The sequence below is a fragment of the Streptomyces sp. NPDC017940 genome (assembly GCF_044328435.1).
GTDB lineage: Bacteria > Actinomycetota > Actinomycetes > Streptomycetales > Streptomycetaceae > Streptomyces.
Genome location: NZ_JBIRHJ010000001.1, coordinates 1,377,921 through 1,434,266, shown reverse-complemented (window position 1 = coordinate 1,434,266; position 56,346 = coordinate 1,377,921). Strand labels below are relative to the sequence as shown.

Here is a 56,346-nt window from a genome sequence, read left to right as displayed (position 1 = left end):
AGCACGTGCCCGGCGTGCACGGAGCGGATGGCGCCGGCGAGGGCGTCGGGGTCCACGTCCTTGTACACATAGCCCGCCGCGCCCGCGCGCAGGGCCGGGACCACCGTGCGCTGCTCGGTGAAGCTGGTGACGATCAGCACGCGCGCGGGGTTCGCCAGCTCGCGCAGCTTGCGCAGGGCCTCGACGCCGTCCATGCCGGGCATCTTGACGTCCATCAGGACGACGTCGGGCTTCAGCTCCTCGGCGGCCACGACGCCCTCGGCGCCGTCCGCGGCCTCACCGACGACCTCGATGTCCTCCTGGACCTCCAGGAACGTACGCAGACCGCGCCGGACCACCTGGTGGTCGTCCACCAGGAGCACTCTGATCGCTGCCTTCGAATTGACCACGGCGTCAGCCACCGGGGACCTCCATCTCGATCGTCGTGCCCTTGCCGGGCTCCGACTCCACGGCCAGCCGTCCGCCGACCCCGCCCGCCCGGTCCCGCATGGAGACCAGCCCCAAGTGCCGTCCCGCGCGCCGCACCGTGCGCGGGTCGAAGCCCCTGCCGTCGTCGGTGATCCGGAGGACCGCGCCGGGTCCGCGCTTGTGCAGGGCGACGCCGACGCTCTGCGCCCTCGCGTGCCGCAGGGCGTTGTGCAGGGCCTCTTGGGCCACGCGCAGCATCGCCTCCTCCTGCGCGGCGGGCAGGGCGCGCACTCCGCTGCTGTCGAACGTGACCGTGGCGGAGTGGGCGCGGTCGAGGACCTGGACGTGCGTGCGCAGGGTCGCGACCAGGCCGTCCTCGTCCAGGGCGGCGGGACGCAGCTCCACGACGGCGGCCCGCAGCTCGTCCGCCGCCTCGGCTGCGAGCGCCGCGACCTGCTGGAGTTCGCCCTTGGCGCGCGTCGGGTCGCGGTCCACCAGGGCGGCCGCGGCCTGTGCGGTCAGGCGCAGCGAGAAGAGTTTCTGGCTGACGGCGTCGTGCAGCTCGTGGGCGAGGCGGGAGCGCTCCTCGGCGATGGTGAGCTCACGGCTGCGCTCGTACAGACGGGCGTTGGTCAGGGCGATCGCGGCGTGCTGGGCGAGGATCGACAGGAGTTCCTCGTCGTCCTCGTCGAAGCCGCAGCCGCCGGCCGGTTTGGCGCACCGCTTGTTGGCGAGGAAGAGGGCGCCGAGGGTCTCCTCGCCGTGCAGGATCGGCAGGCCGAGGAAATCGGACATGTCCGGGTGGGCGGCGGGCCAGCCCTCGAAGCGGGGGTCCTCGCGGACGTCGGCGAGGCGCTCGGGCTCGGCCCTGCGCAGCATCGCGGCGAGGATGCCGTGCTGGCGGGGCAGCGGGCCGATGGCCTTCCACTGCTCGTCACTGACGCCGTCGACGACGAACTGGGCGAAGCCGCCGTGGTCGTCGGGGACACCGAGCGCCGCGTACTCCGCGTCGAGCAGCTCGCGGGCGGAGGCGACGATCGTCTTGAGTACGTCGCGCACCTCCAGCTGGCTGCTCATGGCGAGCAGGGCGGAGCTGACCGCGTACAGCCCCGATCGGGGTCCGTCTTTCATGGCCCAACCGTACCGGCGGGCTGTGACAGCGCGTATCCGTCCTGTGGCGGCAGCTCCCTAGGCCCCCGGCCCTAGGCCCATGGGTCCCCGCACGCGCGCGCCCGCGAGGAGAGCGTCCCGCGGGCACGCGCGCGTGCCCGCGGGGAGGAGGGGCCGGGCGGCCGCTCCGCCTCCGGCAGGACAGCCACAGGAGCGGACCTCATACCTGCGGATGAGTTTGCTCACCGAGAGCATTGCGGCAGCAACTCTCGGTGAGACTGTTACGCCGCCGATGTGAGCCCGCGCATAGGACGCACGTCACGTACGAAGCCGCCTAGTGGACGTGAAGGTCCCGTAAGGGTGGGACGGGGGCGGGGAGGGAAGCCCGGGGCACGCCCCCTGATCCACTAAGCGGGATCGTACGTCACGTCTTTGCCACACAATTTTGCGCCCGCTAAGAATTGCATCCGTCGCTCGGCGCCGCGGTCCTCGCACCGCGGCGTTTCGCCGGAAGCAGTCCGTCCCCCGTCGGCGCAGAGCGGCCTCCCCGATACGAAGAGGTCCATCCCGCATGTCCCAGCACGTCCCCTCTGGTCATAGTCGCTCCACCCTGACCAAGGCCCAGAAGTTCTCGATCGCCGGTGTCGCCACCCTGGGTGCCGCCGCCCTCGCCTTCTCGATCGTGCCGGGCAGCTCCGAAGCACAGGCCGAGGCCCTCGGCACCCACTCGGCGGCCTGGACGACGCCCGCTCACGCCCAGACCGTGCAGGCGAGCGTCAGCAAGCAGCAGGCCAACGCCAGCAAGCAGGCCAAGGACGCCGCAGCGAAGGCCGCCGCCGACAAGAAGGCCGCCGACGAGGCCGCCGCGAAGAAGAGGGCCGAGGACGAGCGCAAGGCCAAGGAGACGGCCAGCCGTGCCGCCGCCCGCAAGCCCGTCTACGCCAACAACCTCGACGGCTGGATCCGCCAGTCCCTCGACATCATGAAGTCCAAGGGCATCCCCGGCTCGTACGACGGGCTGCACCGCAACATCATGCGGGAGTCCACGGGCAACCCGAACGCCAAGAACGGCTGGGACATCAATGCCATCAACGGCACCCCGTCGATCGGTCTGCTCCAGGTGATCCAGCCGACGTTCAGCGCGTACCACGTCGAGGGCACCTCGACGAACATCTACGACCCGGTCGCCAACATCACGGCCGCGGCCAACTACGCCGCCGACCGCTACGGCTCCATCGACAACGTCAACAGCGCCTACTGAGCCGGACGACCCGGACCTCTTCCGAGGCTCACAGATGCCGAAGGGCGGCACCCCGCGCGGGGTGCCGCCCTTCTTCGTGCCGCCGTACGCCCTCGCGCGCGGCGGCACACCGCTACTTGCGCATGACCTCCGGCTCGTGGCGGCGCAGGAAGCGGGCCACGAGGACGCCGCACAGCGCGCCGAGGGCGAGCAGGGCGCCCATGTCCATGACCCAGGACATGACCTCGTGGTCCCAGAGCGGGTCGGTGGCGCCCGGGTCGTCCGGGTTCGGGCTGATCCTGTTGAAGTCCAGGGTCGCGCCGGCGGCGGCGACGGCCCAGCGCGAGGGCATCAGGAACGAGAACTGGTTGACGCCGACCGTGCCGTGCAGGATGAACAGGCAGCCGGTGAAGACGACCTGGATGATCGCGAACATCACCAGGAGCGGCATGGTCTTCTCGGCGGTCTTCACCAGAGCCGAGATGATCAAACCGAACATCATCGAGGTGAAGCCGAGCGCCATGATCGGCAGGGACAGCTCCAGGAGCACCCCGCCGCCGAGGACCAGGCCCTTCTCCGGGATCTCCCGGGTGGAGAAGCCGATGGCGCCGACCAGGGCGCCCTGTAGCACGGTGATGGCGCCGAGGACGATGACCTTGGACATCAGGTACGCGGAACGGGACAGGCCGGTCGCGCGTTCCCGTTCGTAGATCACCCGTTCCTTGATCAGCTCGCGGACCGAGTTGGCGGCGCCCGCGAAGCACGCGCCGACCGCGAGGATCAGGAGCACCGTCGTGGCCGTGCCATTGGGGATGATCTTGCCGGTCCTGGGGTTCACGACCGGCAGCAGGCCCTTGTCCGGGTCGATGAGCAGGCTCACCGCGCCGAGCACCGCGGGCAGGATCAGCATCAGCGCCATGAAGCCCTTGTCGGAGGCGATCACGGACACATAGCGGCGGATCAGGGTGAACAGCTGTGAGCCCCAGCCCTGCGGCTTGGGCGGGCTGATCGCCTGCGGCGGCGGCATGTGTACGGACTGCGCGGCGACGGCGTCGATGTCCGCGGCGTACATCTGGTAGTGCTGCGAGCCCTTCCAGCGGCCCGCCCAGTCGTAGTCGCGGTAGTTCTCGAAGGCGGAGAAGACGTCGGCCCAGGTGCTGTAGCCGAAGAAGTTCAGGGCCTCCTCGGGCGGGCCGAAATACGCCACCGAGCCGCCCGGCGCCATCACGAGCAGTTTGTCGCAGATGGCGAGCTCGGCCACGGAGTGCGTGACGACGAGCACCGTGCGGCCGTCGTCCGCGAGCCCGCGCAGCAGCTGCATGACGTCACGGTCCATGCCCGGGTCCAGGCCCGACGTGGGCTCGTCCAGGAAGATCAGCGACGGCTTGGTGAGCAGCTCAAGGGCCACCGAGACGCGCTTGCGCTGACCGCCGGACAGGGACGTGACCTTCTTGTCCTTGTGGATGTCCAGCTTCAGCTCGCGCAGGACCTCGCCTATGCGCTGCTGGCGCTCCTGCTCGCTGGTGTCGGCGGGGAAGCGGAGCTTGGCCGCGTACTTGAGCGCCTTGTTGACGGTCAGCTCCTTGTGCAGGATGTCGTCCTGCGGGACCAGACCGATGCGCTGGCGCAGCTCGGCGAACTGCTTGTAGAGGTTCCGGTTGTCGTAGAGGACGTCGCCCTGGTTGGCGGGCCGGTAGCCGGTGAGCGCCTTGAGCAGGGTCGACTTTCCGGAGCCCGAGGGGCCGATGACCGCGATCAGCGACTTCTCCGGGACACCGAAGGAGACGTCCTTCAGGATCTGCTTGCCGCCGTCGACCGTGACGGTCAGGTGGCGCGCGGAGAAGGAGACGGCACCGGTGTCGACGAACTCCTCGAGGCGGTCGCCGACCAGGCGGAACGTCGAGTGGCCGACGCCGACGATGTCGTTCGGGCCGATGAGGACCGTGGACGACTTCGCGATCGGCATGCCGTTGACGTACGTACCGTTGTGCGAGCCGAGGTCGCGCAGCTCGAAGCGGCCGTCGGGCGACGCCGTGAACTCCGCGTGCAGCCGCGAGACCTGGAGGTCGGAGACCACCAGCTCGTTCTCCAGGGCGCGGCCGATGCGCATCTTTCGGCCAAGCGCGAACTGGTGGTACGTGGTCGGGCTGCGGTCGCCGTGGACCGGCGGGGCCCCCGCCGCGCCGCCGGATCCCACGCCCGCACCCGGGCCCTGCGGCGCCTGGCCGTGGCCCTGCTGCGGGACCTGCCCCTGCCCCTGCTGCGGCCAGCCCTGCTGCTGCGGCAGCTGCTGCCCGGGCGCCTGGTACTGCGGTGCCTGGTGCTGCGGCGCGAGGTGCTGCGGTGCCTGCTGCGGCTGCTGGGCCTGGGCGGCCCAGCCGGGGGCTTCCTGCTGCCCGCCGACGGCGTGACCCGCTGCCTGGTGCGGCGGCGCGTGCTGTGCCTGCTGCTGCGCGCCCGGCGCGGACATGGCAGCGGCAGCGCCGTGGGCGCCGCCGGAGAGGACCAGTTGCGGGCCGTCGGTCGCGTTGCCCAGATGGACGGCCGACCCGGGGCCGATCTCCCTCTGCTGGATCCGCTGCCCCTGCACGAAGGTGCCGTTGGTGGAGCCGTGGTCCTCGATGACCCAACTGCGCCCGCCCCAGCTGATCGTCGCGTGCCGCCAGGAGACCCTGGCGTCGTCGAGCGCGATGTCGCCCTGTGGATCACGTCCAAGGGTGTACGCCCTGGACGAATCGAGCGTCCAGGTCCTGCCATTCAATTCCAGTACGAGTTCCGGCACTCCATGCCCCACTGAGTTGTCCCCCGAGTTGCCCCACCATGGGGAGTCTAGGGATGTCGAACATCGGGAGGAACTATTTCAGGCGAAGGCCTCTGACCGAAAGTCGGGCCTTGTGAAGACTGCGTACGGGCCACTATGACTGCCCCGTTGACGGGGCGGATACCACCCCGGAAAGTGGTAAGGGCTCTCAGCGAGTACGGATCGCGTACATAAAGTGCATGTCTCTCATGTCAGCGATGCGATGTTCTGTTCGCCATCTCTGCCGTGCCCGGCATGACGGTGCGTCCGCACGAGGAGGGCGACGCGCTGCGAGCTCGGGGGGTCCGATGGAGACCGGCCGGTACAAGGACGTGCGCCGAGGCGTTCCCTGGGGGGACGTCCTGCTCTCCGCGATCGCCGCGGTCAGCTGGGCGCTCATCGGCATGGCGGGCACCGCGGCGCTCGGGCTCCATCTGCTCGGCGCGGACGCGGCGGGCTCCCTCGGGCCGATGACCGCGGCGGCGGTGGCCCTGGGCGTCGGCGGTTCGATCGCCCCTTCCGGTGATGTGTCGGCCTCCGGCCTCGAGGGCGCGCAGGCGGACACCGCCATCGAGGTCACCCCGCTCGGCGTGAGTCTGGTGGGGGCGGTGTTACTCGCCTTCTTCTTCCTGCGTTCCCTGCGCGGCGCGGGAGTGGTGATCTCACCCGGCGAACTCTGCGCCCGCGCGGGCACGGTGATCATCCTTTTCCTCGGCATGCTCGGTGGCCTCGCGTGGGCGGGACACGATGTCATCACGATCGACGGCCAACAGCTCGGTATCGACAAGGGAATCGACAAAGGCGTCGACAAAGGTCTGGACAATCTTCCCGACGGAATCACCGACCGGATTCCCGACGGACTCAAGGACATCGGCGGCATCGGGGACGTCGGCGGGCTGCTGCCCGACCGGCTCGGCGATCTCGCGGAGGCGGAGGCCGCCGTCGGCTTCACCGTCGACACGGGTGCCACGCTGCTCGGCGGCGCCGTCTGGGTGACCGTCGTGCTGGTCATCGCGCTGCTCGCCTCCCGCCGCACCCCGCTGCCGCCCGGCCTCGGTGCCGTGCACCGCCTGGTGCGGCCTGCCGCGTCCGCCCTGGTGACGGTGGTCCTGACGGCCGTGCTCGCCGGGATCGCCGCGGCGGCGTACGCGATGATCGGTGACGCCCATCCGAAGCGGATCGCGGGCGGCGCGCTGCTCGGCACGCCCAACGGGGTGTTCCTCGGGCTGCCCGTCGGCCTCCTCGTCCCCTACGACGGGGAGGCGTCCGGCCCGCTCACCCGCTTCCTGCCCGACCCGGTGGACGATCTGCTGCGCGGCGACACGAACAGGCCACTGACCCTGGACCGGCTCGCGGAACTGGACGGCAGGGTCTGGCTGCTCGCGGTGGCCGCGGTCCTGATGATGCTGTTCGCCGGGGTGCTCACCGCCGTGCGCAGCCCGTCGGCGCGGGACACGGGCGCCGCCGGCTTCGTCGCCCGCTGCGCGCTGTCACTCGGCCTCGTGACGGCGGTCGGCCTGCCCCTGATGACCTGGCTGACCGAGGTCTCCGCGGACGCCTCCCTGTCGGTCCTCGGCTTCGACGCGTTCGGGGCGGGACTCGAACTGCGCGGCCGCCTCGGCGCGGCGGTGCTTCTGGGCGCGGCCTGGGGTCTTGCCGCCGGGGCCGCGGGGGCTCTCCTCGCCCGGGCCACGGGGGCGGCGGGGGGTCGCGCCTCGCCACTGGCGTTCGGGGCGGGCGGGGCTGCGGAGGACTTGGTTCCGGGGGTGTCGTCCCCCGGGGGCGGGGCGTCCCCGAGGTCCGGGGGGTTCCCTGAGCAGGGGGCGCAGTCCTCGGGGTCGGCGTCCGGGCCGTATCGGCAGAGCACGCCCTTCCGGCCGCCGCGGGCGGAGACGAATCCGTACCTTCAGGTGCGGCGGGAGCCGGGGGAACCGCGGGAACCGCGGGGCTGGTCGGGTCAGGGGGAGGGCTCCGGGGGCGGTGCTTCCGGGGGCGGGGGGTACGGAGGTGCTGGGGACGGGGTCGGTTCCGCGGGCGGTAGGTATGCGGGCGGCTCGGCCGGGGGCGGCGGGCCTGCGGGCGATGGGTACGCGGGCGGCGGGCACGCACCCGGGCCCACGGGTGGCAGGCACCCGGACGGCTCGCCTGCGGGCGGCGGGTATGGGGGCGACAGGTACGCGGGTGGTGGACACGCGGACGGATCGCCCCCGGACGGCTCGCCCCCGGGCAGCGGGTACGCGGGCGGCGGGCACGCACCCGGACCCACGGGCGACAGGTACCCGAACGGCTCGCCCCCGGGCGACAGGTACGCGGGCGGCGGGCCTGCGGGCGATGGGTACGCGGGCGGCGGGCCTGGGGGCGACAGGTACGTGGGGGGTGAGTACGCGGGCGGCGGGCCTGGGGGCGATGGCTACGCGGGTGGTGGGCACACACCCGGACCCCCAGGCGACAGGTACCCGGACGGCTCGCCCCCGGGCAGCGGGTCCGCGGACGGCGGGTCTGCGGGCGATGGGTACGCGGGCGGCGGGCACGCACCCGGGCCCACGGGTGGCAGGTACGCGGGCGGCAGCCACACACCCGGACCCCCAGCCGGCAGGCACGGCTCCGGTGCGGGCGGTCCCCGTGGAGTGGGTGGGGGGCGCGACGAGTGGGGGTCGGGGCGTGGTGGAGGGGGGCCTGAGTACGGGCCGCCCGCGCCGCAGGCGCCGCCTCCGGTGAGCGGGGCGCCCACGGTGGCCGGGCCCGTGGTGCCGCCGCCGGGTGACGGCTCACGGCCCGGACGCCGGGGTGAGACGGACTGGCCGCCGCCTCCGCCCCCACCACCCCCGGCGCCTCCCCCACCACCTCGGCGGAAGCCACCGCGGGGGCGCGAGGACTGAGGGCCCGCCGCACCCGCGCGAGGCCCCGGGGAGAGGCCTCCGTGCCCCGGGTTAACAGGTCCCCACTCTCCGGCGGACCCCGGGCAACAGGCGGTCGAGGGGCTGGTGGGCCGGGCGTCCGAGGGCCGGACACGCCCGTCGGCCGTCGCGTGGGGCCAGCTACCGTGGGGATCACCATGAGTGCCTCGACGCCCCCCAAGACCCCTGGCGCGCCCGTACTGGCAGGTTCCCTCGCGCCCGTACCGGCGGACTCCGGCGCGCCCGCGCCGGAGTCCCGTACGCCCGCGCCGCCGACAGGCGCCCACGCCCCCGCCGACCTCCCCACGCTCCTCGTCAAGATCTTCGGCAAGGACCGTCCGGGCATGACCGCCGGGCTCTTCGACACCCTCGCGGCCTACTCCGTCGACGTCATCGACATCGAGCAGGTCGTGACCCGTGGCCGGATAGTGCTGTGCGCCCTCGTCACCGCCCCGCAGCCCGGCCTCGAAGGCGACCTGCGGGCCACCGTGCACAGCTGGGCGGAGTCCCTGAAGCTCCAGGCCGAGATCATCTCGGGCCGGGGCGACAACCGCCCGCGCGGCCTCGGCCGGTCCCTGGTCACCGTCCTCGGACATCCGCTCACCGCCGAGTCGACGGCCGCGATCGCCGCCCGCATCACCGGGACCGGCGGCAACATCGACCGTATCTTCCGCCTCGCCAAGTACCCGGTCACCGCAGTGGAGTTCGCCGTCTCCGGTACGGAGACCGAACCGCTGCGCACCGCACTCGCGACGGAGGCACGCGCCCTCGGAGTGGACGTCGCGGTGGTCGCCGCGGGCCTGCACCGCCGCGCCCAGCGCCTGGTCGTGATGGACGTCGACTCGACCCTCATCCAGGACGAGGTGATCGAGCTCTTCGCCGCGCACGCGGGCTGCGAGGAGGAGGTCGCCGCCGTGACCACGGCGGCCATGCGCGGCGAACTCGACTTCGAGGAGTCGCTGCACGCCCGCGTCGCCCTGCTCGAGGGCCTGGACGTGTCCTCCGTGGACAAGGTCAGGGCCGAGGTACGGCTCACCCCGGGCGCGCGCACCCTCATCCGCACCCTCAAGCGCCTCGGCTACCAGGTCGGTGTCGTCTCCGGCGGCTTCACCCAGGTCACCGACGACCTGAAGGAACGTCTCGGCCTGGACTTCGCCCACGCCAACACGCTGGAGATCGTGGACGGCAAGCTCACCGGCAGGGTGAGCGGCGAGATCGTGGACCGGGCGGGCAAGGCCAGGCTGCTGCGCCGCTTCGCCGCCGAGGCGGGCGTGCCCCTCGAGCAGACGGTGGCGATCGGCGACGGCGCCAACGACCTGGACATGCTGAACGCCGCCGGTCTCGGCGTCGCCTTCAACGCCAAGCCGATGGTCCGTGAGGCCGCCCACACCGCGGTGAACGTCCCCTTCCTGGACACCGTCCTGTACCTCCTCGGCATCACCCGCGAAGAGGTCGAGGCCGCGAACATGCATCTGGACCAGGACTGAGGACCGGTCTGGTCCGGTCCGGACCGGACCAGCGCGGGCCCGGCGAGCAGGACGGCCGGGACCCGCTCGGTATGAGAGCAAGCAGGGCGGGGCCCGGCGTCCTCCGAGACGCCGGGCCCCGCTGTGTGCCGGTGCCGTGCCGCTACTCCGAAGGCGCCCAATAGTCCACGAGAGTGGCCGTGCCCGGCTCCAGGGTCTTCCAGGAGCCGGTGTGCGTCAGGACGGCGAAGGCCGACGTCGGGAAGCCGCGGCGGTTCATGCGCACCCGCGCGTCTCCCTCCGCTTCTCCGGCCAGGACGTCGGCGAGTCCGTGGACGCCCGGGTTGTGGCCGATCAGGATCACGTCCCTGGCGTCGTCCGGGGTTTCGTTGAGCACGGCGATCAGCTCGCCGGGCGAGGCCTCATAGAGCCGGTCCTCGTACACCGTCCGGGGGCGCTGTGGCAGTTCCTGGACGGCGAGCTTCCACGTCTCGCGGGTCCGGACGGCCGTCGAGCAGAGGGCCAGGTCGAAGGCGATGCCGGTCTCGGAGAGCTTGCGGCCGGCGACAGGGGCATCCTTGCGGCCGCGGTCGGCGAGCGGCCGCTCGTGGTCGGACACCTGGGGCCAGTCGGCCTTCGCATGCCGGAAGAGGACAATCCTGCGGAGTTCTTCGACGCTCATACCTCCCAGCTTCGCATGAAACACGCCATGGAGCGCAGGGAGTTGACCCGCTCTGCCGACACGGGTGACGGGGCGTCCACCACGTGACGTACGAGGTCGGGGGCGGTTTCCGAGCCGACCGCGGGCTTTCGGGCGGGCTCGACCGCGATCTTGTGTCCGTCCTGGCGGCGCAGCGGCACGGGAGGGGCGGGCCGGGGTCAGGCGGCGACGTGCAGGAGGGCCCGGAGGCGCTCGAGGAGGTCCGAGACGGCGGGCTCGCTGCTTGCCGCGTGCGCGTCGGCGGGGTTCAGGATGAGCAGGAGCAGGGCCGCGAAGGCGATCGCGGGCAGGGCTATGGCCCACCACGGGAGCTGGATCTCGATGGCGGCCGGCCTCGCCCGGTCCGCCGGGTCGCGCCGGGTGTGCGAACGGGCCGACATGCCGCCTCCATGGTCTTCGAGTGCTCCGTACCGCGTGTTCGCGGCCACATCTCGAAGGTACGGAGTCCGGGTCCCTCGACCCATCCGGTGATCCACCCAGTTGACCCTGACCCTGGCCCCCTAGGGGATGGTGGTGCTAGCCCCACCATGCGTCGGCGCTGGGCACCCGCGGGCCTGCTGAGCCGCCGTCAGGGGGAGGCCACCGAGGCGATGATTCCGATGACGACGGTGATGGCCAGCATCGCTCCGAGCACGATCAGGAGCTTCTTCTGGCCGTTCTGGGGGTTCGGGTCGAGCACGGGCATGGGGCAAGTCTCGCACCCCTCCCCCGCACGGGAGCCGCCGGGGTCGGGCCGGACCCCCGTACAGGAGCCGTCAGAGCCGGGCCCTGGCACCCGTACAGGAGCCGTCGGAGTCGAGCCCGGCACCCGTACACATTCCGCCGGAGTCGGGCGTGGCCCCCGTACAGGAGCCATCGGAGTCGGACCCGGCACCCGTACACAAGCCGCCGAAGGCAGGATCACTCACCCGCGCCGGCCCCCGGAGCCGCAGTCACGCCCCCGGCCGCGCGGCCGCCGCCCTGGCCGCCACCTCGTCCTCGACGGTGCGGTCACGGCCCGCGAGGATGCCGACGGCGATCTGCGGCACCATCAAACCCGCCATGAGCGCGATCGGCAGGCCCCAGCCGCCGCTGTGCTGGTAGAGCACGCCGACGAGCAGCGGTCCCGGGATCGAGATCAGATAGCCGGTGCTCTGCGCGAAGGCGGAGAGCTTGGCGACGCCCGCGCTGCTCCTGGCGCGCATGCCGACCATCGTGAGGGCCAGCGGGAAGGCGCAGTTGGAGATGCCGCACAGCAGCGCCCACGCCCAGGCGCCGCCCGCCGGGGCGAAGTACAGGCCCGCGTACCCGGCGAGACCGCAGGCGCCGAGGACGGCCACCACGGGACCCTGGTGGGGCAGCCGCGTGGCCACGCGCGGGATGACGAAGGCGAGGGGCACACCCATGGCCATGGTGACGGCGAGCAGCACACCGGCCTCGCCCGCGGGCACCCCCGCGTCCCGGAAGATCTGCGGCATCCAGCCCATGGTGATGTACGCGGCGGTGGCCTGGAGGCCGAAGAAGCAGGCGAGGGCCCACGCGGTGCGGCTGTGCGTGATGCGCAGCGCCTCGTCCTGCCGCCGCACGGCGGCGGGCACGCGTTCGGCGCCCGCCTCCCCGGCGGCGCGGTGGCGCGTCAGCGGGATCCACGGCACGACGGCGACGACGGCGATCGTCGCCCACACCGCGAGGCCGGTGCGCCAGCTGCCGCCCAGGGCGTCGGTCAGGGGCACGGTGACGGCGGCCGCGAGCGAGGTGCCGAGCGCGAGGGCCATCGAGTACAGGCCCGTCATCGAACCGACGCGGTCGGGGAACCAGCGCTTGACGATCACCGGCATCAGGACGTTGCTGACGGCGATGCCCATGAGGGCGAGCGCGCTGGCGGCGAGGAAGCCGACCGTGCCGCCGACGAAGGGGCGTATCAGCAGGCCCGCGGCGATGGCCACCATGCCCGCGCACACCACCGCGGGAGGGCCGAAGCGGCGGGCGAGGCGCGGCGCGAGGCTTCCGAAGACCGCGAAGCACAGCGGGGGCACGGAGGTGAGGAGGCCCGCAAGGGTGCCGCTCATGCCGAGTCCGTCGCGCACCTCTTCGAGAAGCGCGCCGAGGCTGGTGATGGCGGGCCGCAGGTTGAGCGCCGCGAGGACGATGCCGACGACGACCAGACGCGTCGCCCACGCGCGCGTGGCGGGCTGTCCGCCCCCGGACGGCCCCGTACCGGAGGACCTGCCGGAGGACCGCACACCGGAGGACAGCCCGCGGGAGGACCGCCCGCGGGAGGACAGCCCGCCGGGCGTCCCGTCCACGGACTCCCGCGCGGCGGACACCCGCCCGGCGGGGTCCGCGGGGGGTGTCTTCGTGCTCGTCGGCGTGCCCGCGCCCGCGGCGGTCGTCGTCTTCGCTTCCTCACTCGCCATGAGGCCATCATAGAATCATGGGATGATTGGCTGTCCAATCGGCTGTCCGATCGGCTGTCCAATCGCCACAGTCCCGCCCGTACCTGTTGAATCGCTGTCGTGTCGTCGCACCGATCGCCCGTGACCGCTCGCCCGAAGGAACGTCATGCCGCTGACCACCCCTCGCCGCTCGGCGCTCTCCGAGCAGGTCATCTCCGAGCTGCGCAATCAGATCTCGTCCGGCGAGTGGCCGGTGGGCTCCCGCATCCCGACCGAGCCCGAGCTGGTGGAGCAGTTGGGTGTGGCGAGGAACACGGTGCGCGAGGCCGTCCGCGCGCTCGCCCACAACGGCCTGCTCGACATCCGGCAGGGCTCGGGCACCTATGTGGTCGCCACCAGTGAGCTCGCGGGCGTGATGCAGCGCAGGTTCGCCGACGCGAGCCCCCGGCACATCGCCGAGCTGCGGGCCACGCTGGAGTCGAGCGCGGCGAAGCTCGCCGCTGAGCGGCGCACCGAACGGGACCTGCGGCAGCTCGACTCGCTCCTCGCCCGGCGCGAGGAGGCCTGGGCGTCGGGCGACGCCGAGGCGTTCGTGACGGCCGACTCGACCCTGCACCTGGCGGTGGTGGCCGCGTCCCACAACGACGTCATGACGGCGATGTACGCGGATCTCGGCGAGGTCCTGCGGGACTGGCTGCGCGAGGACATCGGCCGCGAGCTGACGCCCGCCGCGTACATGGACCACAGCCGTCTGGTGGAGGCGATCCGGGCGCAGGACGCGGAGGCCGCCGCCGCGGAGGCGGCGAGCTATCCGTACCTGTGCCGTCCCGAGCGCCTCGCGGCCGACGCCTGACGGGCCGCCCGGCAGCCGGCGGTCCGCTTAGGACCGGTCGCGGTCAGATCACCGCTGGTGGCTGACCCACACCGCGCGGATCTCCTTCCAGCACCGTCCGGTGAGCCGCACGGTGGTGGCGGGTCCGGCCGTGACCGGGCGGCTGTCGCTGTCCACGTCCCACCAGCGGTCGCACTCGATGTGCAGCCGGACCCGGTCGCTCTCGGGGTAGGGGTTGTGGCAGTAGGCGACAGCCGTCGACCCCTGGACGCTGCTGCGGCACTCCGCGCCGAAGGGCCGGTCCTCGCGGCCGTCCCGTGCGGCGTCCTCGGGTTCCTCGCCGACGGCGGTACGGGTCTCCGACACTCCCCCGACGGGCACGCGGGACTCCGGCACCCCGTCGGCCGACGTACGGGTCTCCGTCCCTCCTCCCCCGCTGCCGTGCGACACGGCGTCGTGGGGGAAGCCCGCGTAGGGAAGGTCGTAGGGAAGGGAGACGAGGAGGGCGAGGGCGGTGGCGAGCACCGCACCGGGTGACCAGCGCACACTCCAGGGTGCGCGGCACGGGCCCGCCCGCGCCCGGTCAGGAGGCCGAACGGGCGACGCCCCGCCTGCCCGCGGCGTGCGGGAGGGCGGGGCGTCGGCGCACCCGTGCGGGGATCAGGCACCCATCATGTGCACGCCGCCGTCGACGTGGATGATCTCGCCGGTGGTCTTCGGGAAGAAGTCCGAGAGCAGCGCGACGATGCCGCGGCCCGCGGGCTCGGGGTCGGCCATGTCCCACTCGAGCGGGGAGCGGGTGTTCCAGACGTCCGCGAGGTCGGCGAAGCCCGGGATGGACTTGGCCGCCATGGAGCCGATCGGGCCCGCGGAGATCAGGTTGCAGCGGACGTCCTCCTTGCCCAGGTCGCGGGCGAGGTAGCGGCTCGTGGCCTCAAGGGCGGCCTTGGCGGGGCCCATCCAGTCGTACTTCGGCCACGCGTACTGCGCGTCGAAGGTGAGACCGACGACCGAGGCGCCGTTCTCGAACAGCGGCCGGCAGGCCATGGTGAGCGACTTCAGGGAGTACGCCGACACGTGCATGGCCGTGGAGACGTCCTCGAAGGTCGCCTCGAGGAAGTTGAAGGCCCCCTGCGGCGCGAAGCCGATGGAGTGCACGACGCCGTCGAGGCCGCCGAGCTCGTCCTTCACGATGCCCGCGAGGCGGTCCAGGTGCTCCTGGTTCGTCACGTCGAGCTCGATGACCTTGGCGGGCTCGGGCAGCTTCTTGGCGATGCGCTCGGTGAGCGTGGGCCGCGGGAAGGCGGTCAGGATGACCTCGGCACCCTGCTCCTGCGCGACCTTGGCCGCGTGGAAGGCGATGGACGACTCCATCAGCACACCCGTGATCAGGATCCGCTTGCCGTCGAGAATTCCGCTCATGTGATCAGTGACCCATGCCCAATCCGCCGTCAACAGGGATGACGGCTCCAGTGATGTACGAGGCGTCGTCCGAGGCGAGGAACTTCACCGTGGCGGCGATCTCCTCGGGCCGCGCGTAACGGCCGAGCGGCACCTGCGAGACGATGTTCGCCCGCTGCTCGTCCGTCAGGACCTTGGTCATGTCCGTGTCGACAAAACCGGGCGCGACGACGTTGAAGGTGAGATTGCGCGACCCCAGCTCCCGGGCGAGCGAGCGCGCGAAACCGACAAGACCCGCCTTGGAGGCGGCGTAGTTGGCCTGCCCGGGGCCGCCGTACAGGCCCACCACGGAGGAGATGAGGACGACGCGGCCCTTCCTGGCGCGCAGCATGCCGCGGTTGGCCCGCTTCACGACCCGGAAGGTGCCGGTGAGGTTGGTGTCGAGGACGGACGTGAAGTCCTCCTCGGACATGCGCATCAGGAGCTGGTCCTTGGTGATGCCCGCGTTGGCGACGAGCACCTCGACCGCGCCGTGCTTCTCCTCGACGTCCTTGTAGGCCTGCTCCACCTGCTCGGGGTCGGTGATGTCGCACTTGACGGCGAGGACGCCGGCCGCGGTGAGGTCCTTGGGCGGCTCACCCGAGCGGTAGGTGATCGCGACCTGGTCGCCGGCGTCGGCGAACGCGCGGGCGATGGCGAGGCCGATGCCCCGGTTTCCTCCAGTGACGAGAACCGAGCGGCTCAACGGATCACCCTTTCCTTGGCTGTGTGGTCACCGGGAAACCTATCGGTCCCGTGCTCGATACGGGGAATCGTGACCGACAGTGGCTCGGAAGACTCCCTGTGGGGTCCCTACAGAAGGTCGCGCGCGGGCGGCGGACAAAGGTGTGGCCCGGCGGGCGGTCCGCGCGCGATGATCGGTCGTGACCGGTGCCGGGACGCGGCCGTGGGCCGGGGCCGGAGACGGTCGCTCACCAGGGCCGACGCCGACAGGGCGGCGCCACCGCAGAGGGCACCGGTGCCCACCACAGGTGCCAGCAGGGAGACATTCCGTGCCTCATTCGATCGATTCCGCCTTCACGGCGCTGCCGCTGAGGGCCCTCGCCGACGCCGCGCTCGCCCGCGCGCGTGCGCTGGGCGCCGAGCACGCGGACTTCCGCCTGGAGCGGGTGCGCAGCGCGGCCTGGCGGCTGCGGGACGCCCGCCCCGCCGCGTCCTCCGACACCACGGACCTGGGGTACGCGGTGCGGGTGGTGCACGGCGGGGCCTGGGGCTTCGCCTCCGGTGTGGACCTGACGATGGACGCCGCGGCGCGGGTCGCGTCCCAGGCGGTGGCGATGGCCAAGCTGTCGGCGAAGGTCATCGAGGCCGCCGGGTCCGCGGAGCGGGTGGAGCTCGCGGCGGAGCCGGTGCACGCGGACAGGACGTGGGTGTCCTCGTACGAGATCGACCCGTTCTCCGTGCCGGACGAGGAGAAGACGGGGCTGCTCGCGGAGTGGAGCGGGCGCCTCCTCGCCGCCGACGGGGTCGCGCACGTCGACGCCTCGCTGCTCACCGTGCACGAGAACAAGTTCTACGCGGACACGGCGGGCACGGTGACCACGCAGCAGCGGGTGCGGCTGCATCCGCAGCTGACGGCGGTCGCCGTCGACGAGTCCAGTGGCGAATTCGACTCCCTGCGGACCCTGGCGCCACCGGTCGGCCGGGGCTGGGAATACCTCACGGGGACCACCTGGGACTGGCAGGGCGAACTGGAGCGCATGCCGGAGCAGTTGGCTGAAAAGATGCGGGCGCCGAGCGTCGAGGCGGGCCGCTACGACCTGGTGGTCGACCCCTCGAACCTGTGGCTGACCATCCACGAGTCCATCGGCCACGCCACGGAGCTCGACCGCGCCCTCGGCTACGAGGCGGCGTACGCGGGCACCTCCTTCGCGACCTTCGACCAGCTCGGCAAGCTCGCGTACGGCTCGTCGCTGATGAACGTGACGGGCGACCGCACGGCCGAGCACGGCCTCGCCACCATCGGGTACGACGACGAGGGCGTGGCCGCGCAGTCCTGGGACCTGGTCAAGGACGGCACGCTCGTCGGCTATCAGCTGGACCGCCGCATCGCGAGGCTCACCGGCTTCGAGCGGTCCAACGGCTGCGCGTACGCGGACTCCCCCGGGCACGTCCCCGTGCAGCGGATGGCGAACGTCTCGCTGCGGCCGGACCCCGCGGGGCTCTCCACCGAGGACCTGATCAGCGGCGTGGACCGCGGCATCTACGTGGTCGGCGACCGGTCGTGGTCGATCGACATGCAGCGCTACAACTTCCAGTTCACCGGCCAGCGCTTCTACAGGATCGAGAACGGGCGGCTCACGGGCCAGCTCCGCGATGTCGCGTACCAGGCCACGACCACCGACTTCTGGGGCTCGATGACGGCGGTCGGCGGGCCCGGGACCTATGTGCTCGGCGGCGCCTTCAACTGCGGCAAGGCCCAGCCCGGCCAGGTCGCGTCCGTGTCCCACGGCTGCCCCTCCGCGCTTTTCACCAGCGTCAACATCCTCAACACCACGCAGGAGGCCGGGCGATGAGCTCCCGTACGAACGGCAGGAACGGCACGGGCGGGACCTCGCGGCCCCACGAGATCGTCGAGCGTGCCCTGGAGCTCTCCACCGCGGACGGCTGCGTGGTGATCGCCGACGAGCAGTCGACGGCCAATCTGCGCTGGGCGGGCAACGCCCTGACCACCAACGGCGTCACCCGCGGCCGCACCCTCACGGTCGTCGCCACCGTCGACGGCGGACAGGGCACCGCCTCCGGTGTCGTCTCGCGCTCCGCGGTGACCGCGGACGACCTCGAACCGCTCGTGCGGGCCGCAGAGGCGGCTGCCCGCGCGGCCGGGCCCGCGGAGGACGCACAGCCCCTGGTCACCGGCGGCACGCCGTCGTCGGACTTCACGGACGCGCCAGCCGAGACCTCGGCGGCGGTCTTCGCGGACTTCGCACCCGCGCTCGGCGAGGCCTTCGCGCTGGCCCGCGCGGGCGGCCGTGAGCTGTACGGCTTCGCCAACCACGAGCTGACGTCCACCTACGTCGGTACGTCGACGGGGCTTCGGCTGCGCCACGACCAGCCGAACGGCACCCTCGAACTGAACGCGAAGTCGCCGGACCGGACCCGCTCGGCGTGGGCGGGCCGGGCGACCCGGGACTTCGAGGACGTCGACCCCGGCGTCCTCGACGAGGAGCTCGCGCGGCGCCTCGCGTGGGCGGAGCGGCGGGTGGAGCTGCCCGCCGGGCGGTACGAGACGCTGCTCCCGCCGACGGCCGTGGCGGACCTGCTGATCTACCAGCTGTGGTCGTCCTCGGGGCGGGACGCGGCGGAGGGCCGCACGGTGTTCTCCAAGCCGGGGGGCGGCACCCGGGTCGGCGACCGGCTGGCGCGGCTCCCGCTGACGCTGCGCAGCGACCCGTACGAGCCGGGTCTGGAGGCGGCGCCCTTCGTGATCGCGCACGCCTCCGGCGACGACGCGTCGGTGTTCGACAACGGGCTGCCCCTGGAGCCGACCGACTGGATGCGCGAGGGCGATCTCGCCCGGCTGACCACGACCCGGCACAGCGCGAAGCTGACGGGCCTGCCGGTGGCACCGGCGATCGGCAACCTGATCATGGACGGCGGCACGGGCCGCTCCCTGGAGGAGATGGTCGCCGCCACCGGGCGCGGCCTGCTGCTCACCTGCCTCTGGTACATCCGCGAGGTGGACCCGGCGACGCTGCTGCTCACCGGCCTGACCAGGGACGGCGTCTATTTGGTCGAGAACGGCGAGGTGGTCGGCGAGGTCAACAACTTCCGCTTCAACGAGTCGCCGGTGGACCTGCTGTCGCGGGCCTCCGAGGCCGGGCGTACGGAGAAGACGCTGTCGCGCGAGTGGGGCGACTGGTTCACGCGGACGGCGATGCCCGCGCTGCGGGTGCCGGACTTCAACATGAGTTCGGTCAGCCAGGGCGTATAACCTCATAGACCGCACCGAGGTGCACGATCCTCGGACACCGCACCCCCGAGGTGCACGGTTCCAGCACACCCAAGGAGACAAGAGACCCGTGACGGACATCGTCGACGAGCTGAAGTGGCGGGGGCTGTTCTCCCAGTCCACCGACGAAGAAGCACTGCGCAAGGCGCTCGCGGACGGTCCCGTCACGTTCTATTGCGGCTTCGACCCGACCGCGGCGAGCCTGCACGTCGGGCATCTGGTGCAGGTCCTGACCGTGCGCCGCCTCCAGCAGGCGGGCCACCGCCCGCTCGCGCTGGTGGGCGGCGCCACGGGCCAGATCGGTGACCCGCGGCCGACCGCGGAGCGCACCCTGAACGACCCGGAGACGGTCGCGAACTGGGTGTCGCGCCTGCGCACCCAGATCGAGCCCTTCCTCTCCTTCGAGGGCGACAACGCCGCGGTCATGGTCAACAATCTGGACTGGACCGCGGGGATGTCCGCGATCGAGTTCCTGCGTGACATCGGCAAGCACTTCCGGGTGAACAAGATGCTCACCAAGGACTCGGTCGCCCGCCGCCTGGAGTCGCAGGAAGGCATCAGCTACACGGAGTTCAGCTACCAGCTGCTCCAGGGCATGGACTTCCTCGAGCTCTACCGGCGCCACGGCTGCACCCTCCAGCAGGGCGGCAGCGACCAGTGGGGCAACCTCACGGCGGGCATCGACCTGATCCACCGCCTGGAGCCGGACGCGACCGTGCACGCGCTGGCGACGCCCCTGATGACCAAGGCGGACGGCACCAAGTTCGGCAAGACCGAGGGCGGCGCCGTCTGGCTCGACCCCGAGATGACGACGCCGTACGCGTTCTACCAGTTCTGGTTGAACGTGGACGACCGGGACGTCACGACGTACCAGCGCATCCTCAGCTTCAAGTCCCGCGAGGAGCTGGAGGACCTGGAGCGGCAGACGCGGGAGCGTCCGCAGGCGCGGGCGGCGCAGCGCGCACTCGCCGAGGAGCTGACCACCGTCGTGCACGGCGCCGACCAGTGCGCGGCCGTGATCGCCGCGTCGAAGGCGCTGTTCGGCCAGGGCGACCTCGGAGATCTCGACGCGGCGACGCTCGCGGCGGCGCTCTCCGAGCTGCCGCACGTCCAGGTCGCCGAGCCGGGTCCGGTCGTGGACCTGTTCGCCGAGGTCGGTCTGGTGGCGAGCAAGTCGGCCGCGCGCCGCACGGTCAAGGAGGGCGGTGCCTACGTGAACAACGTGAAGGTCGCCGCCGAGGACGCCGTGCCGGCCCGCGACGACCTCCTGCACGGGCGCTGGCTCGTCCTTCGCCGGGGCAAGAAGAACCTCGCCGCGGTCGAGGTCACCGCCTGACGCCGGGCGCCGGGCCCGTGCACGCGGGCGGCGCGCACCCGTACGGGGGTGCCGCTCGCCACGTACGCAGGCGATGAGGGGCCGGTCCGGTGGACCGGCCCCTCGTTCACGGACCCGCGGGTCGTTCGGGGCGGGGTCCGCGGGGTGCGAAGCCTGCCTCCGGTGTCAGGTGCGCTGTCTGTTCCCCTTGACCATCTTGTAGGCGGCGTCCCCGAGTCCCACTACCACCAGTGCTGCGACCAACTGGAGGGCGTGCCGCCCCCAGTCGATGCCTTTGGTCTCGTCGATACCGAAACCGGCAGCCATCCAGTTGCCGAGTACGGCGCCGATGATGCCGAAGATGGTCGTCAGCCACAGTGGACTGTGCTGCCTGCCCGGGAGAATCGCCTTGGCGATGAGGCCAAGCACGAATCCCACGATGATCGCCCACAACCAGCCCATAGCTGCCTCCTCAGACGGCTCGACATGAGCATTACGCTCAGTGTCGGTCCATCCTCCATACGGCGCATGTCGGGCGGTCCATACGTGGCCGGACGCAGTCCGTACCGGGAGGTGATCCGGCCCCCGGTCTACGCGTCTGCGCAGGCGAGGCGTAACGTGGAGGGCGTCCGGGCGGGGAGTGCCCGGCAGAGCTGGCAGGCGGTGGAACGTGATGCGGAACCGGAGCAGCGCCCAGGTCTTCCGGATCACAGGGGCGAGGCAGGGCCTCGCGGACGACGTCCGGGCCCGGCAGCGGCGGTATGTGATCTCCATGTCGGTCCGCACTGTTTCGGTCATTGCCGCCGCGGTGCTCTGGAACGTGGAGCGGCATGTCGCTCTGGTCGCGCTGGTGCTCGGAATCCTCCTGCCGTACGTCGCCGTGGTGATCGCCAACGCCGGCCGGGAGAACGCTCCCTCGCTGCCGTCAACCTTCGTACCGGCACCGTCGCGGCCGATGCTGCCCCCGACGGCACCCCGCGGGCGGGCCCCGGAACCCGCTCCGGAAGACCCGGCCGGAGCCCGGTACGACCAGCGGGACGCACCGCCGCACGAACAGAGCTGACCGTCGACGTTACGCCAAGCTCAAGAAAAGCTCAGATCAATCATGTTGTTCCAGTGCCAGGCGGCCGCTTACCCGTGACATACTTCGTACGCGCTCCGCATCCCCCGTCGGAGCGACAGACCGACGCCGGGCAGCTCCCCCCGTGGCTGCTCGGCGTCGCCTTGTTTGGGATGAGAACGTGAGCGACGAGACACCGATCTGTTCCGCCAAGGGCTGCCGCACCGCCGCGGAGTGGGTGCTCGCCTGGAACAACCCCAAGATCCATACGCCGGACCGGCGCAAGACGTGGCTCGCCTGCGCCGAGCACCGGGAGCATCTGTCCCAATTCCTCGGTGTACGCGGCTTCTTGAAGGACGTCGTGCCGCTCGCCGAGTGGGAGTCGGCCCGCTAGCGGTTCCCGCTCCCCCTGCTAGCCGCCGATCGCGGACATCGGGCGCTCGGGCTGGAGGAACGTCGGGTCGTCGAGGCCGGAGCCTGCCTTCTTGCCCCACATCGCGAGGCGCCAGATGCGGGCGATCTCGGCGTCCGCGTCCGCGTCGGAGCCCTCGGAGGCTTCCCCGGGGGCGGCCCGCAGCGCCGCCCTGAGGTCGGTCTCCTCCCTGGCGAACAGGCAGGTGCGCACCTGGCCGTCGGCGGTGAGCCGGGTGCGGTCGCAGGCGGCGCAGAAGGGGCGGGTGACGGAGGCGATGACGCCGACGCGATGCGGGCCGCCGTCGACGACCCAGCGCTCGGCCGGGGCGGAGCCGCGCCGCTCGGAGCCCTCTTCGGTGAGGTCGAAGCGGGTGCGGAGCGAGGCCAGGATGTCACCGGCGGTCATCATCCCCTCGCGCTTCCAGCCGTGCTGGGCGTCCAGGGGCATCTGCTCGATGAAGCGCAGCTCGTAGGCGTTCTCCACGGCCCAGGCGAGGAGGTCGGGGGCCTCGTCGTCGTTCAGGCCCGGCATCAGGACCGCGTTGACCTTGACGGGGGTGAGGCCTGCGTCGCGGGCGGCTTCGAGGCCTTCGAGGACGTCGCGGTGCCGGTCGCGGCGGGTGAGGGTCTTGAAGACGTCGGGGCGCAGGGTGTCCAGGGAGACGTTGACCCGGTCGAGGCCCGCGGCCTTCAGGGCCTCGGCGGTGCGCTTGAGGCCGATGCCGTTCGTCGTCAGGGACATCCTGGGGCGCGGTTCGAGGGCCGCGCAGCGCTCGACGATGGAGACGAGGCCGGGGCGGAGCAGCGGCTCGCCGCCGGTGAAGCGGACTTCCTCGATGCCGAGCCGGGTCACGGCGATGCGGATGAGGCGGACGATCTCGTCGTCCGTGAGCAGGTCCGGCTTGGCCAGCCACTGCAAGCCTTCTTCCGGCATGCAGTACGTGCACCGCAGATTGCAGCGGTCGGTCAGCGAAACCCGCAGATCGGTGGCCACTCGGCCGTACGTGTCGATGAGCACGTGGGCCCCCTCCCCGGTCCGGATCGGCAGTGCGGCGTCGGTACGCCCTTCACACACCTGAGCCTACGTGACGGCTGTGACATCGAAAGGGCCTGATCCACCAGGAGCGGCCCGGCCGCGTCGTAGAGATCTCCAACGATCTCCACGACGCGGCCGGGCGCGGGCCTCCGGGAAACCGGGTGCGGGACTCCCGGGAGCGGAGTGCGGGGGCTCCCGGGAGCGGGGTTCGGGCGGCCTCCGGAAACTGGGTCAGTGGGCTCCGGTGCCGGTCAGGGACCTGACTTCCAGCTCCGCGTACTTCTCCTTGTCCGGCTCCTCCTTGGAGAGGAGGGTGCCGAGCCAGCCGAGCAGGAAGCCGACCGGGATGGAGATCAGGCCCGGGTTCTCCAGCGGGAACCAGTGGAAGTCGACGCCCTTGAACATGGACGTCTTCTCGTTCCCGGAGACGACGGGCGAGAAGAGGACGAGGACGACGGCGGTGGTGAGGCCGCCGTAGATCGACCACAGGGCGCCCTGGGTGGTGAACCGCTTCCAGAACAGGCTGTAGAGGATCGTCGGCAGGTTCGCGGAGGCGGCGACGGCGAAGGCGAGGGCCACCAGGCCCGCCACGTTCAGGTCGCGGGCGAGGGCGCCGAGGGCGATGGAGACCAGGCCGATGAAGACGGTCGCCCAGCGGGCGGCCTTGATCTCCTCCTTCTCGCTCGCCTTGCCCTTCTTGATGACGTTGGCGTAGATGTCGTGCGCGAACGACGAGGACGAGGCGAGGGTGAGGCCGGCGACGACGGCGAGGATCGTGGCGAACGCGACGGCGGAGATCGTGGCGAGCAGGATCGCGCCCCAGTTGGAGTCCGTTCCCCCCAGATGGAGCGCGAGCAGGGGCGCCGCGGTGTTGCCCGCCGGGTTGGAGTCGGTGATCTCCTTGGGTGAGATCAGGGCGGCGGCGCCGAAGCCGAGGGCGATGGTCATCAGGTAGAAGGCGCCGATGATGCCGATGGCCCAGTTCACGGACTTCCGGGCGGCCTTGGCCGTCGGCACCGTGTAGAAGCGGATGAGGATGTGCGGCAGGCCCGCGGTGCCGAGGACCAGGGCGATGCCGAGCGAGATGAAGTCGAGCTTGGAGGTGTCGGACACGCCGTACTTCAGGCCGGGCTCCAGGAACGGGGCGCCCTTGCCGCTCTGCTCGGCGGCGGTGCCGAGCAGGTCGGAGATGTTGAAGTCGAACTTCAGGAGCACCAGGAAGGTCAGCAGGAGCGCGCCCGCGATCAGCAGGACGGCCTTGACCATCTGCACCCAGGTGGTGCCCTTCATGCCGCCGATGGTCACGTACACGATCATCAGGACGCCGACGAGGGCGACGATGCCGACCTTGCCCGCGTCGCTGGTGATGCCGAGGAGCAGCGAGACGAGGACGCCCGCGCCCGCCATCTGCGCGAGCAGGTAGAAGATCGACACGACGATGGTGGAGGTGCCCGCCGCGGTGCGCACGGGGCGCTGGCGCATGCGGTAGGCGAGGACGTCGCCCATGGTGTAGCGCCCGGAGTTGCGCAGCGGCTCGGCGACGAGGAGCAGGGCCACGAGCCAGGCCACCAGGAAGCCGATGGAGTACAGGAAGCCGTCGTAGCCGAACAGGGCGATGGCGCCCGCGATGCCGAGGAAGGACGCGGCGGACATGTAGTCGCCGGAGACGGCGAGGCCGTTCTGGAAGCCGGTGAACTGGCGCCCGCCCGCGTAGAAGTCCGCGGCGCTCTTGGTCTGCCGGCCCGCCCAGACGGTGATGACGAGGGTGGCGACGACGAAGACGGCGAACAGTGTGATGATCAGCGGCCGGTGCTCGCTGGCCTCGTTGGCTGCCAGGACGGTGCCCTGGGCCGTGTGGACGCTCAGGGTGCTCACGCGCCGCCCTCCATCCGGGACTTGATCGCCTCTGCCTTGGGGTCGAGCTTCGTGGCGGCGTGCCGGGAGTACCACCAGGCGATGAGGAACGTGGTCAGGAACTGGGCGAGACCGAGCACCAGGGCGACGTTGACGTTGCCGACCAGCTTGGTGTCCATGAAGCCGCCCGCGTAGATCGACAGAAGCACGTACAGCAGGTACCAGGTGATGAAGGCGAGGGTGAGCGGGAACGCGAACGAGCGGTGGGCGGTGCGCAGCTCGCCGAACTCCGCGCCCTGCTGCACCTCGACGAACTCCGCCGTGGAGGGGGTGCGGCGTGTGGGTTCGGGTTCGGGGCCGCCCTTCGGTGGTGGCGGTGCGTCGGTGGCCACGGAGTCTCCTCGTGGTGCGGGGGCGGTGGGGACGGAAGCGGTGCGGTCCATGGAGGTCTGCGTTCTCTGCTCTCGAAAGCCGTGCGAGTGACGCGGATCACGTGGCCGCGGTTGGTGATGCTAGGCGCACGGGACGGGATCCGACAGGGGGTTGATGTTGCTTCTGTGCCCTGCTCAACGCGGTGGCGGCACGCCCGAAGCGGCCGAACTCACCCTTTTCCCGCTTTCTTCGGGAACCCATTGCTGGCCTGGGAGTTCGGGGGATAGCTTCGCCCTGCACCACTCGTCATGCACCTGCCCGAGCACCAGCTGTGTTCGGGCAGTTCCGTACCCGGATGATGTGGAGATCCCATGGCTCATCTGCGCTCTTCGCGCACGTCGCGCCCCAGACGCCTGGCACTCACCCTGCCGCTCGGTGTCGTGCTCGCCGCGGCGGTCGGCTTCGCGCCCGGCGCCGCGACCGCCGCCCCGCTCGACTCCCCGGGCTCCGCCACCGCCCGGGCCGGGAACGCCCAAGCCCCCGCGGCCGGCAAGCTCGCGTACGTCGTGAACACCCGCACGGACGCCAGGACCATTGCCGCCGTGCAGCGCGCGATAGCCAAGGCCGAGGGCACGGTCGTCGTCACGTACGCGAAGATAGGCGTGATCGTCGCCCACTCGGCCAACCCCGACTTCGGCAGGCAGCTGCGCGAGGTACGCGGCGTGCAGTCCGCGGGCGCCACCCGCACCACGCCGCTCACCCCGGCCGCCACGACGCAGGAGGGCGCGCCGACCTTCCTGTCGAAGGACAGGGCCAAGGCGCTTCAGCAGCGGGCCGCGGCGGGCAGGGGCGGCGCCCCCGCCCAGGAGCCGCTCGAGGCCGACCAGTGGGATCTGCGCTCCATCGGCGCCGACAAGGCGGCGAAGATCAACCCGGGCAGCAAGAAGGTCACCGTCGGCGTCATCGACACCGGTGTGGACGACACCCACCCCGACCTCGCGCCCAACTTCTCGGCCTCGCAGTCCGCGAGCTGCGTCGGCGGCAAGGCCGACACCTCCGCGGGCGCCTGGCGCCCCACGAAGCCCGAGCACTACCACGGCACGCATGTGGCGGGCGAGATAGCCGCCGCCCGCAACGACGTCGGCGTCGCGGGCGTCGCGCCCGGCGTCAAGGTCGCGGGCATCAAGGTGGCCGACCCGGTCAGCGAGCTGTTCTACCCGGAGAGCGTGGTCTGCGCCTTCGTGTTCGCCGCCGACAAGGGCATCGAGATCACCAACAACAGCTACTACGTGGACCCGTGGCTGTACAACTGCAAGGACGACCCGGACCAGCGGGCCATCCTCGACGCGGTCAACCGCGCCCAGCTGTACGCCCAGCGCAAGGGCACGCTGAACATCGCCTCCGCGGGCAACTCCAACCACGACCTGGACGCCGACGAGATCGTCGACGAGTCGAGCCCCGACGACTCGACGCCGGTCGAGCGCACCATCGACCCGCACGAGTGCCTCGACCTGCCCACCCAGCTCCCGGGCGTCGTCACGGTCAGCGCGACGGGCGTGTACGACGCCAAGTCCTACTACTCCACGTACGGCAACGGCGTCGTCGACGTCGCGGCGCCCGGCGGTGACCGGCGCTACCAGAAGCCGACGGACACGCCCTCCAAGGACGGCGGCATCCTCTCCACGATGCCGGGCGGCCAGTACGCGTGGCTCCAGGGCACGTCCATGGCGTCCCCGCACGCGGCCGGTGTCGCGGCCCTGTTGAAGTCCACGCACCCCAAGGCGGGCCCGGCCACGCTCCAGTGGCTGCTGAAGCGGCAGGCGGACAACCCCGGCTGCCCGACGAAGCCCTACGACCCGGACGGCGACGGCAAGGTCGACGCGGTCTGCGAGGGCGGCAAGAACAGGAACGGCTTCTACGGCCACGGGATCGTCGACGCGCTCGACGCCGTCAAGAAGTGAGGGCTCCGATGACCAGTCACCGCACTCCCCTCGCTCGGCGCGCGCTCGCCCTCCCCCTCGGCGTCGCGGTGGTCTCCGCGCTCGCCTTCCTGCCCGGCACCGCCTCGGCGCAGCCCGACGCTCCCGCGGCTCCGGCGGCCGCGGGCACCGGCGCCGGCGTGCTCGCCGCGGCCGCCGAGGGTTCGTCGATGAGCTACGTCGTCAACCTCCGCACCGGTCACGGCTCCTGGTCCTCGGGACACGTGAAGAAGGCCATCGCCAAGGCCGGCGGCAAGGTCGTGATCTCGTACGACAAGATCGGCGTCATCGTCGTGCACTCGGCGAACCCCGACTTCGCGAAGCAGATCCGCAAGGTCAAGGGCGTGCAGTCGGCCGGTGCCACCCGCACGGCGCCGCTCTCCGCGCAGACCAGCGACGACATCGACGAGGCGCGGCCCCTGTCCGCGCGGGAGGCCAAGGGCGCGAAGGCCGCCGCGGGCAGGGCCGCGGGCACCAAGGACGAGCTGGAGCCGTTGCAGTGGGACCTGCCCGCCATGAAGGCGGACAAGGCTCACGAGGTCTCCCTCGGCAGTCCGAAGGTGACCGTCGGCGTCCTCGACTCCGGCGTCGACGACACCCACCCGGACATCGCGCCGAACTTCGACAAGCGCGCGTCCGCGAGCTGTCTGGGCGGCGTGCCCACGCAGAAGGACAACGCGTGGCGGCCGGTGGCGGGGGAGAGCGACCACGGCATGCACGTGGCGGGCACCATAGCCGCCGCGAAGAACGGCACCGGCATCACCGGTGTCGCGCCGGGCGTGAAGGTCGCGAGCCTCAAGGTGGCCGAGCCCGCGACCGGCCTGTACTACACGGAGGCCGTCGTGTGCGGCTTCATGTGGGCGGCCGACCACGGCGTGGACGTGACGAACAGCAGCTACTACACGGACCCGTGGCTGTTCAACTGCCGTACCGACGCCGACCAGAAGGCGCTGGTCGACGCGGTCGGCCGGGCCTCCAGGTACGCGGAGCGCAAGGGCGCGGTGAATGTCGCCGCGGCCGGCAACGCGGAGACCGACCTCGCCCAGGACGAGATCGTCGACGAGTCGAGCCCGAACGACACCACCCCCGTCAGGCGGACGATCAGGACGGCGGACTGCCTCGACCTGCCGTCGCAGCTCCCCGGCGTGGTCACGGTGTCGTCGACGGGCGCGAAGAACATCAAGTCCTCGTTCTCGAACTACGGCAAGGGCGTCATCGACATCGCGGCCCCCGGCGGCGACTCGACCGCCTTCCAGAAGCCGCAGCCGCCCGCCACCAGCGGACTCATCCTGTCGACGCTTCCGGGCAACAAGTTCGGCTACAAGGCCGGTACGTCGATGGCCTCGCCGCACGCCGCGGGCGTGGCCGCGCTCATCAAGTCGTCGCACCCCAAGGCCTCCGCGGCCCGGGTGAAGGCCCTGCTGTACCGGCAGGCCGACGCGATGCCGTGCACCGACCCGTACGACATCGACGGTGACGGCAAGGTCGACGCGGTGTGCGAGGGCGGCAGGAACAAGAACGGCTTCTACGGCGTGGGCATGGCCGACGCGCTGGACGCCGTACGCAAGTAGCGCATGCGCGGCGGGGTGCCTCCGCGTGCGCAGGACCGGGGCCGGGCGGCGTGCGGACCGCCCGGCCCCTCCGTCTGCCCACCGGCTGTCTGCCCGGACTTGCCCGGAGTGCCACAGCTGTGAACCTCGTGGGGTGAGCTCCATACGACCCTCGGTGGAACGGTCGTGCTCGGCCTGGTGGTGGCGGTGTCGGCGCTGCTCACCGTCGTGCCGCTGCCGATCCGCTGGTGAGGACGGCTCTGGTCAGAAGGGCCTGGGCGGTGATGTAGGTCAGCATCACCCAGAAGTCGGGGCGGGGTGCCTGCGGCCAGCCGGCCACGTCGGTGGCGATGAGGGTGTCCGACAGCAGGAACAGGGCGCCGCCCGCCGCCGCCGTGAGGCCGAGCGCGGTCGCGCCGAACGCCATGGCGGTCAGGAGCAGGCTGTAGCCCGCCACCGGCACGCGCATGTCCGGGGGCAGGTCGGGCCACAGGAGCGCCACCGTGACGACGAGGGCTCCGGTGTACGACGCCGCGACGAAGGCGGTACGGGGGCGGGTGCTCTCGCCGTACCGGCGGAACAGGGTCAAGTAACAGACGTGGCCCGCCCCGAAGGACGCCATGCCGGTGAGGAACGCCGGGTCGGCGTCCGCCAGGAGGAGGGTGTCGCCTCCCCAGCCGAGGAGGAGGGCCGCGGTGAGGAGGCGGGGGCCCCGGCGGAGGATGACGTACGCGGCCAGCAGGGGCATGAGGAGGGGCTTCAGGAGGGTGTGGCCCGCCTCCGACCCGGCCGCGAGGGCGGCCAGGTCGGCGACCGCGGCCACGGCGAACGCCGTGAGGGTCGCCGTGCCGTAGCGGTGCCGATCGGACGTTTGTGTGAGGGTCCCCGGCGGCGGGGGGCTGCCGTTGGGGGGCGGGACCCGCTCTGCGGGACGGTTGCCCACAGCGGGGGCGGGGGCCGGGCCGCTGCCCACAGCCGGAGCGGAGGCGGGGGCCGGGCCGCTGCCCTCGGCGGGGGCCGGGGGCGGGAGTTGCTCGGGGGTCACGCGACCTTCTCCGGAGCCGGTGTCGCGACCGGCGCGGATGACGGGGCCGGTGCCGGAGCCGATGCCGGAGCTGGAGCCGGAGCCGGAGCCGGTGTGGCCGGAGGCTGTTGCGGCTGCCAGCCCGGGCCCCGGAACACCCTGCCCGCCCGTTCGCGCCACGTAGCGGCCTGCCTCACGTCGCGGGCTATCGCCGCGTACTCGTGGGTAGCGACACGCAGGGGGTTGTAGGTGTGGATGTTCTTGGTGAGGCCGTACACCGGGCGGTCCGTCTCCGGTACCCAGGAGCCGAACATCCGGTCCCAGACGATGAGGATGCCGCCGAAGTTGCGGTCCAGGTAGCCGCCCTGGGAGGCGTGGTGCACGCGGTGGTGCGAGGGCGTGTTGAAGACGTACTCGACGGGGCGTGGCAGCTTGCCGATGCGTTCGGTGTGGATCCAGAACTGGTAGACCAGGTTGGCCGAGGAGCAGAAGGCCAGGGCCGCCGGGTGCACGCCGAGGACGATGAGCGGCAGGTAGAACGGCCACACCGTCAGGCTCGTCCAGGGCTGGCGCAGCGCGGTGGTGAAGTTGAACTTCTCGCTGGAGTGGTGCACCACGTGGCAGGCCCACAGGACGCGGATCACGTGGTGGCCGCGGTGCGACCAGTAGTAGAAGAAGTCCTGCGCGAGCAGCATCAGCGGGATCGTCCACCACAGGACGGGCACGCGCAGCGGGGTCAGCGCGTAGACGCCCGAGTAGACCGCGACGATGGGGATCTTCCACAGGAAGTCGAAGACGAGACTGCCGAGCCCCATGGTGACGCTGGTGGCGGCGTCCTTGGTCTCGTACCCGGCGGCGTCCTCGTCGGGGTGGACCCGGTGGCCGATGATCTCGATGACCGTGAGCAGCACGAAAGCGGGGACGGACCACAGCACGACATCGGGCAGGTTCGGGGACATGCGTGCACCGTAGAACGCCCTTCGGCCCGCCGCCAGAGGTTGTTACCGATAAGTATTACCGCGGGTACGCCCTGAATTTTTGGTGGTCCTCGCCAAGGGACCCGCTGTGCTCACCAGACGCGGGCCGAACCCCCCGGGGGCGAAGACCGGGCTCGTGGCGCCGGCGGGCGGCTCCCTCAGGGGCTCGTCCAGTTCCTCGACCGCCGGTCCGACCTCGGCGGCGACCGCGTCCAGGAGGGCGAGGTCGAAGCCGTACACACGCGCGGCGTTGCCGCCGACCATCGCGGCGATCTCCGCGCGCGGCAGGCCCGCGTAGGCGGCGCGGAGGCCTTCGCGGGAGTAGGGGTGGGTGCCCGCGTCGTGCGGGTAGTCGCTGCTCCACATGATCTTGTCGAGGCCGACGCGGTCGCGCAGCGCCGCCTCGTGCGGCCGCATGAAGCTGGCGCCCACGTAGCAGTTGTCCCGCCACACCTCGGACGGCCCCTTGCCCATGGCCGGGTGCGGCACGCCCGCCCGGCGCGTGGTCTCCGTCGCGCGCGCCCTGCGCCGTCAACTGCGCGACCACCCGCACCTCGTCGCGATGGTCCACGAACGCGGCCTGACGGAGCGGATGTTCCTGCCCGCGCAGCGTGCCCTCGCCCGCGAGACGCATGCCGCCGGGCTGCGCGGCGCCCGCGCGGCCGACGCCGTGCGCGCCGTCCAGGTCCATGTCGTCGGCCAGGTCCTGGTGGAGCGCGCCCGCGAGCGCGCGCCGGTACAACGCCCCGACGAGCATCAGCTGTGGGAGGCACGGACGGCGGACGGCGATCCGGTGCTCGCCCGCGCGCTCGCCAAGCCCCTGGACGCCGAACGGCTGTTCACGCTGTCGGTGCGGGCCCTGGTGGCGGGGCTGCTCGGACCCGGCGGCGAGACGGCGGCCGGGACCGGCGGCGGCGCGGCGGAGTCCGGGCGGGACGCGCCGGGTTCCGGCGGCGGGGCGCGCGGGACCGGCGGCGACGCGAACACACCCGGCCCAGGGAACTGACTGTCAGTCGTGGCCCGTATCCTCATGGACCATGCTCGAAGACCGCACGACCGCACCGCCGACGGAGGGGCCGAAGGGGCCTGACGCTCCGCAGGCGCCGCAGGGACCGGCGAGGGGGGAGACGACCGCAGCGACGGCCGTCCCCGGACCCGCCGCGCCCTGGCCCACCGCCTACCCTTCGGGGTACGCGGTCGTGGACGTCGAGACCACCGGTCTTTCCAGAGACGACCGGATCATCTCGGCCGCGGTCTACCGCCTCGACGCCCGCGGCGAGGTCGAGGACCACTGGTACACACTGGTGAACCCGCAGCGCGACCCGGGCCCGGTGTGGATCCACGGCCTGACGAGCGACAAGCTGGCCGGCGCCCCGCTCTTCGCCGACATCGCCGAGGAGTTCGCCGCCCGCCTCGCGGACCGCGTCCTCGTCGCGCACAACGCCGTCTTCGACTGGTCGATGATCGCCCGTGAGTACGCGCGCGCGACGCGCACCGCGCCCGTCCGCCAGCGGCTGTGCACCATCGCGCTCTCCAAGGAGCTCGGCCTGCCGCTGCCCAACCACAAGCTGGAGTCGCTCGCCGCCCACTTCGGCGTCGTCCAGCGCCAGGCCCACCACGCCCTCGACGACGCCCGGGTGCTCGCCGAGGCGTTCCGGCCGAGCCTGCACGCGGCGGCGAGCGGCGGCGTGCGGCTGCCGCTCCTGGAGTGCCGTGCGCTGACCGAGTGGTCCGACGGCGCTGCCCGCATCGGCCCCCAGAGCACCGGCCCCGGCTCCTTCGGCGGCGCGAACCCCTCGTACCGCCCGGGGAGTTGGCGCCCCTCCCGCAAGCGCCCCGCCTGCCCCCACCCGAACCCCGGGCGCTGGCAGGACGGCAAGCCGCTCAAGCAGGGCATGCGGGTCGCGTTCTCCGGGGACACCTCCGTGGAGCGCGAACTCCTCGAGGACCGGGCGTTCGAGGCCGGACTGCACATCGCGACCAGCGTGTCGCGTCTGACGAGCCTGCTGGTCACCAATGACCCGGACTCGGGCACGTCGAAGACGACGAAGGCGCGGGCCTTCGGCACGCCGGTCGTCGACGAGGCCGCCTTCGGCCAGCTGCTCCAGGACGTCGCGCCGGCCGACGGCACGCCGGGCAGCGTGCCCCCGCCCGGCGGACCCGCCCCCTCGGACGGGTGATTGCGGGCGACTCGCCCGGCCGCCGCTCGCCCCGCGCCGCCGCCGGGTCCCACGCTGTGGCGCATGGCACGTTGCGAGGTCTGCGGAAACGAGTACGGCATGTCCTTCGAGGTGCACGCGCAGGGCGCGGTGCACGTCTTCGACTGTTTCGCCTGCGCCATCCACCGCATGGCGCCGATCTGCGAGCACTGCCGGTGCCGCATCATCGGGCAGGGCGTCGAGGTGGAGGGCCACTGGTACTGCGGGGCGCACTGCTCACGCGCGGAGGGGCGGGTGGGGATCGTCGACAAGGTGTAGCCGCGGGGCGGTCCGCCGTCCGCGCGGGGCGACCCACCCCCTGTCGGACACCCCATGGCCGAGTTGTACCGTCATGGGGTGTACCGCTTCCTGTTGACCCGCCAGTGGGTGCTCCTCACCCTCATCGGCCTCGTCCTCATCCCCGTGATGATCGAGCTGGGCTTCTGGCAGCTGCACCGCCACGAGCGGCGCGTGGCGCACAACGCGAAGATCGGCAGGGCGCTCGACGCCGCGCCGGTGCCCGCGGAGCGGCTCACGGCGCCCGGCCGTGACGTGCCGGACGACGCCGTGTACCGCAGGGTCACCGCCCGCGGCACCTACGACCCGGAGCACGAGGTCGTCGTGCGCCGCCGCACCAACGCGGACGACGAGGTCGGCTTCCACGTCCTGACGCCGTTCGTCCTCGGCGACGGCAAGGTGCTGCTCGTCAACCGCGGCTGGGTCCCGGCCGACGGGCCGCAGACCGCCTTCCCCGAGGTCCCCGCCCCGGCCCGCGGCGAAGTCACCGTCACCGGCCGTCTCATGGCCGACGAGACGTCCGCGGCCAGCGGCATCAAGGACGTACGCGGCCTGCCCGACCGGCAGATCATGCTGATCAGCAGCGGCCAGCAGGCGCACGCCCTGGGCAAGCAGGTGCTCGGCGGCTACGTCGAGCAGACCTCGCCGCGCCCGGACGGCGACTCCCCCCAGCTGCTCGGCGAGCCCGACCACAGCGGGATCGGCGCACACATGGCGTACGCCGTGCAGTGGTGGCTGTTCGCCGCCGGGGTGCCCGCGGGCTGGATCGTCCTGGTCCGCCGCGAGGTCAAGGACCGCAGGGCCGCGGCCGCGAAGACGGAGTCCGAGCCGGCGGAGGAAGCCGCTCCGGCCACGGCCTGACCCGCCCGGGAGCCGGTGCCACGGCCCCACCTGCCCGGAGCCGGTGCCTCGGCCTGACCCGCCCGGAGCCGATGCCACGGCCCGGCTGCGAAGACACGTCCGCGTGCCCCCGATTGACGGTCCCGTGTTCCGGGAAGCCGTCACCCGTGCGACGCCCCATAGAGGACTACGCCCTGATCGGCGACCATCAGACCGCCGCCCTTGTCTCCCGGACCGGGTCGGTCGACTGGCTGTGTCTGCCCCGCTTCGACTCGGGAGCCTGCTTCGCCGCGCTCCTCGGCGACGACGAACACGGCCACTGGCGCATCGCCCCGCAGGACGCCGACGTCTGCACCCGCCGCGCCTACCGCGAGAACACCCTCGTCCTGGACACGGAGTGGGACACCCCCGACGGCTCGGTACGGGTGACCGACTTCATGCCGCAGCGCGACCGCGCACCGGACCTCGTCCGGATCGTCGAGGGCCTCACGGGCGAGGTGACGCTGCGCAGCACGCTGCGGCTGCGCTTCGACTACGGCTCGGTCGTGCCGTGGATGCGCCGGTCCGACGGTCACCACGTGGCCGTCGCGGGCCCCGACGCGGTGTGGCTGCGCATCGATCCCGAGATCCCCTGCGAAGGCCGTGACTTCACCACGTACACGGACATCACGGTGGCCGCGGGCGAGCGCGTGACGTTCGTCCTCACCTGGCACCCCTCGCACGAGCCGCGCCCGCGGCTGCTCGACGCCGAGCAGGCGCTGCGCGACAGCGTCGAGGACTGGCGGGCGTGGGCCGCGCGCTGCCGGTACGAGGGCCCGCACCGCGAAGCGGTGGTCCGCTCCCTGATCACGCTCAAGGCCCTCACCTACGCCCCGACGGGCGGCATCGTCGCCGCCCCCACCACGTCCCTGCCCGAGGAGATCGGCGGCGTCCGCAACTGGGACTACCGCTACTGCTGGCTGCGCGACTCCACGCTGACGCTCGGCGCGCTGCTCGCCGCGGGCTATCTGGAGGAGGCGGAGGCGTGGCGCGACTGGCTGCTGCGCGCGGCCGCGGGCAACCCGGGCGACCTACAGATCATGTACGGCCTCGCCGGTGAGCGTCGGCTGCCCGAGTACGAGGTGCCCTGGCTGCCGGGGTACGAGGGTTCGGCGCCGGTGCGCATCGGCAACAAGGCGGTGGAGCAGCGCCAGCTCGACGTGTACGGCGAGGTCGTGGAGACGCTCTCGCTGGCCCGCCGGTCGGGTCTCGCCACCCGCGATCACGGGTGGCGGCTACAGCTCGCGCTCATGGAGTTCCTGCGGGAGAACTGGCACCGCGAGGACGAGGGCCTGTGGGAGGTGCGCGGGCCCCGCAGGCACTTCGTGCACTCCAAGGTGCTCGCGTGGGCGGCCGCCGACCGCACCGTGCGCGCCCTCGACGAGGACCCGGAGCTGCCCGGCGACGTGGACCGCTGGCGGCGGTTGCGGGACGAGATCCACGCCGAGGTGTGCGAGCGCGGCTACGACGCGGAGCGCAACACCTTCACGCAGTCGTACGGCTCGCGCGAGCTGGACGCCGCCCTGCTGCTCATCCCGCGCGTGGGGTTCCTGCCGCCCGACGATCCGCGCGTGGTCGGCACCATCGACGCGATCCGCAAGGAGCTGGGCACGGATGACGGCTTCCTGCGCCGCTACACCACCGCCGACACCGGCGCCGACGACACGACGCCCCGCGACACCACCGTGGACGGTCTGCCCGGTGACGAGGGCGTCTTCGTCGTCTGCTCGTTCTGGCTCGCCGACGCCCTGCACATGACGGGCCGCACCCGGGAGGCCAGGGAGCTGTTCGAGCGGATACTGGCGCTCTGCAACGACGTGGGGCTGCTCTCGGAGGAGTACGACCCGGTGGCGGGGCGCCAGCTCGGCAACTTCCCGCAGGCGTTCTCGCACGTCGGCCTCGCGGGCACCGCCTTCACCCTCTTCGGTCCGGACGCGGGGGAATAGAGCAGGATGGGGCCATGGATCTAGGACTGAACAACCGTGTGTACGTCGTCACCGGTGCCACCCGCGGCCTCGGCAACGCCGCCGCCCGTGAGCTCGTCGCGGACGGCGCGAAGGTGGTCCTCACCGGCCGCGACGAGAAGACGGCCGCCGCCGCGGCCGCGGAGCTCGGCCCGAACGCGGTGGGCGTCGCCGCCGACAACGCCGACGCCGGGGCCCCGGAACGGCTGATCGCGGCCGCCCGCGAGCACTTCGGCAGGTTCGACGGCATCCTTGTCAGCGTCGGCGGGCCGCCGCCGGGCTATGTCGCCGACAACACCGACGAGCAGTGGCAGGCCGGGTTCGAGTCGGTCTTCCTGGGTGCGGTGCGGCTCGCCCGGGCCGCGGCGGCGGAGCTGGGTGCGGGCGGGGTCGTCGCCTTCGTCCTCTCCGCGTCGGTGCACGAGCCGATCCCCGGCCTGACCATCTCCAACGGTCTGCGTCCCGGCCTCGCGGGCTTCGCGAAGTCCCTCGCCGACGAGTTGGGGCCCCGCGGCATCCGTGTGGTCGGCCTCCTGCCCGCCCGCATCGACACCGACCGCGTACGTGAGCTCGACAACCTCTCGGCCGACCCGGAGGCGACCCGCGCGGCCCACGAGTCCCGCATTCCGCTGCGGCGCTACGGCACCCCGCAGGAGTTCGGCCGCACCGCGGCGTTCCTCCTCTCGCCCGCCGCGTCGTACCTCACGGGCGTGATGCTTCCCGTCGACGGCGGGGCGCGGCACGGCTTCTAAGGGTTGTGCGGTTTGGGGCTGCCGGGGTCCGGTGGGCGGTGGGCTGGTGAACCCGTGGCCGGTGGTCCGGTGAACCCGTGGCAGGTGGGCCGGTGGGGACAGCTCCCATCGGCCCACCCGTCACCTGTCACCCCTCACCTGTCACCCCTCGCCTGCCCCCCCCGTCAGCTGACCCGCCTGGCACGGTGCCGCACCGCGCGCAGTCGCACGGTGGCGGGCAGCCGCTCCAACCCCGCGGAGTCCCGTGCGTGCGCGAGTGCTCCCGCACACACGCCGCGCAGCGCGTCGCCGGGCACCGCGTCGGCTCCCAGGTGCAGCCCCACCCGGGCCTCGGGGGCGTTGCGCCGCCCGGTCAGCCGTACCCGGGCGCGCGCGACACCGTCGAGTGCGGCAGCCTCGCTCTCCAGGGCGTTCTCCATGGCCCGCCCCCGCAGCAGCGCACCCTCGCCGTCGCCGGTCTCCACCAGGACCTCCGACAGCCTGCGCCGCCGCAGTTGGGCGGTCAGCCACCACAGGGCGAGCAGCACGACCAGGGCGAGGGCGCCGATGACCGTCGGCCAGAACCAGCCGTCGTCGCGCCATCGCGCCCGGTCGGCGTCGCTGAGCAGCACGTCGTGGCGGCCGTCGTACACCCACCACGACGGCGGGCGGGCGCCGAGCCCCACGGCGAGCATGGAGGCCCCGAACAGGAGGAGTACGAGGCCGAGCAGGCCGAGCAGAACACGGTTCACCGTACGCAGCACGATCCGTTCACCCCTTCCGGCCGGGCCGCGCCACCCGCACCGCGAGCGCGGGCGGCCTGCCGAGCCCGAGGTCACGGATGGTGTCGGCCAGCGTCGCGTCCAGGTCTTCGCGTACGTCGTCGAGGTCACGGAAGTGCGCGACGGCCCGGACGGCCACCTTGGACCTGCTCATGCGCACCCGCACCGACCGCACCCCGGCCACGTCCATGGCCCGGTCGCGCAGCACCGTCGTCGCGGCGCCGCGGTCGAGGCCGGCCCGGACATCGGCGTGCGGGCCCCGCATCGGCAGCAGCCGTCGCAGGCCGGGTGTCACCGCGAGCACGAGAAGCCACAGGCCGAGGGCCGCGGCCACAGCGGCGCCGATGAGCACCGCCGTGCTGTCCAGGGGCCGCTCCGCGAACTCCCGCGCGAGGGTGCGTCGCCACCGCATCGCGGGGTGGTCGGCCCGCACGGCGACGACGTCGTACAGGAGGAGACCGGCCCCGCCGAGGATCACCAGGGCGAGGATCCCCGCGGGGATCCGGCGCGCGGACCAGAAGCGGGGGGCGTGGTCGTCCGCACCGTCGAGGGTGGGCAGCGAGTGGTGGGCGGCGTCCGACGTCGACTGCCCGGGTGGGGGCTTGGAGTCGGGGCCGGGGGCGGAGCTGGGGTGGGAGCCGGAGTCGGGGGCGGAGCCGGAACCAGGGCCAGGGGCGGAGCCGGAGCCAAGGTGGGAGCCGGATCCGGGGGCCGAGCCGGGGCCGGGGTGGGAGCCGGAACCAGGGGCGGGGCCGGGGCCGAAGCCGGAGACAAGGCCGGGGCCGTGGGCGGAGCCGGAGTCGGGGCCGAGGCCGTGGGCGGAACCGGAGTCGGGGCCGAGGGCGGGGCCGGGGCCGTGGGCGGAACCGGAGCCGGGGCCGGGGTCCTGCGCGGTCGCGTTCCCGATGACCGGTAGCGTCACGGTCGGGTCGGCCGGGTCGGTCGCGTCGGTCTGGTGGGGCTCGCTCATCGGGTCCTCCCCTGCGCCGCGGCCCGCGCCTGCGCCGAGTGCAGCCGTTCGACCTGGACCGCCACCTCGGGCACTTCCATGCCCGCCAACGCCTCCACCCGCTCGGCGACTTGGCGACGCACGGCACCGCACTGGCGGCCGATGTCGCTCGGGTAGTCCAGTTCGAGGCTGACGCGCACGTGCGCGCTGTTGTTCCGGACGCCCACCGTGGCATGCGGCGGGGCCGCCTCGGCGGGCAGCGCGGGCAGGGCCTCGCGCGCCGCGCGGGCCGCGATCTTCGCGACGACGCGGTCGGCGATCCGGGTCGCGCCGCGCTCGGCGGGCGCGACCTGTCCCACGACCTCGGCCGCCACCGCTCACCGCCGCCGGTCGCCGCGCGTACGGAAGAAGTCGCCGGGCTCCAGGTCCCCCTCCAGGAACCGCCCGGCCACGAAGCCGATGGCGCCGAGGGCGGCCACCAGCAGGAAGGCCCCGAATCCACCGAAGTACCCGGCGAAGCCGAGGGCCATACCGGCGATCATGCCGATCACGGCATAGCTCATCGTGCGCTCCTTCGTTGCTGCCGTTGCCTGCCCTTGCCGTCTGCGCTGCCCGCCCTTGCCGTACCCGTCACTGAAGCCGCGAAGGCTCCTCGTCGTCCTCGTCGTCCGGCAGCTTCACATCGCTCACGGCGATGTTCACCTCAACGACCTCAAGGCCCGTCATGCGTTCGACCGCCGTGACCACGTTCTCCCGTACGTCCTGGGCGACGTCGGCGATCGGCACGCCGTACTCGACCACGATCTCCAGGTCGAGGGCCGTCTGCACCTCGCCGACCTCGGCCTTCACCCCGCGCGTGACGGACTTGGAACTGCCGGGCACCCGGTCCCGCACGGCCCCGAAGGTCCTGGCGAGCCCGCCGCCCATGGCGTGTACGCCGTCGACGTCCCGCGCGGCGAGCCCCGCGATCTTCTCCACGACCCCGTCCGCGATGCTGGTACGCCCCCGCGTCGCGGGGTCTCCCCCGCCGCGGCGCGCCGTGCCGCCCTGCCCGGCGTCCTGGTCGGGCGACTCCTTCGTGAGCGTCTGGGACGCCGTGCGCTCTCCGGTGTCGGTCATCGCGTTGGTCCTTTTCAGCAGGGGATCTGCTCTTTCCTCCACATTAAGCGCGGCCTCGCACCCGCGCGCCCGGGATGGGGCAGTCTTGAGCCATGACGGGTGACCGATGGACCTCGGCGGTGCGACGCCAGTTGGGCCTCGGCCGGGTGCTGCCGCTGGGCGGAGCGGGTGACGGCGCGTGGCTCACGGAGTCGGCGGCACGGGTGGCGCTGCTCGGCTCGGCCGAGCGGGTGGCGGGCGCGCGGGTAACCGGGCTGCGCGTGGGCCCGGCCGGGCCCACGGGCGAACGGGGTCCCGCAAAGGGGTACGTCACCGCCGTACCGGCACCGCCGAGCGCGCTGCCGCCCGGGCCGCTGCGGATCAGCGCGGACTTCACGGCGGGCACGGACGAGCCGCTGCCCGCCGTCGCCACCCGGCTGCGCACGGCCCTGGGCACGGCCGCCGCGGAACGGCTGGGCCTGGAGGTGGCGGAGGTGGACCTGCGGGTGACGGGGTTGTCGGAGCGGCGCGAGTCGCCGGAGCCACGCGAGTCGCCCGGGCTGCTTGAGCCGCCGCCGGAGCTACCCGAGCTGCCCGAGCCCCCTCCGGAGCCGCCGGAGCCGCCGGGCGAGGGTGGCGCAGGGGCGTCGGAACCACCACCCGGTAAGGACGGTGCAGGGGCGCCCCAGCCGCCCGGCAAGGGCGGTGCAGGGGCACCCAAGCCACCCGGCAAGGGTGCCGCAGGGCCGCCCGAGCCACCCGAGCTGCCTGAGACGCCCGCGCCACCCGCGCCGTCCGAACTGCCCACGCCGCCCACGCCACCCAACAAGGGCGCTACCGGCACACCGAACGCACGACCGGCCACCACACCCACGCCCCCCGCGCACGCACCGGCACGCCCACCCGCCAAGGGCGCCTTCGGCGAAGCGCCCCCCGGCGGAGCCGCCCCCTCCCCCGGCGGCCCCGAAGGCCAGGCGCCCACCCCCGGCTCCGACGAAGGCCGCGTGACACGGGCCTGCCTCGCGGTGCCGGGCGTGACCCGCATGGCGGGCACCCTCGGCGGCCTCGGCGGCGCCGTCCATGTCACGGAGCGGTCGGCGCCGCACGCGCTGCCGCGCCGCCACGTCCGTGTGGAACTGGCGGCGGACATCGCTCACCGCACCCTGGACGTGGCCCGCGCGGTCCGTGCGGCCGTCACCGAGGCGTTGCCGGACCATCCGACGGTCGCGGTACTGATCACGTCCCTGGAACAGCCGTCGGCGGAGCCGGGCTGACGGCGGGAGCGGTGCTCACGCAGCTGTCCGCGCCCGCGGGGAATCAGTCGCCGAGGCCCGCCAGGTCCCGCAGCCTGCGGGCCTGCGCGGCGCGTTCGGCGCGGCGCTGGTCCTCGTAGGAGCGGCCCGCCACGCCCTGCAACAGGGCCTTGGTCTCGATCACCGCGTCGCGCGGGGCGGCGAGCAGGGCCCCGGCCAGGTCCTGGGCGGCGGCGTCGAGCTGGTCGCCGGGCACGACGAGGTTGGCGAGGCCGATGCGTTCGGCCTCGGCGGCCTGCACGAGGCGGCCGGTGGCGCAGATCTCCAGGGCACGGGCGTACCCGACCAGGGAGACGAGCGGGTGCGTGCCGGTGAGGTCGGGCACCAGGCCGAGGCTGGTCTCGCGCATGGCGAACTGCGCGTCGTCCGCGGCGACCCGCAGATCGCAGGCGAGGGCCAGCTGGAACCCGGCACCGATCGCATGCCCCTGGACGGCGGCGATGGACACGAGGTCACCGCGCCGCCACCAGGTGAACGCCTCCTGGTACTCGGTGATGGCCGCGTCGAGGGTGTCGTCGTCCCCGCGCGCGAGGTCCAGGAAGGACGGCTCGCCGTCGAAGCCCTCGGGCGTGAACGCCTGCCGGTCGAGGCCCGCGGAGAAGGACTTGCCCTCCCCGCGCAGCAGCACCACGCGGACGCTTCCGGGCAGGGCCCGGCCGGCCTCCGCCAACGCCCGCCACAGCGCGGGAGACTGGGCGTTGCGCTTGGCCGGGTTGGTCAGCGTGACCGTGGCCACGGCGTCGTCGACCGTGAGGCGTACGCCGTCACGGTCGAGGACCGCTGCCGCGCCCGGTGCCGCCCCGCTGGGAGCACTCGTGGGCGAAACGCTGTCGGACGAAGCCATCAGTGCCTCCGGAGGGGTGCAGTCGGTGGACGCACGCCCACCTGCGCCCGTGCGGACGCGTGTCGGCGCGCTGTGGGAGCGATGCCGCGCCCACAAGTGACTGCACAGTAACCACCCGGTCGATCGGACGACCGACCGGGTGGCCACACCGGCCCACCGGAGCCGGACGGCCGCGAGAAGCAGGTCAGCCCGTAGCGGCCTTCTTGCCTCGCGTCGCCCCGCCGCGTCCCCGCAGCGTGACTCCGGACTCACTGAGCATGCGGTGCACGAACCCGTAGCTACGGCCGGTCTCTTCGGCCAACGCCCGGATGCTCGCTCCACCGTCGTACTTCTTCTTCAGGTCTGCCGCGAGCTTGTCGCGCGCGGCGCCGGTAACCCGGCTGCCCTTCTTCAGAGTCTCGGCCACCCGTGCCTCCTCGTGGGAAGTGCGCTCTGGACTTCTCATGATCACCCCTACCGAGCCTCCTGGCCACCCATTCGGCAAGGTCCGTGCCACTTGATTCGCCGCACATTCCGGGGACAACACGAGTGGAATTAACGATTCCGCGCGTAGCGGTCCGTGCAACCGGTGGAGATCCACGAGGAACCGGCAGGTCAGCGACGTGCGGGGAAACACGGGACTGCCGGGACCCACGGGCACCGAAATGCGTGTATCGCGCACCTCGGTACGAGGACGTCTCACACAGATGAAGGATCACGGATCGGCCGAATGATCCATAACCAGTGGATCAGTCATTCGATCAAGCGAACTGGACGCCACCCCCGGAGCGCCGCGGGGCACCCCTGGGCTTCGTCAGGCCAGGGCGACCAGGTCGGCGTAGTCCTGGCCCCACAGGTCCTCGACGCCGTCCGGAAGCAGAATGATCCGCTCCGGCTGGAGCGCCTCGACGGCTCCCTCGTCGTGGGTGACGAGGACGACGGCGCCCTTGTAGGTGCGCAGGGCGCCGAGGATCTCCTCGCGGCTCGCCGGGTCGAGGTTGTTGGTGGGCTCGTCGAGGAGCAGCACGTTGGCGGAGGAGACGACGAGCGTCGCGAGGGCGAGCCGGGTCTTCTCCCCGCCGGAGAGCACACCGGCGGGCTTGTCGACGTCGTCGCCGGAGAAGAGGAACGAGCCGAGCGTCTTGCGCACCTCGACGAGGTCGAGGTCCGGGGCGGCCGAGCGCATGTTCTCCAGGACCGTGCGGTCCGGGTCGAGCGTCTCGTGCTCCTGGGCGTAGTACCCGAGCTTGAGGCCGTGGCCCTCGATGACCTGGCCGGTGTCGGGCTTCTCGGCGCCGCCGAGGAGCCGCAGGAGGGTGGTCTTGCCCGCGCCGTTGAGGCCGAGGATGACAACGCGCGAGCCCTTGTCGATGGCGAGGTCGACGTCGGTGAAGATCTCCAGGGAGCCATACGACTTCGACAGGCCCTCGGCCATGAGCGGCGTCTTGCCGCACGGCGATGGCTCGGGGAAGCGCAGCTTGGCGACCTTGTCGGACTGGCGCACCTCCTCCAGACCGGCGAGGAGCTTGTCGGCGCGGCGCGCCATGTTCTGCGCGGCAACGGTCTTGGTGGCCTTGGCGCGCATCTTGTCGGCCTGCGAGTGCAGGGCGGCGGCCTTCTTCTCGGCGTTCTGGCGCTCGCGCTTGCGGCGCTTCTCGTCGGACTCGCGCTGCTGCTGGTAGAGCTTCCAGCCCATGTTGTAGACGTCGATCGCGGAGCGGTTGGCGTCCAGATAGAAGACCTTGTTGACGACCGTCTCGACCAGGTCGACGTCGTGGGAGATCACGATGAAGCCGCCCCGGTACGTCTTCAGGTAGTCGCGCAGCCAGACGATGGAGTCGGCGTCGAGGTGGTTCGTCGGTTCGTCGAGCAGCAGGGTGTCGGCGTCCGAGAACAGGATGCGGGCCAGCTCGATGCGGCGGCGCTGACCGCCGGAGAGCGTGTGCAGGGGCTGGCCGAGCACCCGGTCGGGGAGGTTCAGCGCGGCGGCGATGGTGGCTGCCTCGGCCTCGGCCGCGTATCCGCCCTTGGTCAGGAACTCCGTCTCCTGGCGCTCGTACTGCTTCATGGCCTTCTCGCGCGTGGAGCCCTGGCCGTTCGCGATGCGCTGTTCGTTCTCGCGCATCTTGCGGATCAGTACGTCGAGTCCGCGCGCGGACAGGATGCGGTCGCGGGCGAGCACGTCGAGGTCGCCGGTGCGCGGGTCCTGCGGGAGGTAGCCGACGTCCCCGGAGCGGCTGATCGTGCCCGCCGCCGGGGTGCCCTGGCCCGCCAGGCACTTGGTGAGCGTCGTCTTGCCCGCGCCGTTGCGGCCGACGAGGCCGATGCGGTCGCCCTTGGCGATGCGGAACGAGGCGTTCTCGATGAGGATGCGGGCGCCGGCACGCAGCTCGATACCGGAGGCGGTGATCACGGTCAGACTCCTGGACAGGGTACGGACGGCGGGAGATATGCAGGGATGCAAGGACGATGCACGATGCGATGCCGCGCGCGAGCGCGCCGCTCAGCCGTCTAATGCAGCAGGAGAATGGCCATGGGCCAATTCTAACGGTGCCGCGCAACCGCTTTTCCTGCGGCGGTCAGCGGGCCCGGTCCGCCCTCCGGTCCGCGGGCGCGCCCGGTGCGTCGTTGCCGAGGGGCGTGCGGTGCGGCGTGATCCGGCCGAGGTCGTCCACGGCGGTCAGCTGTGCCGTCCACGCCGTCGCGCGGGAGCGGCAGGGCTGGGCGATCAGGAGCGCGCCGTCGCGCCACAGGGACCGGGCGGGCTCGAAGACGCAGCCCTCGTGCGCGGGCAGCGTCCAGCGCAGGTCTCCGTCGGCCGTGCGGTAGGCGACGATGCGGTGCGGGGTGACGACGGCCAGCATGCGGCCTTCGCGGTCGAGCCGCCGCAGCACCCCCGCGCCGCCGCGCGCCCGCGCGGTGCCGAGCCAGCGGGCGGTGGCAGGAACAGCCCGGTGCCAGCGCACCCCGCCGGACGCCGTGTCGGTGACGAGACCGTCGCTCCAGAGCGCGAGGGCGTGCCCCGGGGCCGCCAGGGAGCGCAGAGCGCGCCGCCCCTCCCGCGCGTACGTCCACCGCACCCGGCCGCTGTCCGCCTCGTACGCCTCGACGGCCCCGCCCCGCGTCCGCAGCGCCGTCGGCGGGGCGGCACCGTCCACGCGCGCGTGGACGGTGAGGTGATCTCCGTAGGGTGCGGTCTGCCGCGAGTGGTGGGCGGCGGCGAGGAGCGGGAGGGCCAGCAGGGCGAGGGCGAGGACCACTCCGCTGAGCAGCCGCGGGCGGCGCGGGTCGGACCGTCGGGCTTGGGCTGTCGTCTCGGCGGGGGGTGTCTTGCTTGCGGGGGCTGTCTCGGCTGCGGGATCTGCCTCGGCTGCGGGGGCTGTCTCGGCCGCGGGAGCTGTCTCGGCCGCGGTCGCTGCCTCCGCTGCGGGCGCTGGTGGGTCTGCCCCGGCTTCGGGGGCCGCCGGATCTGATCCGGCCGGAAGGGCTGTGGGGTCCGACCCGGCTGTGCTGTTCGGTTCGGGGTGAGGCGGGAGCCGTGGTGCCGGGTGGGGGGCCGGGCGGGCCGGTGGGACGTTCGGGGGGCGGGCGGTGTGCTGGAGCGGGCCCGTGGGGGTTTGGGGGCCGGGGAGTTCCGGGGTGCCGGTGGCGTCGGCCCGGCCAGTGGTCATGGGCGCCCCTTCGCTCCCTCCGGCAGCGGCACCGGTACCCCTGGCCGCGGATCAGGCGCAGAGCGTAGCCGCGGGCGCGGCGGAGGGGCCCCGGGGCGGGCGCGACACGGCGGCGGCGGGCGGTGGCGTCCCCCGTTCGGACCTCCGTCCGGGGCCGGGCGCTGGGCGGCGTAGAAGGATGAGGTGGCCGGGCGTCCGGCGCAGGGCGGCGGAGCGTCGTCCCGCAGGTGAGGCAGCCCGCCCGCGCGCGGGGCGGCGGCTCTCGCACGGGAGGCGGAGGTGGTGCGCCGATGCAGTTCGACGACGACGCGGATCTGGACACCTCGGAGGTGCAGGATGCCCGCGGCAGCCGCATCCCCGGCGGCAAGGCGACCGTGGGCGGCGGCGTCGCGGGCCTGATCGCGCTGCTGCTCGGTCTCTTCTTCGGCGTCGGCCCCGACCAGCTGGGCCTGACCGAGGGCGGCGAGGAGCCCACCGCGCAGCCGTCCTCGCTCGCCGAGGTCCAGCGGAGCTGCCGTACCGGAAAGGACGCGAACGCCCGCGACGACTGCCGCACGGTGGCGGTCGTGAACAGCGTCCAGGACTACTGGCGGCAGGAGTTCCCGCGCCGCCAGGGCCGGTACACGGCCGCGCCGACCGTGGTCTACAGCGCCCGGGTCGGCACCGCCTGCGGCACCGCGTCGTCGGCGGTCGGCCCCTTCTACTGCCCCGGCGACCGCAAGGTCTACCTGGACCTGGGGTTCTTCGACGAGCTGCGGACCAAGTTCGGCTCCAGCGGCGGTCCCTTCGCGCAGGCGTACGTCGTGGCGCACGAGTACGGGCACCACGTACAGAACCTGATGGGCACGCTCGGCTGTTCGCAGGACGGACGGACCGGCCGGAACAGCAACGCCGTACGGGTCGAGTTGCAGGCCGACTGCTACGCGGGCGTGTGGGCGCACCACGCCACGCGCACGCCCGACGAGTCGGGCAAGCCACTGGTCACCCGGCTCACCCAGGCCGACATCCGGGACGGCATGGACGCGGCGGCCGCGGTGGGCGACGACCGGATCCAGGAGCGCTTCCAGGGCCGCGTGACCCCCGAGTCCTGGACGCACGGCTCCGCGGAACAGCGCCAGAACTGGTTCCGCCAGGGCCTTCGTACGGGCGACATGGCGCAGTGCGACACCTTCCGCTGAGCGTCGGACAACGGCCGGACCGGGCGCGGCGGGCCGTTGTCACACCCCGGTGCGAGACTTGTGGGGCAGATCACATTCGAGCGGATCGAAGGAACGCCGGGAAACGACGGACCGAAGGACCGAAGGACCGACAGACCGAAGGAACGAACGAAGGGGTGAGCGGGATGGCGGACACCGCCAGGGTGCGTCCGAGCATCTTTCCGACGCTGCTGTACGCGGACGCCATGGCCGCGATCAAGCAGCTCACGGAGGCCTTCGGCTTCACGGAGACGAGTGTGTACGAGAGCGAGGACGGCAAGGTCCTGCACGCCGAACTCGCGTACGGCAACGGCGCGGTGATGCTGGGTTCGAAGGGCCGCGGCGGCCTCTTCTCCGAGATCATGGAGGAGGCGGGCCCCTCGGCGGCGTATCTGGTCGTCGCCGACGTCGACGCCCACCACCAGCGTGCCGTGGAGCACGGCGTGGACGTCGTGATGCCCCCGACGGACCAGGACTACGGCTCCCGCGACTACATGGCGCGGGACCTGGAGGGCAACATCTGGTGCTTCGGTACGTACGCCCCGGAGACCACCGGCGGATAGGCGGGAGACAGCCGGGCCCCGGCCCGCCGGCGCCGGCGTCACACGCCGCCGGTGTGCACCTGGAACGCGGCGCGGCGCACGGCCTTGGCGAGCGCCGGGTCGGGGTGGGCCGCGGCGAGCGCCACGAGCACCTGCACGGTCCGCGGGTGACCGACCGTGCGCACCTCGTCGATGAGTGCGGGCACGGTGGGCTGCGGCGCCGAGTCCAGGTGCCGTACGAGGAGTTCGGCCTCGCCGTGGTCGGCGACGGCGGCCGCGGTGTCGACCCACAGCCAGGTGGACTCCTCGCGGGTGAGGACGAGATGGACGTCCTCGGGGTCGGTGCCCTCGTGCTCGGCGAGCCACAGCAGCGCGTAGGGCCGCAGCGGGGTCTCGTCCACGACGGCGCGCACGTCCGGTTCGGCCGGGGCGCCGACGACCCGTAGGGCCTCGAAGGCGAGTCCGCGCAGCAGGGCGTCCTCGCCGCGGGCGGCGTCGAGGAGTTCGGTGATGGCGCTGCCCGCGTCCCTGGCGGCGAGCCAGGCGCGGTATTCGGAGCGGGCGGCGTTGGGCCGCAGGCGGGCGCAGCCGCGCAGCATGTCCTCGGCGGACTGCTCGATGTGCCCGGCGGGGCTCTGCGCGGCGACGCAGATCTGCTCCAGCTTGACCCACACCGCCCAACTGCCCAGCGGGGTGAGCGTCGCCTGACCGTCGTCACAGGTCAGGGCGCCGACGGAGGCCAGGGCGTGCAGGGCCCAGTCGAGCAGGGCGGGCAGCGGGGGCGTGGCATCGAGGGGGTCCGCGCCGGGGTCGGTGCCGGGCGGGACGGTGGCATCGGTGCCGGGCGGGACGGTGGCGTCGGGCGAGCGGGGCTCGGGGACCGCCTGCGGGCCGTACGGGATCTCGCAGCGTTCGGTGCGCAGTTCGCGGACGCGCTGGTCCAGGAGGTCGAGGAGCTGGGGCACGGGCACCGGGCCCGCGGACAGCTGGAGGAAGGAGAGGAGCTGGGGGACGGCCTCGACGGTCTCCGCGACGGTGGCGGGCGGCAGTTCGGCGGGGGCCGGGTGGACGAGCGACCAGGCGTCGAACAGGGCGACCCAGCCGCGCAGCACGGCGGCGTCGTCCCGGTCCCAGGCGCGCAGCCGCCAGCCGGGGCGGGCGACGGCACCGTGCACCTCGACCAGTCCGGCCAGGCGTGCGGTGTCCCAGTCGGCGCGGAGCTGGTGGACCGTCACGTCCAGTTCGCGGGCCGCGCGTTCGGCGGCGGCGTCGGACAGCGCGCCGACCGCCCTGCCGGAGCCGTTGTCACCGCCGGTCCCGTTATCGGTGACGTTGTCACTGCCGGGCCCTTTACCGGAGGCATGGGCACCGCCGGGCCCTTTACCGGAGGCATGGGCACCGCCGGTCCCCTTCCCGGAGGCGGTCGCACCGCCGGTCCCCTTCCCGGAGGCGTTCGCACCGCCAGTCCCTTTCGCGGAGGCGTTCGCACCGCCAGTCGCTTTGCCGGAGGCGTTCTTACCCCCGGTACCTGCACCGGAGCCGTTCTCGGAACCGGTACCTGCACCGGAGCCGTTCTCGTCACCGGCACCTGCACCGGAGGCGCCCGCGACGCCGCGCAGCGGTCCTGTGCCGGGGCGCAGGGCGCGGTCGGCCCAGCGGGCGACGCGCACCGCGCCCGCCAGGCCCGCGCGTGCCATCCGGGCCAGTTCGGCGGGCGCGGGCGTGCCCTCCGGGGGCGGGGGCGCGGGCCGGCGCGAGCGGCGCTGGGTCACCGCGCCGGGGGCGCCGAGGGGGCTGCGGCTTCGGCCGCGCTCCGCCTCCGGTCGCCTTTCGGCCTTCGAGGACGGTGTGCGGACGAGGTGGAGCCGGGAGTCGCGCGGGATACGGGACGTCACGAGAGCAGTCTTCCTGTTGACGGTCCGAAAACCCAAACGGAATCCCGGCGGCGCTTGCGCGCGGGGCCGGGGCGGGGGCCGCGCACCCCCCGGCATCGGGGCATGGAAGGGCTCACACCCGCTACATCAGGGGGGTGAGGAAGCGGCGCAGGGCCTCTTCGTACCCCGCGGGGTCGGCGTTCCACATGGCGCCGTGGGGCGCATCCGGAACGGTGTGCAGGGTCACGAGGTCGGGTCGCTTCCCAGCCAGTTGACGGGACAGCGCCCAGGGGGCCACGGCATCGCCGGGGCCGTGCAGGATGAGGGTCGGCACCCGCAGGGCGCGGGGGTCGGCGGCTTCGGCGAGGCGGCCCCCGCGCAGACCGGTGCGGCCCTGCGCGGCGCGCACGGCCAGCGGCAGCAGGGGCCCCGGTGTGCGCCGGGCGGTGGCGAGGGCGCGCAGGGTGGTCTCCCAGTCGAGCACCGGCGAGTCCAGGACGAGTCCGCTGACGCGGTCGCGGAGCCCGGAGCGGGCGGCGGCGTGCAGGGCCATCGAGGCGCCGGTGGACCAGCCGTGCAGGACGACGTCGCGGGCGCCGTGGCGCACGGCGTAGCGGATGGCGGCGTCGAGGTCGCGCCACTCGGTCTCGCCGAGGTGGCCGAGGCCGTCCGGTGAGCGGGGCGCGCCCAGGTCGCCGCGGTAGCCGAGGGAGAGCACCGGGAGCTGCTGGTGGTGCAGGAAGTCCATGACGACCATCGGGTGCTCGCGCGTGGTGCCGAGGCCGTGCACGGCGATCACCCAGGTGTCGCGGGTGCCGGGCACGAACCAGGCGGGCAGCGGTCCGAGTTCGCCCGGGATGTCGACGTCGGCGTGATCGATGCCGAGCGCGGAGTGCGGGTCGCCGATGTGCACCTGGGGCGTGAGCCAGACCCGGGCGCCGGGTTCCAGGGTGCCGTGGGTGACGCGTTCGAGGCGGCGTACGACCGTGTCGGCCTCGTGCGGGGCGGCGTCCAGGACCGGGCCGACCACGGCGTGGCAGCCGTTGCCGCCCAGGCCGTAGCGGCCGGGGCGCAGGGAGGCAAGGGCCCGGGTGAGGGAGATCTGCCCCGCGGCCGTGGCGTGCACGGTGAGCCGTGGTTCGGTCGGCAGGGGCCGGCCCGCGGGTGCCTTCAGGGCGGCGTCACTGGCGTAGCGGCCGGCCGCTACGGCCAGGGCGGTGGTTCCCAGGACGGCGGTGACGGTGGTGACGGCTGCGGCGGCCGTCGCTTTGGCTGGGCGCACGGACCCAGTGTCCGTGCCGTCGGGGGGCGCTGCCAGTGGGCGTACCGCGTGCGTGCGTTCCCGTACCCCGGCGAGTGCGTTCCCGTACCCCGGCGGGCCGGTCGGGTCAGCTCCGCTGCCCGTACCCCTTCAGCTTCTCCCCGGTCTCGCGGACCTGGGCCGCGGACAGGATGTGCGGCGTGTGCCCGGGGACCGAGGTGGCCGTGAGCCACAGGCGGCACATCCACTCCAGTTGGGCGGTGCGTTCGAAGGCCTGGGCGAGGGTGTCCCCGTGGACGACCGTTCCGTGGTTCTGCAAGAGGCAGGCATTGCGGTCACGCAGGGCGTGCAGCATGTTCTCGGCCAGTTCGTCCGTGCCGTACAGCGCGTAGGGGGCGACGCGGACGGTGCCGCCGAGGGCGGCGGTCATGTAGTGGACGGCGGGGAGCTCCGGTACGAGGGTGGAGACCGCGGTGGCGTGCACGGCGTGGGTGTGGACGACGGCGCGGGCGTCCGTGGCCCGGTAGATCGCCAGGTGCATGGGCAGTTCGCTGGTCGGGGTGAGGGTGCCGAAGAGCCGTGCGCCGTCCAGGCCGACGCCGAGGACGTCGGCGGGCGTCAGCTCGTCGTAGGGGACGCCGCTCGGTGTGACGAGGACCGTGCCGGCCACTCGTACGGAGACGTTTCCCGAGGTGCCGACGACGAGGCCGTCCGCCACGGTCCTGCGGGCGGTCGCGACGAGCTCGTCCCAGGCCCGTATGACCGCCGTGCTTCCCGGGCCCGCGTCGGTGTGCCGCTGCTCAGTCATGCGGTGATCCTGCCAGAGGGCGGCACGGGCGGGCAGAGCGCGGGCGGGCCGCGGGCAGACCGCGGGCGGACCGCGTGCGGGCCGCGGGCAGACCGCGTGCGAGCCGTGCTCCGGGGCCCACGTGACGAGTGTCTCCTCAGCGATCCGGCACCCGGTCCAGGGCGTCCGCGGGCACGTCACCGAACGGGTGCGCGACCCTCGTGGAAGGGGCCCCGGAGGGCGGAATTCCGGGCCTCGACGGGCCGACGGCGCGTCCGGGGCTCGTCCGGGGCGCGTACGCGGCGTCCGGGCCGGAGCGGGCCGAGAAGACGCCGCGCGGCCACCACCAACGATGGGTCACCGCACAGCCCAACTCAGTTCACTTTCCGTTCACTCAGTTTGCCTACGTTCCACGTGCCACTGACGTCCAACAGAAGCCTGGGTAAATGGAACACATCACGCTTCTCCTCGGGATCGTGATCGTCACCGCTCTCGTGTTCGATTTCACGAACGGTTTCCACGACACAGCCAACGCGATGGCGACGACCATCTCGACCGGCGCCCTCAAGCCCAAGACGGCGGTGGCCATGTCCGCCGTGCTGAACCTCGTCGGAGCGTTCCTCTCCGTCGAAGTCGCCAAGACGATCTCCGGCGGCATCATCAACGAAGACGGTCTGAAGACCGAGGTGATATTCGCGGCCCTGGTGGGCGCGATCCTCTGGAACCTCCTGACCTGGCTGCTGGGCCTGCCCTCCAGCTCCTCGCACGCCCTGTTCGGCGGCCTCATCGGCGCCGCCGTGATGTCCATGGGCTGGTCGTCGGTCAACGGCGGCACGGTCGTCACCAAGGTGCTGCTGCCCGCCGTCGCGGCCCCGCTCGTCGCCGGCATCGCCGCGACGCTCGCGACCCGCCTGACGTACCGCATCAGCAGCCGCACCGACGAGAAGTCCACCGCCAAGGGCTACCGCGCGGGCCAGATCGCCTCCGCGGGCCTCGTCTCGCTCGCCCACGGCACGAACGACGCGCAGAAGACCATGGGCATCATCACGCTGGCCCTGATCACCGGCGGTGTGCTCAACCCGGGCGCCAACCCGCCCATGTGGGTCATCGTCTCGGCCGGTGTCGCCATCGCGCTCGGCACCTACCTGGGCGGCTGGCGCATCATCCGCACCATGGGCAAGGGCCTCACCGAGCTGGCCCCGAAGCAGGGCTTCGCGGCGCAGACGTCCGCCGCGACGGCCATCCTGGCCTCCTCGCACATCGGTTTCTCGCTCTCCACCACCCAGGTCTGCTCCGGCGCCGTGATGGGCGCGGGCCTCGGCCGCAAGGGCGGGGTGGTCCGCTGGTCCACCGCGACGCGGATGTTCGTGGCGTGGGGTCTGACGCTCCCGGCCGCCGGTCTGGTCGGCGCGGGCGCCGAGCTGCTCACCAAGCAGGGCACGTGGGGCATCGCCGCCACGGCCGCGCTGCTCGTCGGCGGCTCCGCCGTCATCTGGGTCCTGTCGCGCCGCCAGCCGGTCGACCACACGAACGTCACAGCCGACGAGATCGGCACGCCCGCCGAGCCCGCGGGCGTCGTGACCACCGCCATCGCGGCCGTCTCGCCGCCCCCGGCGGGCACCCCCCTCGCGATCGAGGACACCGCGCCGTTCTCGGCCGACGTCCCGGTGTCGCACTCGTCCGCGTCCGCCACGGCCATGGCGGACCCCGCCCGGCCCGCCACGGTCTAAGGAAGAAGCAGCATGAAGATCGACTGGGCAGCCCTCGCCTCCGTCTTCGGAGTCAGCCTCCTGGTGACCGTCGCCCTCGTGGGCCTGTTCACCCTCGGCGTCGTAGCCCTCTCCAAGCAGGAACAGGCCCGCGAGGCCCGAACCTCGGGCACGGGCACCGCCGCGCTCCCGGCGCAGGTCGGGGCGTACGCGTGCTTCGCACTGTGCGCCGCGGCGGTGGCGTACGGGATCTATCTGATCGTCGTCTGACAACGGCACACCCTGCTCCCGCGCACCGGTTGCCGGACACTCGCTCCACCCGCCACGGGGGCGGCCATCACGGCCGCCCTCGTGGCTCTTCCGCGTTCCGAGTCGCATCGCGACTCGCTCAAGCTCGATACCCTCTCACCCCCGCGAGCCGCCCTCACGGAGGCCTGACACCGGCAAGCGTACGGAGGGTCTCCCGGCGTGCCTAGCCTCGAACCGGCCCCGGCCCGCAGGCCTCGTGTGGACCTCCGCACACTCTCCCACCGCAGGTCAACAGCGAGTTGACGGGCGTCGCGGGCCGTGGTGAACTGCCGAAGCCAATTTACGGCGGCAGGAGAGGAAGCCGGTGCGAGTCCGGCGCGGTCCCGCCACTGTCACCGGGTGACCGAACACGGTCCCCGGGAGCCAGGAACTCTCACCGCCGGTCTCGTCGAACCAGGGCGCGGACACCCTGAGTGAGGACATGTCGTCATGCGCGGCCGCCCGTTGCCGGTTCCCCCTCCCCTGCCCCGACGGGTGTCGTCGACCGTACCGCCGTACGCAGCGGCGGCCTGAGCCGTGCGGGCCGATCGCGACTTCGCGTACGGCGCCGCCGCGGGCCTCCTCGGTGACCTGTTGCTCGGCGACCCGCGCCGCGGCCACCCGGTCGCCGCGTTCGGGCGCGCGGCAGCGGCCGTCGAACGCCTGCTGTGGCGCGACCACCGCGGCTGGGGCGCGCTGCACACGGTGGTGTGCGCCGGGGGCGCGGCGGGCGCCGGTGCGCTCGCTTCCTTCGCTGTACGCCGCTCCCGTGCCGCATCCGTCGGGCTGACGGCCGCCGCGACCTGGGCCGTCGTCGGTGGGACCTCGCTCGGCCGGGAGGCCCGTGCCGTCGCGGGCGCCCTGGCCGCCGGGGACATCGACGTGGCGCGGGAGCGGCTGCCGCACCTGTGCGGGCGCGACCCCGAGGCCCTGGACGCGGACGGGATCGCCCGTGCCGTCGTGGAGTCCGTCGCCGAGAACACCTCGGACGCCGTGGTGGGGGCGCTGGTGTGGGGCGCCGCCGCGGGCGTGCCGGGGCTGCTCGGGTTCCGCGCGGTCAACACCCTCGACGCCATGGTCGGGCACAAGTCGCCCAGGTACCGCCGCTACGGCTGGGCCTCCGCCCGCCTCGACGACGTCCTCGGCTGGCCGGGCGCCCGGCTCACCGGTGTGCTCGCGGTGGTCGCGGGCGGCTCCCCCGGCGCTGCGGCACGCGCCTGGCGGGACGACGCCGCAGCCCACCCGAGCCCCAACGCCGGTGTCGTCGAGGCCTCCTTCGCGGGGGCGCTCGGCGTGCGGCTCGGGGGGACGCTCTCGTACGCGGGAAGGGTCGAGCACCGGCCGGTCCTGAACGGCGGCGGGCGTCCCGTCGCCGTGACGGACATCGAGCGGGCCGTGCGCCTGTCCCGGCGGGTCTCCCTGCTCGCCCTCGGCGTCGCCGCGGCCGCCGACCTCGCCCGGGGCGCCCGCACGGCCGCCCGGGGCACACGAGTGGCCCGGCGGCACCCGGCGCCGGGAACTGCCACAGCGCTGCCGGGCCGCGGAGGTCGTACATGAGTGGAGGGCTGCTCGTCGCGGGGACCACATCCGACGCGGGCAAGAGCGTCGTGACCGCGGGCATCTGCCGGTGGCTGACGCGCGAGGGGATCTCCGTCGCGCCGTTCAAGGCGCAGAACATGTCGCTCAACTCCTTCGTCACCCGCGAGGGCGCCGAGATCGGCCGGGCGCAGGCCATGCAGGCGCAGGCGGCGCGCGTCGAGCCGTCCGCGCTGATGAACCCCGTGCTGCTCAAGCCGGGCAGCGACCGTTCGAGCCAGGTCGTGCTCATGGGCAGGCCCGTCGGCGAGATGAGCGCGCGCGGCTATCACGGCGGGCGGCAACAGGCCCTGCTCGACACCGTCGTGGGATGCCTGGAGCAGCTTCGGGGCACCTATGACGCCGTGATCTGTGAGGGCGCGGGCAGTCCCGCCGAGATCAATCTGCGGCGCACCGACATCGTGAACATGGGCATCGCGCGCGCCGCGCGCTTCCCCGTGGTGGTGGTCGGCGACATCGACCGCGGTGGCGTCTTCGCGTCCTTCTTCGGCACCGTGGCGCTGCTGGCGCCCGCCGACCAGGAACTCGTCGCCGGTTTCCTCGTGAACAAGTTCCGCGGTGACGTGTCGCTGCTCGAACCCGGCCTCGCCATGCTGCGGGGCCTGACCGGGCGGCCCACGTTCGGGGTGCTGCCCTTCCGGCACGGGCTCGGCATCGACGAGGAGGACGGCCTGCGGGTGTCGCTGCGCGGGGCGGTGCGTGAGTCCGTCGTGGCGCCGCCGCACGGCGAGGACGTGCTGCGCGTCGCGGTGTGCGCCGTACCGCTGATGTCCAACTTCACCGACGTCGACGCGCTCGCCGCCGAACCGGGCGTCGTCGTGCGCTTCGTGGACCGCGCCGATGAGCTGATCGACGCCGACCTCGTCGTCGTGCCCGGGACCCGCGGCACCGTGGGCGCCCTGCGGTGGCTGCGCGAGCGCGGCCTCGCGGACGCGCTCGCGCGCAGGGCCGCCGAGGGCCGCCCAGTCCTCGGGATCTGCGGCGGCTTCCAGGTCCTCGGCGAACACATCGAGGACGACGTGGAATCGCGCGCCGGGTCCGTCGAGGGGCTCGGGCTGCTGCCCGTACGCGTCACCTTCCGACGCGAGAAGACCCTCGCGCGCCCCGTCGGTGAGGCGCTCGGCGCACCCGTCGAGGGGTACGAGATCCACCACGGCGTCGCCGACGTCCTCGGCGGTGAGCCCTTCCTCGACGGGTGCCGGGTCGGCGCGGTGTGGGGCACGCACTGGCACGGCTCGCTGGAGAGCGACGCGTTCCGGCGCCGCTTCCTCACCGAGGTCGCCCGCGCCGCGGGCCGCCGCTTCGTGCCCGCCCCCGACACCTGCTTCGAGGCGCTGCGCGAGCAGCAGCTCGACCTGCTCGGCGACCTCGTCGAGGAGCACGCCGACACCGCGGCGCTGCTGCGTCTGATCGAGTCGGGCGCGCCCCCGGGTCTGCCCTTCGTGCCGCCGGGAGCACCGTCGGTACCGGCGGCGCGGGGGACCCCGGCATGACGGCACCGCACCCCGCCCCACGGCCTTCGGCCCCGTCCGCGAACACCGGGCG

At 72.8% G+C, this 56,346-nt stretch carries 50 protein-coding genes, 3 pseudogenes and 1 riboswitch (1 of these 54 cut by a window edge); of the genes and pseudogenes, 24 read left to right on the top strand and 29 right to left on the bottom strand.

Annotated elements, in window-relative coordinates; translation table 11 throughout:
• Positions 1–401 carry the 5' portion of a response regulator gene (locus ACH4DX_RS06080; protein ID WP_398122617.1) on the bottom strand. 262 nt of this gene lie to the left of the window's left edge, so the window shows 401 of its 663 coding nt (coding positions 1–401); its start codon is at positions 399–401; its stop codon lies off the left edge, out of view.
• Positions 394–1,539: a GAF domain-containing protein gene (locus ACH4DX_RS06075; protein WP_398154130.1), complete on the bottom strand. Its 1,146-nt coding sequence runs from the start codon at positions 1,537–1,539 to the stop codon at positions 394–396. The genes ACH4DX_RS06080 and ACH4DX_RS06075 overlap by 8 nt, the downstream gene beginning before the upstream one ends.
• Before the next feature lie 550 nt (positions 1,540–2,089).
• On the opposite strand from ACH4DX_RS06075, the gene ACH4DX_RS06070 reads away from it, so the two are divergent.
• Positions 2,090–2,779, top strand: coding sequence for a transglycosylase SLT domain-containing protein (locus ACH4DX_RS06070; protein ID WP_398154129.1), 690 nt, complete (start codon positions 2,090–2,092; stop codon positions 2,777–2,779).
• Between the two features lie 112 nt (positions 2,780–2,891).
• Here ACH4DX_RS06070 and ACH4DX_RS06065 read toward each other — a convergent pair whose 3' ends face one another.
• On the bottom strand, positions 2,892–5,552 hold the full coding sequence (locus ACH4DX_RS06065; RefSeq protein ID WP_398154128.1) for an FHA domain-containing protein: 2,661 nt from the start codon (positions 5,550–5,552) through the stop codon (positions 2,892–2,894).
• Positions 5,553–5,866: 314 nt separating this feature from the next.
• Between ACH4DX_RS06065 and ACH4DX_RS06060 the strand changes: the two genes are divergently transcribed.
• Both ACH4DX_RS06060 and serB read left to right on the top strand, forming a co-directional pair.
• Positions 5,867–8,437: a streptophobe family protein gene (locus tag ACH4DX_RS06060; protein WP_398154127.1), complete on the top strand. Its 2,571-nt coding sequence runs from the start codon at positions 5,867–5,869 to the stop codon at positions 8,435–8,437.
• A 176-nt stretch (positions 8,438–8,613) separates the two neighbouring features.
• Positions 8,614–9,942, top strand: coding sequence for a phosphoserine phosphatase SerB (gene serB, locus ACH4DX_RS06055; RefSeq protein WP_398122622.1), 1,329 nt, complete (start codon positions 8,614–8,616; stop codon positions 9,940–9,942).
• A gap of 142 nt (positions 9,943–10,084) precedes the next feature.
• Here the strand turns inward: serB and ACH4DX_RS06050 are convergent, their stop codons facing one another.
• The 4 genes from ACH4DX_RS06050 to ACH4DX_RS06035 form a co-directional block, all read right to left on the bottom strand.
• Positions 10,085–10,603, bottom strand: a complete 519-nt coding sequence (locus ACH4DX_RS06050) for a SixA phosphatase family protein (RefSeq protein ID WP_398122623.1) — start codon at positions 10,601–10,603, stop codon at positions 10,085–10,087.
• Positions 10,604–10,800: 197 nt separating this feature from the next.
• Positions 10,801–11,022, bottom strand: a complete 222-nt coding sequence (locus ACH4DX_RS06045) for a hypothetical protein (protein ID WP_398122624.1) — start codon at positions 11,020–11,022, stop codon at positions 10,801–10,803.
• Between the two features lie 188 nt (positions 11,023–11,210).
• The gene (locus ACH4DX_RS06040) at positions 11,211–11,327 is read right to left on the bottom strand and encodes an SGM_5486 family transporter-associated protein (protein ID WP_107450643.1); all 117 of its coding nucleotides are present in this window, start codon (positions 11,325–11,327) and stop codon (positions 11,211–11,213) included.
• Between the two features lie 247 nt (positions 11,328–11,574).
• Complete coding sequence (locus ACH4DX_RS06035; protein WP_398154126.1) at positions 11,575–13,038, bottom strand: CynX/NimT family MFS transporter; 1,464 nt, start codon at positions 13,036–13,038, stop codon at positions 11,575–11,577.
• 145 nt (positions 13,039–13,183) lie between these two features.
• Between ACH4DX_RS06035 and ACH4DX_RS06030 the strand changes: the two genes are divergently transcribed.
• Positions 13,184–13,870 carry a FadR/GntR family transcriptional regulator gene (locus ACH4DX_RS06030; RefSeq protein WP_398122626.1) on the top strand — a complete coding sequence of 229 codons (687 nt, stop codon included), beginning with the start codon at positions 13,184–13,186 and terminating at the stop codon, positions 13,868–13,870.
• Between the two features lie 48 nt (positions 13,871–13,918).
• Here ACH4DX_RS06030 and ACH4DX_RS06025 read toward each other — a convergent pair whose 3' ends face one another.
• The 3 genes from ACH4DX_RS06025 to fabG form a co-directional block, all read right to left on the bottom strand.
• The gene (locus ACH4DX_RS06025) at positions 13,919–14,299 is read right to left on the bottom strand and encodes a hypothetical protein (protein WP_398154192.1); all 381 of its coding nucleotides are present in this window, start codon (positions 14,297–14,299) and stop codon (positions 13,919–13,921) included.
• A gap of 210 nt (positions 14,300–14,509) precedes the next feature.
• Complete coding sequence (fabI, locus tag ACH4DX_RS06020) at positions 14,510–15,271, bottom strand: enoyl-ACP reductase FabI (protein WP_398122627.1); 762 nt, start codon at positions 15,269–15,271, stop codon at positions 14,510–14,512.
• Positions 15,272–15,275: 4 nt separating this feature from the next.
• Positions 15,276–15,995: a 3-oxoacyl-[acyl-carrier-protein] reductase gene (fabG, locus tag ACH4DX_RS06015; RefSeq protein ID WP_398122628.1), complete on the bottom strand. Its 720-nt coding sequence runs from the start codon at positions 15,993–15,995 to the stop codon at positions 15,276–15,278.
• A gap of 307 nt (positions 15,996–16,302) precedes the next feature.
• On the opposite strand from fabG, the gene ACH4DX_RS06010 reads away from it, so the two are divergent.
• From ACH4DX_RS06010 to tyrS, 3 genes are all read left to right on the top strand, one after another.
• Entirely contained in the window at positions 16,303–17,826 is a 1,524-nt protein-coding gene (locus tag ACH4DX_RS06010; protein WP_398122629.1) for a TldD/PmbA family protein, read from the top strand.
• Entirely contained in the window at positions 17,823–19,244 is a 1,422-nt protein-coding gene (locus ACH4DX_RS06005) for a metallopeptidase TldD-related protein (protein WP_398122630.1), read from the top strand. The genes ACH4DX_RS06010 and ACH4DX_RS06005 overlap by 4 nt, the downstream gene beginning before the upstream one ends.
• Positions 19,245–19,332: 88 nt before the next feature.
• Positions 19,333–20,598, top strand: coding sequence for a tyrosine--tRNA ligase (gene tyrS, locus ACH4DX_RS06000; RefSeq protein ID WP_398154125.1), 1,266 nt, complete (start codon positions 19,333–19,335; stop codon positions 20,596–20,598).
• Positions 20,599–20,763: 165 nt separating this feature from the next.
• Here tyrS and ACH4DX_RS05995 read toward each other — a convergent pair whose 3' ends face one another.
• Complete coding sequence (locus ACH4DX_RS05995; RefSeq protein ID WP_398122632.1) at positions 20,764–21,039, bottom strand: GlsB/YeaQ/YmgE family stress response membrane protein; 276 nt, start codon at positions 21,037–21,039, stop codon at positions 20,764–20,766.
• 211 nt (positions 21,040–21,250) lie between these two features.
• Between ACH4DX_RS05995 and ACH4DX_RS05990 the strand changes: the two genes are divergently transcribed.
• Complete coding sequence (locus ACH4DX_RS05990) at positions 21,251–21,640, top strand: DUF3099 domain-containing protein (RefSeq protein ID WP_398122633.1); 390 nt, start codon at positions 21,251–21,253, stop codon at positions 21,638–21,640.
• A gap of 178 nt (positions 21,641–21,818) precedes the next feature.
• Positions 21,819–22,031, top strand: a complete 213-nt coding sequence (locus ACH4DX_RS05985; RefSeq protein ID WP_398122634.1) for a hypothetical protein — start codon at positions 21,819–21,821, stop codon at positions 22,029–22,031.
• An 18-nt stretch (positions 22,032–22,049) separates the two neighbouring features.
• Here ACH4DX_RS05985 and moaA read toward each other — a convergent pair whose 3' ends face one another.
• The 3 genes from moaA to ACH4DX_RS05970 all read right to left on the bottom strand — a co-directional run bounded on the left by moaA (position 22,050) and on the right by ACH4DX_RS05970 (position 25,333).
• A complete protein-coding gene (gene moaA / locus ACH4DX_RS05980; RefSeq protein ID WP_398154124.1) occupies positions 22,050–23,069 on the bottom strand; it encodes a GTP 3',8-cyclase MoaA in 1,020 nt (339 codons plus the stop codon).
• A gap of 249 nt (positions 23,070–23,318) precedes the next feature.
• Positions 23,319–24,962: a cation acetate symporter gene (locus ACH4DX_RS05975; RefSeq protein ID WP_398154123.1), complete on the bottom strand. Its 1,644-nt coding sequence runs from the start codon at positions 24,960–24,962 to the stop codon at positions 23,319–23,321.
• The gene (locus tag ACH4DX_RS05970) at positions 24,959–25,333 is read right to left on the bottom strand and encodes a DUF485 domain-containing protein (protein WP_398122637.1); all 375 of its coding nucleotides are present in this window, start codon (positions 25,331–25,333) and stop codon (positions 24,959–24,961) included. Before ACH4DX_RS05970 ends, ACH4DX_RS05975 begins: the two co-directional genes overlap by 4 nt.
• Before the next feature lie 351 nt (positions 25,334–25,684).
• Here ACH4DX_RS05970 and ACH4DX_RS05965 point away from each other — a divergent pair, with 351 nt between their 5' ends.
• Both ACH4DX_RS05965 and ACH4DX_RS05960 read left to right on the top strand, forming a co-directional pair.
• On the top strand, positions 25,685–27,274 hold the full coding sequence (locus ACH4DX_RS05965) for a S8 family peptidase (RefSeq protein WP_398122638.1): 1,590 nt from the start codon (positions 25,685–25,687) through the stop codon (positions 27,272–27,274).
• Between the two features lie 8 nt (positions 27,275–27,282).
• The gene (locus ACH4DX_RS05960) at positions 27,283–28,863 is read left to right on the top strand and encodes a S8 family peptidase (protein WP_398154122.1); all 1,581 of its coding nucleotides are present in this window, start codon (positions 27,283–27,285) and stop codon (positions 28,861–28,863) included.
• Positions 28,864–29,062: 199 nt separating this feature from the next.
• Here ACH4DX_RS05960 and ACH4DX_RS05955 read toward each other — a convergent pair whose 3' ends face one another.
• From ACH4DX_RS05955 to ACH4DX_RS05945, 3 genes and pseudogenes are all read right to left on the bottom strand, one after another.
• On the bottom strand, positions 29,063–29,665 hold the full coding sequence (locus ACH4DX_RS05955) for a lysoplasmalogenase family protein (protein ID WP_398154191.1): 603 nt from the start codon (positions 29,663–29,665) through the stop codon (positions 29,063–29,065).
• Between the two features lie 218 nt (positions 29,666–29,883).
• Complete coding sequence (locus ACH4DX_RS05950; RefSeq protein WP_398154121.1) at positions 29,884–30,825, bottom strand: sterol desaturase family protein; 942 nt, start codon at positions 30,823–30,825, stop codon at positions 29,884–29,886.
• A gap of 110 nt (positions 30,826–30,935) precedes the next feature.
• Positions 30,936–31,320, bottom strand: a pseudogene (locus tag ACH4DX_RS05945) (amidohydrolase family protein); the annotation flags it as partial.
• A gap of 10 nt (positions 31,321–31,330) precedes the next feature.
• Between ACH4DX_RS05945 and ACH4DX_RS05940 the strand changes: the two are divergent.
• From ACH4DX_RS05940 to ACH4DX_RS05915, 6 genes and pseudogenes are all read left to right on the top strand, one after another.
• Positions 31,331–31,849, top strand: a pseudogene (locus tag ACH4DX_RS05940) (TetR/AcrR family transcriptional regulator C-terminal domain-containing protein); the annotation flags it as partial.
• Between the two features lie 31 nt (positions 31,850–31,880).
• On the top strand, positions 31,881–33,023 hold the full coding sequence (locus ACH4DX_RS05935) for a DEDDh family exonuclease (protein WP_398154120.1): 1,143 nt from the start codon (positions 31,881–31,883) through the stop codon (positions 33,021–33,023).
• 63 nt (positions 33,024–33,086) lie between these two features.
• Positions 33,087–33,320 carry a hypothetical protein gene (locus tag ACH4DX_RS05930; protein ID WP_078965802.1) on the top strand — a complete coding sequence of 78 codons (234 nt, stop codon included), beginning with the start codon at positions 33,087–33,089 and terminating at the stop codon, positions 33,318–33,320.
• A 78-nt stretch (positions 33,321–33,398) separates the two neighbouring features.
• Complete coding sequence (locus ACH4DX_RS05925; RefSeq protein ID WP_398154190.1) at positions 33,399–34,199, top strand: SURF1 family protein; 801 nt, start codon at positions 33,399–33,401, stop codon at positions 34,197–34,199.
• 146 nt (positions 34,200–34,345) lie between these two features.
• On the top strand, positions 34,346–36,163 hold the full coding sequence (locus ACH4DX_RS05920; protein WP_398154119.1) for a glycoside hydrolase family 15 protein: 1,818 nt from the start codon (positions 34,346–34,348) through the stop codon (positions 36,161–36,163).
• A 14-nt stretch (positions 36,164–36,177) separates the two neighbouring features.
• On the top strand, positions 36,178–36,933 hold the full coding sequence (locus tag ACH4DX_RS05915; protein WP_398154118.1) for an SDR family oxidoreductase: 756 nt from the start codon (positions 36,178–36,180) through the stop codon (positions 36,931–36,933).
• 164 nt (positions 36,934–37,097) lie between these two features.
• Here ACH4DX_RS05915 and amaP read toward each other — a convergent pair whose 3' ends face one another.
• The 5 genes and pseudogenes from amaP to ACH4DX_RS05890 form a co-directional block, all read right to left on the bottom strand.
• A complete protein-coding gene (amaP, locus tag ACH4DX_RS05910) occupies positions 37,098–37,676 on the bottom strand; it encodes an alkaline shock response membrane anchor protein AmaP (protein ID WP_398154117.1) in 579 nt (192 codons plus the stop codon).
• 7 nt (positions 37,677–37,683) lie between these two features.
• Positions 37,684–38,283 (bottom strand): annotated as a pseudogene (locus ACH4DX_RS05905) (DUF6286 domain-containing protein); the annotation flags it as partial.
• 377 nt (positions 38,284–38,660) lie between these two features.
• The gene (locus ACH4DX_RS05900) at positions 38,661–39,017 is read right to left on the bottom strand and encodes a hypothetical protein (RefSeq protein WP_398154116.1); all 357 of its coding nucleotides are present in this window, start codon (positions 39,015–39,017) and stop codon (positions 38,661–38,663) included.
• Positions 39,018–39,020: 3 nt separating this feature from the next.
• Positions 39,021–39,206, bottom strand: coding sequence for a hypothetical protein (locus tag ACH4DX_RS05895; RefSeq protein WP_030571647.1), 186 nt, complete (start codon positions 39,204–39,206; stop codon positions 39,021–39,023).
• Positions 39,207–39,273: 67 nt separating this feature from the next.
• Positions 39,274–39,762: an Asp23/Gls24 family envelope stress response protein gene (locus ACH4DX_RS05890; protein ID WP_398122646.1), complete on the bottom strand. Its 489-nt coding sequence runs from the start codon at positions 39,760–39,762 to the stop codon at positions 39,274–39,276.
• Positions 39,763–39,854: 92 nt separating this feature from the next.
• On the opposite strand from ACH4DX_RS05890, the gene ACH4DX_RS05885 reads away from it, so the two are divergent.
• Positions 39,855–41,015: a hypothetical protein gene (locus ACH4DX_RS05885; RefSeq protein ID WP_398154115.1), complete on the top strand. Its 1,161-nt coding sequence runs from the start codon at positions 39,855–39,857 to the stop codon at positions 41,013–41,015.
• Between the two features lie 43 nt (positions 41,016–41,058).
• Here the strand turns inward: ACH4DX_RS05885 and ACH4DX_RS05880 are convergent, their stop codons facing one another.
• From ACH4DX_RS05880 to ACH4DX_RS05865, 4 genes are all read right to left on the bottom strand, one after another.
• Positions 41,059–41,898, bottom strand: coding sequence for an enoyl-CoA hydratase/isomerase family protein (locus tag ACH4DX_RS05880; protein ID WP_398154114.1), 840 nt, complete (start codon positions 41,896–41,898; stop codon positions 41,059–41,061).
• A gap of 184 nt (positions 41,899–42,082) precedes the next feature.
• Complete coding sequence (locus ACH4DX_RS05875) at positions 42,083–42,304, bottom strand: helix-turn-helix domain-containing protein (RefSeq protein ID WP_058851518.1); 222 nt, start codon at positions 42,302–42,304, stop codon at positions 42,083–42,085.
• 387 nt (positions 42,305–42,691) lie between these two features.
• Positions 42,692–44,290 (bottom strand): ribosomal protection-like ABC-F family protein, encoded by a 1,599-nt coding sequence (gene abc-f, locus ACH4DX_RS05870; RefSeq protein ID WP_398122649.1) that lies wholly within the window; start codon positions 44,288–44,290, stop codon positions 42,692–42,694.
• A gap of 166 nt (positions 44,291–44,456) precedes the next feature.
• Positions 44,457–45,137 carry a PQQ-binding-like beta-propeller repeat protein gene (locus ACH4DX_RS05865; RefSeq protein WP_398154113.1) on the bottom strand — a complete coding sequence of 227 codons (681 nt, stop codon included), beginning with the start codon at positions 45,135–45,137 and terminating at the stop codon, positions 44,457–44,459.
• 701 nt (positions 45,138–45,838) lie between these two features.
• Here ACH4DX_RS05865 and ACH4DX_RS05860 point away from each other — a divergent pair.
• Positions 45,839–46,726: a neutral zinc metallopeptidase gene (locus tag ACH4DX_RS05860; protein WP_398154112.1), complete on the top strand. Its 888-nt coding sequence runs from the start codon at positions 45,839–45,841 to the stop codon at positions 46,724–46,726.
• A gap of 164 nt (positions 46,727–46,890) precedes the next feature.
• Complete coding sequence (locus ACH4DX_RS05855; RefSeq protein ID WP_398154111.1) at positions 46,891–47,307, top strand: VOC family protein; 417 nt, start codon at positions 46,891–46,893, stop codon at positions 47,305–47,307.
• A gap of 38 nt (positions 47,308–47,345) precedes the next feature.
• Here the strand turns inward: ACH4DX_RS05855 and ACH4DX_RS05850 are convergent, their stop codons facing one another.
• From ACH4DX_RS05850 to ACH4DX_RS05840, 3 genes are all read right to left on the bottom strand, one after another.
• Positions 47,346–48,983, bottom strand: coding sequence for a hypothetical protein (locus tag ACH4DX_RS05850; RefSeq protein ID WP_398154189.1), 1,638 nt, complete (start codon positions 48,981–48,983; stop codon positions 47,346–47,348).
• A 319-nt stretch (positions 48,984–49,302) separates the two neighbouring features.
• On the bottom strand, positions 49,303–50,442 hold the full coding sequence (locus ACH4DX_RS05845; RefSeq protein WP_398154110.1) for an alpha/beta hydrolase family protein: 1,140 nt from the start codon (positions 50,440–50,442) through the stop codon (positions 49,303–49,305).
• Between the two features lie 106 nt (positions 50,443–50,548).
• Positions 50,549–51,229, bottom strand: coding sequence for a class II aldolase/adducin family protein (locus tag ACH4DX_RS05840; protein WP_398154109.1), 681 nt, complete (start codon positions 51,227–51,229; stop codon positions 50,549–50,551).
• A gap of 425 nt (positions 51,230–51,654) precedes the next feature.
• On the opposite strand from ACH4DX_RS05840, the gene ACH4DX_RS05835 reads away from it, so the two are divergent.
• The 4 genes from ACH4DX_RS05835 to ACH4DX_RS05820 all read left to right on the top strand — a co-directional run bounded on the left by ACH4DX_RS05835 (position 51,655) and on the right by ACH4DX_RS05820 (position 56,294).
• A complete protein-coding gene (locus ACH4DX_RS05835) occupies positions 51,655–52,938 on the top strand; it encodes an anion permease (protein WP_398154108.1) in 1,284 nt (427 codons plus the stop codon).
• A 12-nt stretch (positions 52,939–52,950) separates the two neighbouring features.
• Positions 52,951–53,187 (top strand): hypothetical protein, encoded by a 237-nt coding sequence (locus ACH4DX_RS05830; protein WP_398154107.1) that lies wholly within the window; start codon positions 52,951–52,953, stop codon positions 53,185–53,187.
• A 295-nt stretch (positions 53,188–53,482) separates the two neighbouring features.
• Positions 53,483–53,616: riboswitch (cobalamin riboswitch) on the top strand.
• Between the two features lie 126 nt (positions 53,617–53,742).
• Positions 53,743–54,762, top strand: coding sequence for a cobalamin biosynthesis protein (locus ACH4DX_RS05825; protein ID WP_398122657.1), 1,020 nt, complete (start codon positions 53,743–53,745; stop codon positions 54,760–54,762).
• Positions 54,759–56,294, top strand: coding sequence for a cobyric acid synthase (locus ACH4DX_RS05820; protein WP_398154106.1), 1,536 nt, complete (start codon positions 54,759–54,761; stop codon positions 56,292–56,294). The genes ACH4DX_RS05825 and ACH4DX_RS05820 overlap by 4 nt, the downstream gene beginning before the upstream one ends.
• Positions 56,295–56,346: the final 52 nt, after the last annotated feature.

Excerpts from the sequence above, each read along its gene's own strand:
- ACH4DX_RS06075 (WP_398154130.1), bottom strand. The coding sequence starts at position 1,539 with ATGAAAGACGGACCCCGATCGGGGCTGTACGCGGTCAGCTCCGCCCTG.
- ACH4DX_RS06070 (WP_398154129.1), top strand. The coding sequence starts at position 2,090 with ATGTCCCAGCACGTCCCCTCTGGTCATAGTCGCTCCACCCTGACCAAG.
- ACH4DX_RS06060 (WP_398154127.1), top strand. The coding sequence starts at position 5,867 with ATGGAGACCGGCCGGTACAAGGACGTGCGCCGAGGCGTTCCCTGGGGG.
- serB (WP_398122622.1), top strand. The coding sequence starts at position 8,614 with ATGAGTGCCTCGACGCCCCCCAAGACCCCTGGCGCGCCCGTACTGGCA.
- ACH4DX_RS06050 (WP_398122623.1), bottom strand. The coding sequence starts at position 10,603 with ATGAGCGTCGAAGAACTCCGCAGGATTGTCCTCTTCCGGCATGCGAAG.
- ACH4DX_RS06045 (WP_398122624.1), bottom strand. The coding sequence starts at position 11,022 with ATGTCGGCCCGTTCGCACACCCGGCGCGACCCGGCGGACCGGGCGAGG.
- ACH4DX_RS06040 (WP_107450643.1), bottom strand. The coding sequence starts at position 11,327 with ATGCCCGTGCTCGACCCGAACCCCCAGAACGGCCAGAAGAAGCTCCTG.
- ACH4DX_RS06035 (WP_398154126.1), bottom strand. The coding sequence starts at position 13,038 with ATGGCGAGTGAGGAAGCGAAGACGACGACCGCCGCGGGCGCGGGCACG.
- ACH4DX_RS06030 (WP_398122626.1), top strand. The coding sequence starts at position 13,184 with ATGCCGCTGACCACCCCTCGCCGCTCGGCGCTCTCCGAGCAGGTCATC.
- fabI (WP_398122627.1), bottom strand. The coding sequence starts at position 15,271 with ATGAGCGGAATTCTCGACGGCAAGCGGATCCTGATCACGGGTGTGCTG.
- ACH4DX_RS06005 (WP_398122630.1), top strand. The coding sequence starts at position 17,823 with ATGAGCTCCCGTACGAACGGCAGGAACGGCACGGGCGGGACCTCGCGG.
- ACH4DX_RS05995 (WP_398122632.1), bottom strand. The coding sequence starts at position 21,039 with ATGGGCTGGTTGTGGGCGATCATCGTGGGATTCGTGCTTGGCCTCATC.
- ACH4DX_RS05990 (WP_398122633.1), top strand. The coding sequence starts at position 21,251 with ATGCGGAACCGGAGCAGCGCCCAGGTCTTCCGGATCACAGGGGCGAGG.
- ACH4DX_RS05965 (WP_398122638.1), top strand. The coding sequence starts at position 25,685 with ATGGCTCATCTGCGCTCTTCGCGCACGTCGCGCCCCAGACGCCTGGCA.
- ACH4DX_RS05960 (WP_398154122.1), top strand. The coding sequence starts at position 27,283 with ATGACCAGTCACCGCACTCCCCTCGCTCGGCGCGCGCTCGCCCTCCCC.
- ACH4DX_RS05950 (WP_398154121.1), bottom strand. The coding sequence starts at position 30,825 with ATGTCCCCGAACCTGCCCGATGTCGTGCTGTGGTCCGTCCCCGCTTTC.
- ACH4DX_RS05935 (WP_398154120.1), top strand. The coding sequence starts at position 31,881 with ATGCTCGAAGACCGCACGACCGCACCGCCGACGGAGGGGCCGAAGGGG.
- ACH4DX_RS05930 (WP_078965802.1), top strand. The coding sequence starts at position 33,087 with ATGGCACGTTGCGAGGTCTGCGGAAACGAGTACGGCATGTCCTTCGAG.
- ACH4DX_RS05915 (WP_398154118.1), top strand. The coding sequence starts at position 36,178 with ATGGATCTAGGACTGAACAACCGTGTGTACGTCGTCACCGGTGCCACC.
- ACH4DX_RS05895 (WP_030571647.1), bottom strand. The coding sequence starts at position 39,206 with ATGAGCTATGCCGTGATCGGCATGATCGCCGGTATGGCCCTCGGCTTC.
- ACH4DX_RS05890 (WP_398122646.1), bottom strand. The coding sequence starts at position 39,762 with ATGACCGACACCGGAGAGCGCACGGCGTCCCAGACGCTCACGAAGGAG.
- ACH4DX_RS05885 (WP_398154115.1), top strand. The coding sequence starts at position 39,855 with ATGACGGGTGACCGATGGACCTCGGCGGTGCGACGCCAGTTGGGCCTC.
- ACH4DX_RS05880 (WP_398154114.1), bottom strand. The coding sequence starts at position 41,898 with ATGGCTTCGTCCGACAGCGTTTCGCCCACGAGTGCTCCCAGCGGGGCG.
- ACH4DX_RS05860 (WP_398154112.1), top strand. The coding sequence starts at position 45,839 with ATGCAGTTCGACGACGACGCGGATCTGGACACCTCGGAGGTGCAGGAT.
- ACH4DX_RS05855 (WP_398154111.1), top strand. The coding sequence starts at position 46,891 with ATGGCGGACACCGCCAGGGTGCGTCCGAGCATCTTTCCGACGCTGCTG.
- ACH4DX_RS05850 (WP_398154189.1), bottom strand. The coding sequence starts at position 48,983 with ATGGCACGCGCGGGCCTGGCGGGCGCGGTGCGCGTCGCCCGCTGGGCC.
- ACH4DX_RS05840 (WP_398154109.1), bottom strand. The coding sequence starts at position 51,229 with ATGACTGAGCAGCGGCACACCGACGCGGGCCCGGGAAGCACGGCGGTC.
- ACH4DX_RS05835 (WP_398154108.1), top strand. The coding sequence starts at position 51,655 with ATGGAACACATCACGCTTCTCCTCGGGATCGTGATCGTCACCGCTCTC.
- ACH4DX_RS05830 (WP_398154107.1), top strand. The coding sequence starts at position 52,951 with ATGAAGATCGACTGGGCAGCCCTCGCCTCCGTCTTCGGAGTCAGCCTC.
- ACH4DX_RS05820 (WP_398154106.1), top strand. The coding sequence starts at position 54,759 with ATGAGTGGAGGGCTGCTCGTCGCGGGGACCACATCCGACGCGGGCAAG.